We start from the raw sequence: 52,621 nt of genomic DNA, 5'->3' as shown, positions 1-52,621 counted from the left end.
CCCGACGCCATCCTGGCGTCGGGCCCTACCCGTCGTGTTGCGGCGTCCGCCAGCGCGGAGACGTCACCGTGCCCCTTGGGCCGGGTGAGACGTACCCAATCGCCTGCCCCCAAGCGTCGCCGGGGCCCACGCCTACGCCCTCGCGAACGACTACGGCATGCGGTGCCGCACATCCATACGGCGGAAACAATTCGGGCATGCATTTTCGGACCGCGTCGACATACCGATCATTGATGCGCCCCGGGTGCCGGTCAATGAATTTCGGGCACACCGATCGCGCGTTCGGGCAGGGTCGTCCAGGAGTCGCGAAATGGTTTCCGAGGCAGCGAAGATCAGGCGGATCGAGTTCAATTCTCCCTGCCGGTGACAGGACGTTCTCCATGCCCGATGAACTGCTCGACGAGGATGGTGCCGGGCACCACCTGTCGTTCTCCGTGCACTTCCACGGCGACCTCGACGCCGCTGCCCTGAACCCGACGCCGTCGCCGTCGTCCATGCGGACCGGCGGCTCACCTACGCCCAGCTGGACGCCGCGAGCAGGTTGTCCGTCGGTCGTCTCCGCGCGGCAGGGGCGGAATCGGCCACTACCGTCATTCCCTGCTGAGTTCCCAGAACCGGAACACCGTGGACGCGTCCAGGCAGTGGTCGACGCCGTGGACGCCGTCGCGGACGACCGCGTACTGCTTGGCCTGCCACACCGGCAGGACGGGGACCTGCCGGGCCACGATGTCCTGGATCTCGCCGAACGCCTCGCCGGCGTCCGTGCGGGAGCTTTCGGCGGCGGTGAGGGGGATCAGCCTGTCGGTGACGGCGCGGTTCGCGTAGTGGTTGCCCAGCACGTTGCCTTCGCCGAAGAACGGTGCCGTGAAGTTGTCGGCGTCGGGGTAGTCCGGCACCCACCCCTTGACGTAGACGCCGTATTTGCCGTCGGCGATGTCCTGCTCGTACTGGTCGAAGGGCACGGATTTCACCTTGGCGTCGAACAGCCCGCTGCCGTTGAGCTGTTCGGCGATCGCCTCCAGTTCCTGGTCGGTGGCCGGACCGTAGCGGACCGGGGTGGACCGGAGGGTAAGCCGCACCTTGTCGGTGATCCCGTCGGCGCGCAGCTCGGCGGCGGCCTTGGCCCTGGACGGGCGGCCGCCGTAGGTGTCGAAGAAGGCGGTGGTGTGGCCGTCGATGCCGGCCGGGACGATCGAGTACAGCGGGACCGCCGTGTCGCGGTAGATCTCCGTGACGAGGGCGTCGCGGTCGAGCAGGTAGGCGATGGCCCTGCGTACGGCCAGGTTGCCGGCCACCGGGTCGCGCATGTTGAAGACGAGATGCTGGACCTCGGCGCTGCTGCCCTCGACGATCTCGACGTCCTTGCGGTCGGCCCGCAGGTCGATGTCGGAGATGTCCTGGGCGCTCAGGCCGCGGTAGGCGACGTCCACCTCGTCGTCGAGCAGGGCCCGCTGCAGGGCGACCCGGTTGCCGCGGAAGAACCTCAGCGTGACGCCGGAGTTCTTCACCCTGGCGTTGCCCTTGTACCGCTCGTTGACCGAGAAGACCGCCTCGCCGTTGCTGAAGCGGTCCAGCTTGTAGGGACCGGAACCGACCGCCCCGCCGTCCTTGCGCAGGTTCCTCCTGTCGTACTCCTGGTGGTCCACGATGGAGCCGGCGGCGGACGCTATCTTGCTGGGGAAGGTCGCGTCGGGGACCTTCAGTTGGAAGATGACGGTCCTGTCGTCCGGCGTCTCGATCCGGTCGAGCGTACTGAACATGACCGCCGGACCGGCCGTGTCGCCGATCTGCAGGGTGCGGTTGAAGGAGAACCTGACGTCCTCCGCGGTGAGCGGGTCGCCGTTGCTGAACTCCAGACCCTCCTTGAGGACACACTTGTAGACCCGGGCGTGCTCGTCCGTGAAGGAACAGGCTTCGGCGGCGTCCGGCTCCGGGTCCGTGCGCCCGCTGGGGAAACCGAGCAGCGACTGGAAGACGTTGTTGAACAACATCCAGGAGCCCGGGTCGTAGCCGGAGGCGGGGTCCGTGGACAGTACGTCGTCGGACATTCCGACCACCACACGAGGGCTCTCGCCGAGGCCGGCACACCCTGTCAGCAGAGCGAAGGCCAGCGCCGCGGGGACGAGCCGGGCCGACCAGTGATGGAGCATGTTCACCGCATGTGCCTCGTTTTTGATTCTCGCTGGTCCATGGACTCTCGTGTTTTCGTGCTCTTTCGTGCTCTTCGTGCTTTTCACGCAGGGGTCGGTCCGGCGCCGCATGGAAAAGTCCCCGAACCGAAAAGGGATTCCGGGCGATCAGGGACTGTGGCGGATTACCGGGGACACCGAAGACAAGGGGGCTCGATCACCACGAAGGCATGTCGAAAGCGCCCGAGAAAGCCGATCGAGAGCACTCTACGTCCGGGAGGTCATGGGAATTCGTGTCCGTGGACGCGCTGTCCGAAGGGACAGCAGAACTGCACTTACCACCACTTGCGGGTACGGGGGCAACCGATCGCGGGTACGGAGGTCACACCCACCGCACCGGGAGCTGCCATGGCCCGTGCACGAGCATGCCGTGACGCCAGGTCACGTCCGCCGCCCCGCGCGGGGCGGCGGACGTCGAATCGGTCGGGGTCGGGGAAGCGCACCGGGTCGCGGTCGGCACCGGCGACGACGACCAGAACCAGCTCGCCGCCCCCGGGGATCACCGTGCCGCCGATGTCGACGGGCTCGGTGATGAACCACCCGCGACCGCGTTGCCACTGAACCTCGCCTTTGCGTCATGCCATGACTCCGACGAGCTGCTCTTCGGAGACCGGAAGCATGCGCTTGGCGTACTGTGCAGACGCCTTCGGCTCGGACAGCAGGGACCGGGTGGTGCGGCCGGTGACCTTCTGCCGGTCCGTCCGGTATGTGCCCAGCTGCAGTTTCGCGCTCCACTCCAGGCGGCTGTAAACCTCGAAGTCCACCTCCTGGGGCCGACGCCGGGAAGCGGAGTCCTGCCGGTTCGCCCGCCCCGGGAAGGGCGGACGGCACGGGAGGAGGGGGAATCCGTCCCGCCCTCGCGGGAGGCGGGCGGGACGGACGATCAGGCGGGGCGGCCCCGGGGTGACGGAGTCACATGGCGGCCCCGGGGTGACGGAGTCACATGGCGGTTCCGGTCGACCACAGCACCGCCCCGCCCGAACGGATCATGACGTTCCCGTCGGCCCCGAGGACCAGTTGGGCGCCGTTGTGGCCGTCCGTCCTGGAGGACCAGGCGGTCGCACCGTTCTGGGTGTACACCGCGAAGTTGCCGTCGGCCTGGAAGACCGCCTTGGCACCCTGGCCGACGGTTCCCGACCACCACAGCGGGGTGCCCTTCTTGTCGTACAGCACCAGATTGCCGTCGCCCTGAAAGACCAGCGTGATCCGGTTGGTGGTCCAGCTCTGCCCGGGTTCGAGCACGCCGGTGCCGTTCACCACGGTCGTCGTCCAGTGCTGCTGCGGCTGCTGACCGCGCGGAGTGCTGCTGGGCACCGGCGTCCTGCTCGGGGCTGGGGTGTGGCTCTGCGACATCGGTTCCACGGCCCGCACCTCACCCGTGGGCGAGGCCACCGCCACCTCGCCGATGCGATGGTGATCGGCACCGTCGCTCTTGGTCGTGCCGGACGTTCCCGGCCGCGGAGACACGGTGCTGCCGCTGTCCGGGTACTGGCCTTCGGACGCGTAGTCCTCGCCGGTGTCCCCCGCCCCCGCGTTGGACCTCTGCTGCGGCGCATCCTGACCGAACACGGTCGGCGTCAACAGGAACAGAGCACTGATCACGCCCGCTCCGGCCAGTACCGGCTTGGCGAGGCTCAGACGGAGTCGGGGACGCCCCTCCTCCGCGCTCTCGGACAGGGTGGAGGCCGCCCGGGCGCCCCGCCCCCGCTGGCGGCGCCTGCCGAGGTCCGCGGAGGCGTCGGGCTCGGAGCCGGCACCCGGCACCCCGGTCGTCGGCGCGGCCGGGCCGGCGGGGGCGGAGACGGTGGCACCCGTGTACGACGGGACAGGTGCGGCAGGAGAGCCGACCGTCGCGGCGACCGGTCCGGTGGGGCCGTGGTTCAGGACGTCCCCGGTGGCGGCGGGCGGGCCGCCGTGGCCTGTCTCACCCAACGGGGCCAGTTGCCAGGGCAGTTCGGTCTCCCACACCGCCTGACCGACGGACGCCCCAGTGGTGCGGTCGGGGCTGCCGGTGCCCGGCTCACGGTTGTTCATCTCCATGCCTTTCCCGGTCGATGGATGGAGTGTTCGATCAACGGCGACCGATGGGGTGTCTCTCCGCCCCCACGCCCGTGCTGCCGCCCGGCATCGGAGGACAGGCTGCGGAGGACGGCTGTACGCCTCGAGGGATGGCGACCACAGCGGGACGCCTCGCTTACCAGACCCTAAGGAAGGCACGGAGTCGGCTACGACAGCGGAGCCGGATCGTGCACGAACACACAACCGACCTACCCTTTCCGCCACCCTGCGGTCAGAGGATGCCCATGCGGATGGCGTAGGCGACGGCGTGGGTCCGGTTGCGCAGCTCCAGCCGCTTGACCACGGCCTGTATGACGCTTTTGATCAGACGCTCGGAGTAACTGAGCTTGCTGGCGATCTCCACCGTGTCCAGCCCCTCGGCCAGGAGCCTGAGCACGTCGATCTCGCGCTGCGCCAGCTCGACCGGCAGCAGCCCGGTGGCCGATTCGCTGTGCTGCATGATGCGCATCCGGTCCAGAAGTAAGCTCATCAGTACCGGAGGCACGACCGATCGCCCTTGGTACGCCTCGTCGGCCGCCGCGACGATCTGACTGAAGCTGGTGAACGGCCGTACCAGGAAGCTCGCCAGACCGTGATTGACCGCGAGCGCCAGTTGCTGCTCCGAGATGTGATCCGCGACCAGCACGATCCGTATGCGTCCACCGGTGCTCTGACTGGCCCGGCTCATCGCGGACAGCGTCTTGCCACCGACCGAGGCGGTGAGCATCACCAGGATGTCGGCGTCGGCCAGTTCTTCGTCCGGCAACAGCTCGATGCGCGCGTCCCTGGCCAGGAAGGCGACCGCGCCGTCACGCGTGAGCGGATCGTCGGTCTGTACGACGACCCGCGGCACCGGACGTGCTTCATCTCTGTTGTCAGGCATGGGGCTCCTAGTCGAGAACACGGCATCGCAACCGATGGCGTAGAGCCCGGCCTGCACCAGCGGGAGCTGTGCCGTTCGACGGTGCGATCAAGGTCCGGGACGGACCCGTGAACTGTGGGGGCGTCCTCAGTTGCTCGAGGCCGATCTTGACAGGCCTCGCGACGACTCCCACGGCTTCGCCGCCCATCAGTGCACTGTGAAACAAGAGCCCTGCCCACGTGTGCAATGTTGCCGTCCGTCGATGCAGCGCATCTCCGCACTCCCCCAAGGGTGTTGGCGCTCGGTCCGACGGCGGACCAGGAGGTCTCCTCCCTGGTGGCACGCGGTGGCGGGTTGGTGCGGATGATGGCGTTCCAGAGCAGCTGCGGCACCGTCGTTGTGGAGCTGGTGGCCCGGGTGCGGGTCAGCCACCCCGGTATCCGGGTGACGGTGACGCAGGCGGAACCGGTCGAGGCACGCCGGATGATCAGGACCGGCGAGGCCGATGCGGGCCTGTTGTGCAACGGGGAGAACGAGGACGACGTGAGCGCCGTCCAGGCCCTGGTGGCGTCCGGCCTCGGCATCAGCCTGGTCAACTGGAGGGCGCTGGTCTCCCCTGTCGCCCCGGCCTGGTGCACCGCCCGCTGCGGCACTGGCCAGGCGCCGCATGTAAGCGCTGCTGTGGCCGGACACGGCGGCCGTCCCCGCGGGGGCGACGGTGCTGAACGAGACCCGCGCGATCGCCACCGGCCTGCGCGGCTCCATCGGCGGCACGGCGGCCTGACGGGCGGCCTCGCCGTCTCAGGTCGACTCGCCTCGCCGTCTCAGGTCGACTCGCCTCCCCCGGCGCGCCCGCGGTCGGGGCGGTACCCGCGCCGGGAGCCGGTGCGGTGCGTTCGGCGCGGGGGCATCGGGGTGGGCGCTGGCGAAAGCGCCTCCGGCGGCCCGGCCGCATCCGAACGGGGCGCCTCCGACGAACCGCCCGCATCCGGCCGCGGAGCGGCGCCGGACGAATCGACGGCTGCCGGTCGCCGTGTTGCCCGGGACGGGCCACCCGCATCCGGCCGTGGTGCGGCCCCGGGCGACCCCGCGGTCTCCGGCCGCCTTGGCCGGAAGGTCAACCACCGCCCGGCGGTGCCGTCGGCGCCCACCGGCACATTGAGGCTCGTTGCCGTGACGTTGTCCGGCGCATACACGACACGGCCGGTCTCGTCCGCGAGAAGCTGCGCCGTGTTCCGGTCCGGCCGTCCCCCGCCGTTCCCGGTGCGGCAGGAAACCAGCACGATCGGGACGTCCGACGGCAGCCACGTCAGGCTGGGGCGGCGGCGCAGGAACCGCCCGAGATTCGTTCCGTCCACCCGCGCGTCGCGGGCCCGGGCGTTCAGGTGCAGATGTACGTGGTTCTCGCTGCCATGGCCCATGAAGAAGTACGGGGTCGTCCCCGGAACGTCTCTCGTCCACGGCAGCGGCCTGCCGGGTTCCGGCAGGGGGACGATCCCGCCAGGCACTTCTTCCGCCGACCGGAAATCGCGCTTGGCGCCCAACCCGGCGGCACCGGCCTGGAAGCTCGTGGCCCACTCCTGCGGCCTGAACGAAGCGCGTCCCAACGGCCTCTGCCGGCCGTCCTGGATGGTGTGGTGGGTGATGTCCGAGTCGAGGATCCGCTGACCGTCGACGGTGGTCAGCCACCCGGGTTTCGCCGGCAGCACGGTGCGACGCTCCTCGGCCGAGGCGGCGCCGAGATCGTCGGGCAGGCTGCGCAGCCACCGGCCCGGGTACTCGCCGTCCGCGCCGGGCAGCACAGCGATCCTGGTGCTTCGTCCGTCGGGCGACAGCGGGAAGTCCAGCACCCCGGTGTGAGACCACACGGTGCGGCCGGTGCGGGCCGCGATCAGGCGAGGCAGCTCCAGCCCGCCCGCACCGCCTTGGGACATCCCCAGGACGACAGGTGCCCCCGCGGGCAGCTGTCGCACCCCCGGGAGTGACGCCAGGTGGTCCGCGAACTCGTCCGGGCGCATCCGTCCGGTTCCGTCGGCGGTACGCACCCGGAGGGACCGGTGCATACCGCCGACCAGGACGAAGTACGGCACCGGCGCGAAGAACGAGGACGTGTACCACGGAGGCTGTTGCGGCTGGAAGGTCCGGTTGCCCTCGGCGTCGGCCGGTCCGGCGGCGTACGTCCTCCAGACCTCGAGCGACGACGACGCCTCCAGGCGCCTGACACCGTCGGGCCGGAAGTCGCGGCCCAGAGCGCCCCTGGTGTGTGTGCGCGACACGATCGGCACGGCGTCCGGCACAGGAACACTTTGTTCGGGCGCCACCTCCGCCGGACGGTCGGCCACGGTCGGCCCAGCGGCGTCCGCACTGGCGAGCCGCTCGTGCGACGCGCCCGGTCTGTCCGGTGTGTCGCCGGAGAGTACGGCGCTCTCATCGGCGAGCGGGCGGCCGTGAACCTGCCCGTACTCCCGCCCTTCCGGAAGCACGGTCACCACGGTCTGTCTGCGCCGGCTCTCGCGGGTCTCGCCGGGGGCGAGCGGTTCCTGGGGCACCGGGTCGAGGTGGACCAGGCCCTGCGAACCGTCCCGCAGGGTGTCGAACTCGGTGACGGCGCCGCTGAGCCGGTCCTGAGCGCCCGCCTGCTCGGATTCTGCCGTCACGGCCGGGGCGGGTTCGTCCTGCGCCACGGGTTCGTCCTGCGCCACGGATTCGCCCCGGGCCGCGGATTCGTCCCGGCCCACGGATTCGCCCCGGGCCGCGGATTCGTCCCGGCCCACGGATTCGCCCCGGGCCACGGATTCGCCCCGGGCCGCGAGTTCGTCCCGGGCCACGGATTCGCCCCGGGCCGCGAGTTCGTCCCGGGCCACGGATTCGCCCCGGGCCGCGAGTTCGTCCCGGGCCGCCGGGGCGGCCTCGTTCAGCCGGGCCAGGTCGCTCGCCGCGGCCAGGGCGTCGTTCTCGGCCCGGTCGGCGGCCACCGGGTTGCCGGGCGGGGCCGTGTCGGCTGCGGGGCCGTACAGCCGGGCCAGCAGCCGCGCCAGCGCCGGGTCGTTGGCCCACACCCATCCGGCGCCGTTGTTGCGCGGCCGACCGGTGTACGGATCGTGGCCGCGGTTGGCGCCCAGGTAGGCGGTGCTCGTCTGGGCGAAGTACTCCTCGGGGCCGGTGGACGCGTAGTTGTCGGCGGGACGGCCGTCGGTACCCAGGCGCGGGCCGTCGGCCCACTCGGTGTCGGGGCCGAGGTCCCGCCGGAACTGGTAGGCGGCGTGCACCAGCTGGCGTTCCGCGTCGTCGAGTCCGAAGAAGTGGACCAGGTGGGCGAGTTCGTGCAGGACGCTGGAGTAGCCGTCCGGGTGGGACGCCAGTCCGTCGATCCCGGTGTCCTCGCCAAGCAGGTTCTCCTCCGCCACCACCACCACGCGGGCGCCGAAGTCGGTCAGGCCTCGTGCCTCGCCCGCCGGGCGGGTCTGCCCGGCGTCGCCGTGGGTCCGCAGGTCCCGCAGGCTCTCGTAGCCGGGCAGGTCGGTCGGCCGGACGCCGCGCGGCACCAGCAGCACCCGCGCCCCGGATTCCCGTACCCGCTCGGCGGTGACCGGGTCGTGCAGCACCCGGGTGAGCTGCCGCAGCAGCTCGTTGCGGGCGGCGACCGGACGTGCGGCGCCCTCGCCGGGCGACGTGACCAGGGCGTCCGCGATGGCCGCGGCGGGCCCGGCCGGCCGCTGGGCGTAGAAGTCCGGGGCGGCGGACGGCCGTCCCTCCGGCCGGTCCTGCGCGACGCCGTCCGGCACCGGCGCGCCGTAGGAGCCCAGCGGGCGGCGCGAGGAGCCGGCCGCCGTGGCGACCGGTCGCAGCTCTGTGGCCAGCCGGTCGGCGGCCAGGGTCATCCGGTCGACCGCCGCCCGGTCCGGAGCGGCCGGGTCGGTCTTCCGGGCGAGGGAGCCCAGCCGGTCGCGCAGGCGGGTCAGGACGTCCAGCGCGGCGGACGCGGCGACCGGCTCGGCCGCCCGGGACAGACCGAGCAGCATGGCGGTGGCCTCGGGCCCGGCCAGCAGATCAGTCTCCGACAGGTGCGCCCACAGCGGTTCGAGGGACCGGGCGTCGCGCCACAGTCCGAGCACTTCCGCTCCGCGCGCGTCCAGGTTGACCGGGTCGAGCAGCGCCGTCGCGTACCGCAATTCCTCGCGGAGCCGGGCGCCCTGCGGGCCGCCGTCCGTCCGGCGGACGCGGACGTCGTCGGCGTATGCCGTCCGCAACAGCTCATGGAGTTCCTGGATGTGGGCGGCCACCTCGTCGTCGCGCACCAGCGGCCCGGCCGGTGCCGGCTCGGCCTTCTGCCGGGACTCGTCGTCCGGGCGGTCGCCGACCGCCGGGTCGCCGACCACGTGGGTGTCCTCATCGGCGTGGCCGGCGGTGTCGGGCGCGTCGGCCGTCGCTCCGAGCAGCGACTGCTCGGCGGGGCTCAGCAGACGGGTCAGGTCCGCACCGAGCGCGAGCTGCGGGAACCGGATCGCCTCCGGACCCAGGTCCAGCAGCTCCCGCGGCGGCCGGATCAGGGTGCCCTCCGCGTCGAGGTCGATCGACGCGGCGATGCCCGTGATCCGCGGCGGATCCAGCAGCAGCCGGCCGCTGCCGTGGTCGAACCACCGGACGTGGCCCCGGACGTTGGCCGCGGACAGCGGACCGCCGAGGGCGCTGTCCGGGCCTTCGGGCACCACGAGCGACCGGGCGCCCGAGCCGGCGGCCAGCAGCACCCGCTCCAGGTCCGCCACCAGCTCGGTGCCCGGCCCGCGCCAGAGCCGGAAGGCCAGACCGGTCCGCTCCCGGTCCGCCTCGGTCAGGGCACCGGGTTCGTCCCTGCCGTCGGGGCCGTCGATGCCGTCGGTGCCGCCCGGCTCGTCCTCCGTCGGCATCCGGTCGACGGCGACGGCGTCAGCCGCGGCGTCGACGGTGGTGCCGTCCGGGCGCCGGGCGAGCGCGGCCTCGATGCGCGCCAGGAGGTCGGCCAGCCGTTCGGGCGGGACGTCCCCGGTGTCGCGGGCCAGCACCCACAGGGCGTCCAGGGCCTGGTCGGCGTCGGCGGCCGCGTCGGGGTGGCCCTGCTGCCCGGTCCGGACCGACGCCTCCACGGCTCGGTCCAGCAGGCCGTGCAGGCGCGGGTCGAGGGTCCGCAGTCGCTCGCCGCGGCGCCCGGTCTCGGCCTGGACGGCGTCGCCGAAGCTCTGCCGGCGCTGCCAGGACGTCCGGTAGATCTCACCCAGTTCCGTCTGGTCGAGTCCCAGCCGGTCCGCGTCCGCGCGTACCGCCGCGGTGAGCAGACCGGCGGTCTCCGCCTGGGCGCCGGTCAGACCGAGCGTCCCGGGGGCGTCCGGGTCGAGCGGGTCGAACGCATGGACCCGGCCGGAGGGGCCGGCCCAGCGGCTGTGGGCCCGTTCGTCCACGCCGCTGATGTCGGCCCGGACCGGCACGTCCAGCTCGTGGGCGAGGTCCCGGACCAGGTAGTCCACCGACAGGGCCATGAACGGGACGATCTGAGGAAGCCGGACCGGTGCCGGGATGAATCCCTCGACAGCCATGAGCAGGTCGCGGACCCGGTTGACCTCCCGCACGACCGCGTGCACCAGGTCCTCCGGATCCTCCCCGAGCGGGAGCTCGGACAGGCGCCCGACCAGCATGCCTTGGTACCGGGAGATGCTCTCGGGCTCCGCGACGTCCGGGTCCACGGCCCGCGCCTCGGCCAGGTCCGCCAGCATGGTGACCACCGCCCAGCGCAGCACGGCCCGGTGAGCCCGCTCGGCCAGCGCCCGGCGGTCCAGGTGCAGCACCACCGCGTCGAGCGGGCCGGCGGCCCCGGACCTGATCCGGCGGGCCACCGACTGGTGCAGGCGGGCCGCGTCGGCCCCGCGCTCGTCCGCCGCCCGCTCGATCAGGGTGGTCAGGTCGAGCGGGCGCGCCGTGTTCAGGGCCGCCCAGTCCGCGTCGTCGTCGCGTGGAGCGGATGGCTGCTCCGTCCGGGCCCGCAGTTCGTCGACCTCCGCCTGGAACAGCTCCGCGTAGACGTCGCCGGTGAAGACCTTGCTGTACAGGACGTCGCGGCGGGTCGCGTCCGGCCACAGCAGGTTCCGGGTGTACCGCTCCGCCTCCAGCCGGTAGCGGCCGCGCAGCCGCACCAGGTAGACCGGACCCTGCTGCTTGATGTGCTGTTCGCGCCGGTAGTTCTCGGTGCCCGCCCCGGCCAGGCCGCTGCCGGTGCTCCGCGAGAACCCGGTGGAGCCCCCGCCGGTGTACGGCTGGTAGGCCTGGCCGTCCGGCGACTGCGCCGGGTCGTGGCTGTGCAGGACACCCGACCCGGAGACGCCCGCGGAGGCGGAGGGACGCCAGCGGTCGTTGCTCGCAGCGGCCGTCGTGCCGCTCTGGTGCTTGGTGTAACGGCCGGTTCCAGTGCCGCTGACCGGGCCGAGAACCTCCAGGTCGAACAGGTCGCCGCTCATGTGGAGCTTGGCCCGCCGGGACGAGTGGCCCGGCACGAACAGCGCGTCGGTCATCAGGTAACGCCGGCCCGCGGACGCCTCGTGAAGGTGGTTGGCCAGGTGGCCGCGGCTCATCAGCTGCCGGATACCGAGGCTGGTGCGGGTCCGCGCGCCGTCCGCCTGGGGGCCGAACAGCCGGGTCATCAGTTCCAGGGCGGCCGACAGTCCGTCGTCCAGCAGGACGCCGGAGACGTAGGCGTCACCGGGCAGTTCGGGCAGCGGTCGCAGGCCGCGCGCGACCGACGGGCCGTGCTGCGGACGGAACTCCGCCAGACCGCGCGGGACCTGCAGGTCGATCAGGCCGGAGACGCTGGCGACGGCGGCGGTGGACCGGGCGGCGTCCAGGCCGCGGTACAACCCGGCCAGCGCGTTGTTCAGCAGCCGGCCCGCCGTGTCGAGGCGGCTGGCCCGGACGGTGAAGGTGAGTCCGTACCGAGCCAGAAGGGTGTCGTCATAGGCGTAGACGGTCTGCTCGGTCGTGCCCGTCTCGGCCTGGGTGACGCCGCGGTGGCGGCCCTCGCCGAATCCGACGCCGCCGCTGCCGGAGGCGTTCGCCTCGCCGCTGCCGAACTTGGCGGCGGTGAACGTCTGGGAGGCGTCGCGGGAGGTGGTGGTGGCGGTGCTCACATAGCCGTGACCGTATTTCTCCAGGCCGGTCCCGGGGCGGAAGTCGTACACGTCGGGGCCGCCGTCGAGCGTAGCCGTCAGTTTGATCTCGACGATGTCGGACAGCAGCCAGCCGATCTGGTTGACCAGGTAGAAGGTGTGGCCGTTGGGGGAGAGCAGGTCCTCCACCATGGCCACCTCGCGGCCTTCGGACAGCAGCCCCTGCAGCATGTTCTCGGCGCCCTGCAGGCGTCCGATCCTGCGCCCGTCACCGGTCCACAGCGCGGGCCGGGAGGACAGCAGCCCCGGCGCGACCCGGTCCACCTGCTCGCGCACGAGGTCGTACGTCGACCGGCCGTCGGGGTAGCTGATCGCGTGCACCGCACTGTGGCCCAGGGTCCGGCCGCCCGGGTCCCGGCGGGTCAGGTACTCGGGGAGCTCGATCTCGGTGAAGCCGCTGCCGGAGTCCTTCAGCTCCTGCCCGAAGCGGTCGTTGAACGCGGTCCGGGTCCGCTCGTCCAACACCGTCAGAGCGCCGTTGTCGTGCAGCCGCGCCAACAGCCCGGCCAGCTCGCGGCGGTTCGCGGTGAGCCCGTCCAGGGTGTCCGCCACCGCCTGGGCGCCGGCCCGAGTCAGCGGCCGGGGGCCCGGCTCGGGCACGTCCCGCGTCCAGCGCGACAGCACACCGGCGACAGTGTTGCCGCTGAGCCTGACCTCTCCGGCGCGCCAGCGGTTCATGACGTCGACGAGCTGTTCGTCGGAAACCGGCAGGACGTCCCTGGCGTACTGCTCCAGCGCCTCGGGCTCGGACAGCAGGTACAGGGCCGTGCGCCCGGTGACCTCCCGCCGGTCCGACCGGTGCGCGTCCGGTACGAGTTTCGCGACCTTGTCCACGTGGCTGGTGACCACGTAGTCCAGCGAGGTGCGGTAGGCGTAGCCGCGGTTGAAATCGAGCTTGATCTGCTCCTCGGCTCCGGTGCGCCCCCCGCTGGACGCGGTGTTCCACTGCCAGCTCCGGGAGGCGTCCGCCCCGCCCTGGACGAAGCCCGCGCCGTCCGGCGTCGACCCGCCCGCGGTGACGTCGGCCTGCGCCCACCGCAGACCGGCGGAGCTGGTGTCAGTGCTGTTGGTCTGGCTCATCCACAACCGGATGACGCCCAGCACGAACATGTCCTTCGTGGCCCCCGCGAACTCGGACGGCCCCATCGTGGCCCGCACGTCGACCGCGCCGAGGGTGTCCCGGAAGAAGCCGGCGCCGAAGAATTGGTCGGTGGTGTAACGGCCGTTCAGGATCTCTTTCAGGTGCGCCCGCACCTGGATGGTGCTGGTGAAGGAGGACAGCTCCTGGTCGGCCTCGCCCTGCGGGCCGACCAGTTCGGCGAGCGCCGAGGCCGCGGCCTCGCGCAGGCCGGTGGCGTCGACGTGGTAGACCACCGCCTGTTCGAGCACCGAGCGCGGAGTCCTGTGCGGCGACGTCGTACCGGGGGGTGCCGGGTTGACGAGCGGCGGCAGGTACGCCACGGCCCGCTGCTCGAGCAGCGAGATGGGTTCCGGGTCGCGTGTCCCAGGCCGTATACGGCCCTGCAGACCACTGTGCCGGAGTTTCAGGGTGACGATGTAGTCGCTGAAGAGGGCGTGCTTGTACACGACCCCCGGGTACTCGAGCAGTTCGGGGCGGTTGTTGAGGAACGAGACGGCATCGGTGCCGCCGACCGAGCGTTGCAGGTCGAACCCGGCCAGGGAGCCCCTGAGCTGCTGGAACAGGGTCTTGAACCGGAAGCCGAGGGCGATCTTCCGGCTGCCGCTGCTGAACTGGCCGGCGGTGTCCATGCCCATCGCGAGATTGACGGTGGCCATCTCGTCGGTCGAGCCCTCGAACCTCGGCGGCAGGCCCGGGGAGGTGACCGCCCTGATCGTCACCTGCACGGCGTCCACGTCGAGGTCGACGCCGAGACCGCCCCGGCGCCTGAACATCGTGAAGGCCAGACCGGACTGGTGCAGCTGGTCGTAGTGCGACTCCAGTCCGCGCCGGGAGACGTACTTGTTCAGCAGCTCGTGGTTCTCCAGCTGACTGTTCAGCTTGTTGGCGTGCGACCACCAGCGGCTCGCGGCGAGCGGCGCCACCTCGTCCTCGGGCAGGAACCCGAGCCGGCGCAGTTCCCGGGCCAGCCCGTCGTACAGCCCGCGCACCGTGTCCTCGTCGACGTCGACGAGGCCCATGCCGATGCCACGGCCCATCGCGACGTGCGGCGGGACGTCCAGGTGCTCGGGGTCCCCCGGGCGGCGCCCGGTGCGGCGGATCAGGCCGGGCGCGTACCGCACGGTCCGCCCGAGCGGCCCCTCGTGGACGGCCGCCGCGGGCTCCGGCACCTCCGTGACGCCGTCGGCCGCGTCGCCGGACCCGGTGCCCGAGCCGGACCTGACGGCTCCGCCTCGTCCGGCCGACGCGGCGAGTTCGGCCGGGTCGGTGACCTCGGTGACCTCCGGCCCGTCGAGGGACACCGGCTCCGCGGAGCGCGTCCCGCCCTCCTCCGGTTTCTCGATCCCCACGTCCGGCAGGCCGGCGGCGGACCGGACACCGTCCGTGGCGCGCGCCGAGGGGGCGGTCTCGGTGACGGACGGGCCTCGCAGCGCCTCCTCGTCGACCGGGAAGCCGTACCGGAAGGCCTCCGGCTCCGGCATCCGGACCAGGGCCTGGCCGGGAACGATCGGCGTCATGACCGGCCCGACGCCGCGCACCGCCACCAGCGCGCTGTGGTTGAACTCCAGCCGGTACCCGGCGGTATGGGCCGTGTAGCGCGGCACCACGACCCACAGCCCGGTACGGCCGGCGCTGACGCCGTCGGAGGTGGACCAGGTCATGGACAGTGAGGCGCTGACGCCCAGTCCCAGCGCGGAGTCCTTGAACGGCACCGGCAGCAGGTCGAGTTCGGCCGACAGCGCGGCGAGCGTCGTGGAGTGGCTGACCGTGTGCGCACCGCCGGTTCCGTCGATGGCGGTCCTGACGTTCTCGATCGGGGCCTTGTCGCTGGTGGCGCCGATCCGGGTGCCGCGCGAGGACCGCACCGTGTGCACCTCGATCGTCGCGACCGGACTGCCGTACCGGTCGTGCAGGGCGAACGCGTAGCCACGCTTGTCGCCGATGGCCTCGTCCAGGTGGGAGTCGAGGTTCCACAGCTTCTGCAGCAGTTCGTCATGGGTCGGGCCGCCGACGGGGAGTTTCAGTCCCTGTCGGTGCGCGGCGGCGACGATCCCGTCGAACAGCGCGGGCAGGCCGGTGAGGCCGGACGCGTAGTGCACCGCGGGCAGCCGGGTCTCCAGTCCGCCGGTACCGACCGCGGTGATCTGCCGCGGCGCCTGTTGCAGGTAGTGCTCTGGCACGTAGAGCAGCAGCCGCCGGTCGCCCTCGGTCTCCACCGTGACGGGTTGGATGCCGTGCCAGCCGTGCCGCGCGTCGGTACGGATCCGCACCGACCAGTGGGGCCGGTAGGCGACCATCGTGGAGTCGGCCTTGGCGGCCTCGACGTGGCCGCCCTCGGCGTCACCGACCCAGCTGGTGGACCGGCCGGACGCGTTGGCCACCCCGGAGATCCCCATGCCGACCCGGGCGACCTGGAGCACGCCGGGGCTCACGCCGATGCCGTACGACATCGAGATCGCGCCGCGGGTGGCGCCGGTCGGGCCGGCGTGGGTCCGCACGAACGCGCCGGTCAGATAGGAGGCGTTGATCGCCTCGTTGGCGTGGAACCGCTCGGGGGCGCCGTCCTGTTCGGGAACCAGGCCCAGTGGCCCGGCCGACGAGGACGCGCCCGACCCGGAGCCGGACCGGGGCTCCGCGCCGGACTCCGCGCCGCCGGCCCCGGACTCCGCGCCGGTCCCGGGTTCCTCCTGGATGGTCTCCAGCGACGAGGGGCGGTCGTACGCCGCAGCCGGGAACCGCACCGACCTCGGGTCCTGCGGGTCGAGCGTGATCAGTGCCTCGACGCCGCCCAGCGGCACGAGCAGCCCGCCGCCCGCGAACTCGCCCTCGCCCGGCACCAGATAGCGGTAATTGCTCAGCAGACGCTGCGGCAGCCGGTCCCATACGGCTTCGGGCACGCTCTGCCCGACCTGCTCGGCCATCGCCCGCAGCGTCCGGATCACCTCGGGCAGGTACGGCAGTCCGGCCCGGGGGATGCCGATCGTGCGCGCCGCCGGATGAACCTCGATCGGCTCACCCAGCGGCGATCCCGGCCCGGCCGCCGCGCGTCGAGGCCGAGTGGTGAGTCCCTGTTCCGTGACCGCCGTCCGGACGTCCGGCCGCTCGTCGCCCACGGGTTCCGTGGCCGGGCGGACGTCCAGCGGGTGATCGTAGAGGACAGGGCCGGAATCCGTGACGTCCTCGATGATCCGCAGGTGCCGCGACTCGACGGCCATTCCGTCCGTGGACATCAGGCCACCAGGGCGAACGCCGCTCTGGCCGGGGCGCGACCGGAGGACGAACTCGCCGTCCACGTACTCGTCCGGCAGCCCAAGGTAGTGCAGCATCTCGTGCAACAGGGACAGATCGTCGTGCTCGAGGTCCCAGGCCCTCTGGAACGGCCGCGGGGGCTCGATCTCGTGGCTGTCACCGATCGCGATGTTCTCCGGGTGGCCGGAGCCGTCCACGAACTCCACGCCGACGTGCAGTTGGTCGCCGGAGCGCGGCAACCGGTGGCCGATGTTGACGTACGTGTCGAGCAGCCCCCGCAGCCGGTTCTGGAACCTTGCGAGATCCGTCGGCGACACGCCGGCGGAAGGTGACACCGGCAGCTTGAGTGTGTAGTCCCGGACCCACAGCCCGCCCTCCGCCTGCACGCGGCGCACGTCGGCCCGGATGTACGTCATCTCCGCTTGCGGGACCAGACCACCCATCAGCCTGTTCATCAGCGGGTCGAACCGCTCGGTGTGCAGCTGTGCCACCGGTGCCTCGGCCCGACGGCCGAACCAGCTCTCGCGGGGGATCACAGACGTCGTCGCGGGCCGCAGGTGCACGCGCTCCAGCCGGTTGGGGGGCATGCCTGCACCAAGGCTGCCGGTCTGCTCGGGTGCGCCGGTGCGGTCCGGGTCGGCACTCACGGAGTCCGGTGGCCGCCGCTCCACGCCCTCCGGCACGAACTCCACCACGTCGGCCGGGCCGGGTGTCCACGGGGTGGTGCGCCACTCCCGGAACACCGGCTCGCCGTCCGGGTGCTCGGCGTCGAAGAGCCGGAAGCCGGCGCCCTGTTCCCCGGTGGCGTCGGGCGGGGCGGCCTCGCCCAGCGTGCCGGCGGCGGGGTCCAGGACCATGCCGTGCGCGCTCGCGACGACCGGTGTCTCCAGGGCCTCGGCCAGCGCCGGTGCCAGCCGGTCGGCCCCCGGCATGGCCAGCAGCGGAGCCCGCCCCGGCGCGGCCGCGGCCAGCAGGCCGGCGAGCCCGGCCACCGTGACCCGACGTCCGCCGGCCGTCAGACCACCGGCCGTCAGACCACCGGCGTCCGGCTCGCCGAAGACCAGGACGATGTTTTCCGGCACCAGGTCCGGCAGCCGCTCCAGTGCCGCCCGGTCCAGCCCCGGGGCCGCGTCCACGCCGGGCAGCCACACCGCGAGCGGCCGGTCCCCGTACCGGGCGGTCCGCGACCGCTCCAGGAGTTCCTCGACGGGCAGGTACTCCTTGGCGGCCCCCTGCTCGCCGATGACCGCCGTGTACCCGGCGACCGGCTGGTCGGCCGGGGCCGAGGACGTGAACGGGTTCGGTCGGAGGTGCACGCCCGTGTCCGCCGGGACCGCCGGCCGCTCCCCCGGGGCCGATGGGACCTGCGCGGTCACCGGGTGGGGCGGCGGGCCGGCCTGACGGGGGCGGGCAGCCAGGTACTGGCCGCCACGCTGGTAGAGCGTCACCTCGTACGACGGCTCGTCGGCGTGGGAGAAACGCCGGTACGAACCGTCCTCCGCGACGACGGTGAGGTCGATGGCGAGCGTCCGGGCGGTGAGGGAGGCGGCCAGATCGGCCGTTCCGGCGTCCCATCGGCGGGCGGTTCGCAGGTTGAGCCGGACGAGGCTCTGACGCTGCTCGGAGGTGAGCGCGTCACGGACCGGGACGGGCAGCCTGCCGCCGCCCGCGGTGACAGCGTCATACGTCTCGCCGCTGCCCCGGATGCCGGAACCGAGACTGGTACGCAGTTCCGAGACGTGGAACACCGCCCGCGGATCGAGCGTGGCGTCCGCAGGCAGCAGCGGGCTCCCGGCGACCCGCTCGGCCAGCTGCTCCGGACTTCCCGGGACAACCGGACCGGAGGACGCACCGGCCGCACTCCCCCGGGCGGCCAGGACGGCGGCGTAGAAGCCGTTGCCGTCACCGTCGGGCCGGTGCAGGTCGTACAGGTACGTCGTCCCGTCCGGGTCGGTGGCGCTCAGGGTGCGGTGGTCCGCCGCCGCGTCGAAGCGGCGCAGGCCCCTCTGGTCAGCGGCGGCCTGCCACGGCGGTACGGCGTGTGCGGGGCGTTCGTCGGAGTCGGACGCGACGTCGTCCGACGGCCCGGGCCCGGTCTTCTCGGCCCCCGGGACGTCCTTGCCCGTCCCCTTGCCCTTGCCGTTCGCCTCCTTGGCCGGGGTCGCTCCGGCGACACCTAGCCGCGGCGGCGGGGTGAAGGTCACCTCGTCCGGCTCCGGTGTGGTGCCGAGCCGCGAGCGGCCCCGCTCGGTGACGGCCAGCTGGTGCCAGCGGGTGAGCCGGTCGGTGGCCTCGCGGACCCGGGCGTACTCGTCGGCCAGGGCCTCCGCCCTGGTGCGCAGCGCCCCCAGCTCGGTGCCGAGCCCGTCCAGCCGGGCCTGGGCGGCGTCCCGGGCGGCCCGGGCGGCGGCCACCACGTCCGCGGCCGCCCGGAGTGCTCCGGTCAGCCGGCCCACCGCGGCCTCGCGCTCCTGGCGGCGCTGGTCCGCCCCGCCCTCGTGCGCGGTCCCGGCGTCCGCCGCTGCCTCCTGGCCGAGGAGGTCGACGTCGGCCCGGGCCGCCGCCACGTCCGGCAGGGTGGACGGGTCACGAGCCGTCAGGTCGGACAGCGCCTGCTCGGCCGCCGCCAGGTCGGCCTGCCGCCTGGCCTCGCCGTCACGGCGCAGATCCCAGTACGCCTTGTCGGCGGCGACCCACTCCTTGTCCGCCTTGGTGACCGCGTCCCAGGCCTTGGCCACCTTCGGCGGGAAGCCGGCGTCGCCGATCAGCTCCAGCTGCCGAGCGACGTCCTCGCGTACCCAGGCCAGGACGGTGGTGTCGGTCTCCAGCGCCTGCGGCCCCCGGCTGGGGTTGCCGAAGACACTGCGGGCCGCCCGGCCCACCTTGCTGTCCCTGGCATGGTGGTGGACGGTCGCGACGCTGAGCCAGGTGGTGGGAATGGCGAACAGGAAGGACCGGGTGACGTGCGGCTTGACGTTGACCGAGGCGAGGCGGTCGCCGGAGGCCGTCAGGGCGTCGGAGTCGGCGGAGTGGTCGCCGGTACCGCTGCCCAGCTGGTTGGTGCCGGTTTGCTGGGAGGACAGCACCGGGCCGCCGCCGAGCGTCGCCTCGTGCGCGCCGCCGCGGGACACCGACATGCCGCCGCCCCGGAGGTCCCGCTTGGGTGCCTCGTGCTTCATACCGTCCGCGACGGCCAGCAGTTGGGCCCGGTCGAAGCGGGGCTTGGAGTACAGCGTGAGATCGCCGTCCGCGCCGCCGAGGAAGCCGGTGTCGGTCAGGCCCGGTATCCGGTAGCCGCCGGCGGTCAGGGTGCGGTCGTAGAAGGCGGTGAGCGCGCTGTTGCTCGTGCCGTCCTCCAGGTTCTGCGCGGCGGCGGTGCCGGGGCGGGTCAGGGCGGTGTCCATGGCCCGCGCGAGCCGGTCGTCGTCGAGGCGGCCGGTCCGCGGGAAGGACGCGTCGTACGCGGCCGCGACGGCGAGACTGCCCGCGGCCCGGATGTTGCCCAGGCCGACGATCCGGCGGATCTTGAAGCCGTCCTCGGGCAGCTCGAACGGCTTTTTGGTGCCGTCCGGGTGCGGCACGTCACGCCATCCGTCCGGCCCCATGGAACGCGGCACCGGGACCGGGCGAGGTTCCCCGGGCACGTCCAGCTCGGGCGGGGCCAGCGGGTCACCCTGGGGTCCCGGGTCCTGCTGGTCCACCGGATCCGGGCGCATGAGACTCAGGGGGAAGTGTTCGATCAGCTCGCCGACGTCGCCCTCGGCGACGATCGTGTCCCGCGCGCCGTCGCCGAAGTGCACGGTGATGCGGAGCCGGTGCCCGGTGGCGTGCACGCCGTGCGCCTGGGTGGTGGTGACGGTGGCGATCCTGACGCTGCCGTCCAGGCGGTCCTGGTTGGTCGTCTGCTGGGTGGTGCCGACCTCCGTGTAGGCGGGACCGGCGGAGCGTACGGCGGGGTCGCCGGTGTGCACGCCTTCGCTGACGACGGTCCCGACGCTGACGCCGGACACCCGGCTGCGGGCCTCCCGGACCGTTTCGTTGGCATGCCGGTGCTCCTCCAGTTCCACGCTGTGTCCGAGCCCGCCGAACCCCGTACCGGCGCTGCCGTGCGGCTCCCTGACCGGGATCAGCTCGGCCCGCACCCGGACCCACCGGCTGCCGATCCACAGCTGGACGCTCTCCGAACCCCAGCGGCCGATCCGCGCGGGCAGCGAGGAACCGGCCCCCACCATCTCCTTGCCGAGGGCCCGTACCACCCGGCCCGAGACCAGCCGGTGGATCGCGTCCCGGTCGGCGTCGGCCAGGCCGAGGGCGCTCAGCTTCCGGTCGAACTCACCGAGTACCGGCGCGGTGTTGAGCGAGTTGACGGGGAAGCTGCCGAAGGGGTTGTCGAGCAGCCAGGGCTGCGGCGACCACGACCGCCGGGTGTACAGCGGCACATCGCCCCACCGGTCGGTGAGCAGGCCCAGCTGGTAGGCGGTCTTCTCCGGTACGTGCCCGACCCAGCCGCCCTCGACCAGAACCCGCCGCCCGGCAGCCCCTGCCAGTCGACGCGGCACCCACAGGCGGCCCGTCGCGTTCCAGCCGACGGCGGTGGAAGCGGCGGCGATCTCGTGGTCGACGTCGCCGCTCACCAGGACGTGGCGGCCCATGTCCTTACGGTTGATCTCGGCAAGGGCCGCCCGGGAGACGGTGACCGTCTCCGAGCGGTCGGTCCGGTACGGGCTGACGACCAGGCCGTAGTTGCCGCTGACCCCGGGCCCCTGCTCGTGTGACTGCAGGTAGACCAGTTGGCCGCCGAAGAACAGGGTGCTGGTCCTGGTGTTCTGTCCGGACACCTGGGTGAGGCCACCGATCGTCGTCTCGGTGTCGACCGGCACCGCCCCGGTCAGCGCGGCGAGCGTCCCGGGCCGCACGCTGGTCCGGTGGGCGAGCATCGCCGACCGGTTCGAATACGGTCCCTTGGCCCACAGCCCGGACGCCCGCCAGCCGGTCGGCGTGGAACTCTGGTCGAAGTTCGCCGTCAACTGCGGTCCCTGGAAGACACGTAGGGCCGAGTCGTGCGCCGGGGCGCCCTGCTGGGTCAGATGCCAGGAGCTGCCGGACGCCTCGTCCAGCACCTGCTCGGCGGCGAGCGCGATGCCGGGGTGGGAGACGACGGCGAGTGTCAGCAAGGGGTGCTTCTGGGTCTCGTCCGGATCCTGGCGGGCAGCCCGGTCGAAGACGGCACGTGTGGCCAGTGCCAGATCCCGGGCCTCGCCGGGGGTGGTGGCTACCGGGATGCCGTGCAGTCGGTGGGGGGTGCGGACGGACGCGGTGGCGGGGCTGTGCTCGGCGGGGATGCTGAGCAACACCCGGCCCACCACCGGGCCGCCTCCCGCCGCGGCGCCGGTTCCGGTGACGGCGTGGCCGATCAGTTCGCTCTCGCGCTCCGAGAACACGAACAGTTGGGTGCCCATCAGGTTCAGGGAGAGGACACCGCGCAGCAGGCTGCGGGGCCGCAGATACCCGTCCTGCCGCACGGTCAGGCTGAGCCCGTAGCTGTAGACGTGCGACCCCTTGGTGCCGATCGACATCGCCTCGTGGGTGGCGGCCGGGCCGAAGCCGCTCTCGGACTCCACCCGCCGTCCGTACCGGCCGCCCGCCGATGCGGTGCCCGCACGCATCGGCGCGCCAATGTTGTCCGTGGCCCCGTCCCGCAGTGAGAGCAGGCCCTCGACGCCGCCGTGCAGGCCACGGGTCTCGCGCTCCTGGCCGGCGAGGTTCTCGCTGCCCGGCGCGCTGAACCGCAACCGCAGATCCTGCTGGGTCCCTTCGTACCGCCGCCCGGTCAACTCCGCGTCCACCCACACGTGACGCCAGCCGCGGGTGATGCGGCGAGAGTCCACCAGGCCGATCCGCAGGCCGGTGGTCAGCATCGCCTCCAGCCCCGCCACGCTGTGGTACGACAGCGTGCTCAGTACCTCCAGGGTGTTGGCGAGCACCACCTGGAAATGGCCGGCGTCCCGCCACCGCGGGTCGTCCGGGTTGAGCTCGTCGAGCGGGGCCACCAGGTCCGGATGCGCCTGGCGCACCGCGTCCAGTACCCGGTCCCCGAGGTGCTCCAGCAGCGTGCGGTCCCTGCCGTCGATGCTCCTGACGTAGTCGCCGTCCGCGAAGGTGAACTCCTCGACCCGGCTCATACCGAGAGTCGGCGGGTGATCCTCGGTCAGATACGGCGGGGCGGTGGGCTCGGGACCGCGCGGAGCGGCCACGTCCAGCCCGGCCAGGCGACGCGCCTCGGTACGCGTCATCCGCCCCACGCTCCACGTCCGGAACGTCTTGCTGCGTGACGAAGGGCTCAGGGGCGCTTTCCCGCTGGGGGGCGAGGTGACGGTGATGGTGTGGTCGAAGAGGTAGAGACCGGTGAGGTCGCCCTTGGCCTGGGCCCCGGACTTGAAGGCGCCGGAGCCGCCGGTCGTGACCGAGCGGCTGCGCGTGGAACCGTAGCGGAAGTTGAGCCCCAGCAGCAGCCGTAGGTCGAACGCCCCGTCCTCCAGCCCGAAGAGCTGGAACGAGGGACCGATCGCGGCACCGATCTCGTAGCCCGAACCCACTCCGGACACCCGCTCGTTCCGGACGGTCGACTGCGTGATGTCGCGGAGTTCGGCCGCCTTCGTCCCGTCGATGAGCACGGCTTCGCCGGACTCCACCCGTACGGAGAACACGCCGAGCGGCTTCGTCCCCGCGTCGTCGCCGTAGAGCGGCGGGGTGGTGACCCGGCCCGCCGTCAGCAGCCGGGCCATGCGGTGGAAGCCGTCGGTGGAGAAGAAGTCGGCCAGCTGAGTGCCGGCCACACTGTCCGGCGTGACGCCGAGCTGCTGGAGCGCCCAGTCCCGGATGTGCGCGACCGGACCGAATCCCTCGGTGTTCACGAACCGGTGGTGCGACCCCGGGCCGAGCCGGAGCCGCTCCGGCAGACCGTCGCGGGTGCCGGGCCGCTGCTCGCGGGTGACGCTGTCCGGGAGCCGTACGTACAGCCCGTCCCGTACGGCGAAGCCGAAGGCAACGGGCTGCCGTGAGACGTCCCCCTCGGGGATGGCCCGGCCCGACCGGTCGACGGGGCGGCTCGCCTGGTCGGTGACCGTGAACTCGTACCAGACGTCGTCGAGATGGGCGTGCGAGCCGTCCGTGGTGCGGGTCTCGGTCTGGCTCGTCATCTGGTTCGGCGCCACGTAGCGGACCCGCTTGTTCCACGAGGGTCGCGCGAAGACCCTGCCCCACGGGGAGAACGCGGCCTTGGCCGGGCCCAGCGGCACGGTGAGACCCAGCGCGAGGCTGGTGCTGTTGACGGCGGTCCGGCCGGTGAGCACGGTGGTCCGCTGCATGCTGTCGATCTTCACCGGGTTGGCGTACCCGAAGGCGTACCGCGTCCACTGCCCGTACGGGCGGGCGGTGACCTTCAGCACCCGGGGCTTGCCGTCCCCGGTGGTGTAGAAGAACTCCTGCCCGTCGCCGAAGAAGCTCTGCGGGGCCTGTACGAGCCGGCTCCCGACATCGGCCAGCAGACGGGGTTCCCGCGAGGGGCCGCGCCGGTCCACTGCGGGCCGGACCGCGGCGTGCTGCCCGAGACGGTTGCCGATCTCGGCCACCACCTGGTCGACGCCGCGCAGGGTCCGGTCACTCTGCCCGAACGTGTAGGAGCGACGCAGCACGTCCTCGGGCAGATTCGTCAACAGCGAGCCGACACCGCCCATGTAGACGGGCAGCCCCGACTTGTCGGTGAACCGTACGGGCCCGCTGGTCACCGCCGCGGGCGGCAGGTCGCGGTCGAGCCGGGCCGGCCGCCGCTGGTCCAGGTCGTGCGCGACCCAGGCCGGACGGCCCTCGGGCACGGCCTCCAGAGCGGTGCCTCCGGGGCGGTGGGGCGGGGCCTGGGCCGGGACCGGCTTCGGAGTTTCGGCGGGAGGCCGGGAGAGGGGCCGGGTCCGCGGCTGCTGGGCGCCGCCCAGAGCCTCCTCCTCGGCCCGGGACTCCTGCTGCTCCTGCTCGGGGCCGGTCGCCCGGCCCTTGCCCTTCTCCACGGCGGCCCGCTGCCGCGCGCCCTCCAACCGGCGCACTGCGTCGGTCCCCGGACTCGCCGCGAGCTGGTTCTCCCGCTCGGGCTGGGCCGGGGACTCGAGCTGGGCCTGGGCCTGGGCCTGGGCCTGGGCCTGGGCCTGGGCCTGGGTCTCGGTCTCGGTCTCGGTCTCGGTCTCGGTCTCGGGCAGAACGTTGTAGTGACGCTCCGGGTCCGAGTTCCAGTAGCTCTCGTGGGAACTGTCCTCGCCGGCGTCTCCCCGGGGAGCGAAGTCCGGGTCGCCCAGGTCCTCCTCTTCGTCGAAGGCCGCCTCCCCGACGGGGACCCTGGGCATGTGCATGGTGAGCGTCGCGCGCCGCAGCAGGTCGGCCGGATCCTGCCCGGTGGCCAGGTCGGCCGCCGGCAGGTCCCGGCCACGGGAGAGCGCGAGCACCACGACGGCGTCCGCGCGGATCTGCTCCTCCTGCCCCCGCTGGCGGTCCGCGAGATGACGGGCCAGGGAGTCCCGGAACAACTCGACGACGTTCTCGGCCCGCTGCCGGCCGGTGTCGAGACCCTGGACGTCCGGACCGTGGCCCCCCGCGTAGCCGGTGACGGTGACCACCGGCTTCAGCAGCGGGGTCCCGAGGCCCGACAGCACCGCCTGCGCGGTCCTGTCGGCCACGCCGTCGACGATCGGGACCTGGTCGGCCGGCACGTCGCTGGAGTCGCCGGTGAACCGCACACTGGTGACCGAGTTCGGCCGTGGCCGGAACGTGCGGAACTCACCAGGCCGGTCGTCGGCAGCGTCCACCGAGACGCGCGCGATCGCCTCCCCGGAAGGGCGCAGGACCGCCGCCGAACCGGTCGGCGCGTAGACCGTGACGCCGAGGTGGTCCGCCAACTGCTGGGCGAGGCCGTCGTCGAAGACACCGGCCTCGCAGGCGATCATCACCACGCCGGCGCTGGGGTTGTGGGATCTCAGCTCCCGCAGGCTCGGGCGGCGCCGGAGCATGGCGGCAGCCTCAGCGCCGTACATGAGCTGCCGGCTGCCCCCCGTGTCCTCGGTCACGAGCTGGCCGCCATGGCTGTGCACAGACAGGAAGTAGTGCTGGTCTCCCGCCCAGGGCGTCGGCCGCTCAGCCCTCGTCCACGGGTCCAGCTGCAGATACCGGGAGTCGGTCGACGGATCGTAGGCGGCCCAGTGGCCGGCGCGGTGCTCCCAGTCGGGCTCGTTGTGGTAGGCACGACCGACGACCGAGCCGGAGTCGGAGACGATCCGGTACGAGCGGCGGTCGTCCGCCGGTTCACGGAAGCGGTCCGTCGGACTTCCGCCGAGCAGCCGAGGCCGCGCCCGCAGCTCCTCCTCGGTGGGCGGAGCATGGGTGGCCTTTTGTTCCAGGCCCTCCGTCGCCTCCTCGGCCGCCACCGCCCGCTGCCGCGCGGCCACCACCCGGCGCACGACATCGGACCGGGGGCCCGCGGCGCGGTGCTGCTGCTGCGCGGCCAGCGACTGTTCGGCGCGGTGCAGCTCCCGCCGCGCGTCGGTGAGCTCCTGCCAGGCCTGAGGCTCGTCCTCGGGCCGGGGCTCCTGCTCCTGCTCCTGCTCGGAGCCGGTCGCCCGGCCCTTGCCTTTCTCCACGGCGGCCCGCTGACTCGCGGCGGAGGAGACCGAGCCGACCGAGGAGCCGGAGGATGCGAGGTCCTCGTCACCGACCGGTGCCTGACCGAGCACCGCGTCCAGTTGCTCCGCGGGTACGTAGAAGACGGCCGCCTGGCCGGTGACGGTCACCTCGACGGCCCGCGGCGTACCCCCCGAGGCCCGTTGCGTGCCGCCGTCCGGCCAGTAGGCGATGCGCCAGGCGATCGAGCCGGCCTCGACCCGGGAGAAGCGCCGGTTGCCCTGCTGGACCGCGTCGTCGCCGGTCTGCCCGACCGGACCGCCCTGCCGTACGACGTCCAGGCCCCTGGGGGCGGTGGCCCCGCTCAGCGAGCCACCGATCCGGAGGTCCGGACCGACGGGGCGGGTGATCAGAACGGAGCGCTGGAAGTCCTTGACGATCGTGTCGGGCAGTGTGCTGGTGCCATCGGGGTACGGCGCGGACTCCCGCAGACCGCGGATGTCCGCGCGGATCTCCAGTCGGCCGACGAGGTCGCGGCCCGTGCCCGGCAGCGTCACCGGTTCGCTGATGGTGCCCTGGGCCGCCAGGTGCAGGAACCACCGGCTCATGTAGGGCGGGCTGAAGATGGCCGCGATCTTGGAGCGCAGCACGAACAGGCCGCCCTGCCAGGAGTTCGACGCGATCGAGGCGCCGGTGCTCCACTTCCCCTCGGTGAACAGGGACTCGGTCGCCCCCCGCAGCCCCCTCAGGTCACCGACGGTGCCCAGGTACGCCTCGCGCAGCATGGCCGGGGTCAGTTGCGGTCCCTGCCGTGCGAACTCCGGCGGCGCGGGGTCGACGTGGGTCGGCGGACGGGGCACCGGCGCCGCGTCGGGCTGGGCAAGCTCCTGCGCGTGGCCGAGGCGGAGCGCGCCGGGGAACAGCCGCGAGGGGAGCAGGTGCTCGTCGTGCCGCCCGACCATGGGCAGCAGCATGCCGACCCCCGGCGCGGACGCGGTCAGCCCCCGGTGCACGTCCAGCGTGGCAGTGATCTCTACATCGAAGACCGTGGTGAAGGGGCGGGTGACTTGCGCGATGCCGGCGCTCTGCTGGAAACCGGTCCTCGCCTGCCGGGTACGCGAGGAGGCGCGGGAGAAGGCCGGCCCGAAGTCGACCTCACTGGAGTGTCCGCCGTCGGACCCGGACAGATCGTGGGCCTCGGCGAAGGCGGCGTTCTGAGCGTGGCTGCGCTCGCTCGACTCGACGCGGGACTGCCCGTAGGTGCGCCGGCTCTTGACTTCGAGCATGTGCTCGCCGGCCTCCCGGCCACCCGGCCGGGGGTTGAGGAGCCTGGCGGTGAGGGTGACGACGGCCATGTCGGTGCTCAGCTCGTTGCGGTTGGGCACCAGGATCGGAAGGCCGGCCAGCATGGTCTCCAGCAGCGCGCTGGTGCCCTGGTTGGCGGCCACCTTCCACAGTTCCGCCTCCACCGCGTCGGCGTGCTCCCGGGGGAGCGCCTCTCGGACGGCGGGCAGCAGGTCCCTTACGTACGGGCGCAGGTCGGGGACGGTGAGCAGCACCGAGTAGTCGAAGCCATCACCGCGCAGCACGTTGGCCGGGGCCAGCGCTTGGTCGACCCGGGCCCGGTCCGCCTGGTCGGCGGCGGGCGCCATGGCCGTCCCGGTCGGGGACGCGACGAGGCCACGTTGCCGGGCGGACTCCAGCGGCATCAGCGCCAGTCCCGGTGCCGGCACCGAGGCGCCGGTGATCTCCCGCTCCGCGAACCGCCGGGAGCTGAGGCCACCGAGCAAGCCCGTCCGCGACTCCGCCCACCGGCGCACCGTGACGACGAACTCGGTCGGGGCCTCGGCCCACACTCCGCCCATCGTGACGTGCACCCGGTGGCTCTCCCCCTCGGCCACCCGTTCCCCGGTGACCGGGGCACTGCGCCCATAGGCGTAGTTCCGCCCGGCCTGCTGGGTGCTGTCCGTCGCCGCCGACCCGTCGCCGGGGGTCTCCGCGTCGTCGGGCACCGGGCCGGTGCTGTGGCCCACTCCGGCGCCGACCGCTGCGCTCAGCGCCCCGCGATCGTCGGTCTCGCCGTGCCGGATCAGCGCGGTGCCCAGCGTGTGCTCGTACTGGTAGGAGTGGTCGCTCGCCCCGAGCGCGGTCAGCCTGGTGACCGTGGCCCGGACCGCCACTTCCACCACCTGCGGCATGCCGAAGGTGGTGTTCGCGATCCGCCGGGTCCACAGCGGATACGCGTCCGACGTGAAGTCCCGTATCCGGGGCCCCAGTCCGGCCACGGCCATGCGCAGAGATGTCTGGTCCTGCGGGTCCAGGGAGGGCACGCCGGCCTCTCGCAGGCGTGCCTCGATCTCGGGCAGCAGGTGGTCGGTGCGCACCATGTGCAGCGTGTTCCGCGGAAGGCGTTCGGCCTCTCCGGGGGTCCAGGACAGCTGCGGCGCGGGCTCGGCGGTCCTCGGCACCCGCCGCGGCGCGCCGCTCTCGTCGAGCGCGGACGCGAAGTCCAGGGTGTGCCGGAGGCCGCCGGCGCCGTCGTCCTCAAGCATCAGGTCTTCCGAGGTGAGCAGACGGATCGACATCCGCTCGGCCTCGGCCGGCGGAAGCTCCCGGTCCGCGCCGTTCAGCCGGGGCCCTGAGCCGGAACCGCCGACCGGCTCGACGCCGATGTGGAGGGTCACCTTGCCGCTGAACTCGCTGATCCACAGCGATCCGCCGCCGGTGGCGCCGCCCGCGAGGAAGCCGCCGGCCTCGTTGACGGACCGGCTCCGGCTCACCTGCGGGGTGAGCCGGCCGCCTATGCTCTGCGCGGGGAAATCCGTGTCCGGCACCATCTGGTCGAACGAGATCCCGATGCCCGCGGCGGCTGTCCCCCGCCGGTTCACGGTGGACAGCAGGTCGAAGGACGACCCGTGGTGCACGTCCAGCTGCCCTTGGCGCGACCGTTCGTACGCAAAGGCGTCCGGGTCGAGGCTCGCGCGGACGGTCACCCTGATCCGCTCCACGCCGGTCAGGCCCACCCGGGTCAGCACGACGGCGTGGCCGCCGTTCGCCATCACGTGCAGGTGCTGGGCGAGGCTTGCCGGGTTGAGCGCGTTGGCCAGCGCCAGCCGGTTGCTGACGTGCTGCGGCTGGGGCGTCCCGTCCCGCCACCGAAGAGCGTCGCCGACCGCCGGGGCGGTGCCGGGCCGCCACCCGTCGTGCTGTGCGAGGTAGTCGGGGAAGGTGGCCCGGACCAGGACCAGGGCCCGTTGCAGGACCCGCTCGGCGTCCCGCGGGTCCAGCTCGTCCACCCGGCTGGTGGGCGGCAGCCAGTCGCCGAACAACCGCGGGAGCCTCAGCCGGCGTCCGGCCGCGGTGCGCGCCAGGGCGTCCACGTCGGCTGCGGTCCGGCCCGAGGTGTCTGCCGGGAGTTCCTGTGGCCGGTGGCCCAGACGGTCCGCGTCGGCGGTGCGCATGCGCACCCGCGCGCTGAGCCAGGTCTCCGGGCCGGTACGGCCGCCGAGGCCGCGGGTCTCCACCTGGACGTCGAACTCCACGACGGTGGTGGGCTCGTCGGTGTACTTCAGCTTGCGCAGTTCCACACTGCCGGCCTGCTGGCCCGGCCGGGTGTACTGGACGGACCGCCGGTAGGTGAGCGAGGGCACCGGAAACGGCCAGCCGAGGGCGCCCGCGGCGAGCGCGAGAGCACCGGTGACCCCGGTGCTGCCGGCGTCCGACTGGGTGGACGGCGCGCCCACTTCGCCGATGTGAACATCCTCGGCGTCCACCCGGGACAGCTCCTCGAGGTCGTGGACGACCCGGGGGTTGTGGAACGACGCGTGCACCCGCACCGCGTCGGGTCGCCCGGCCGAGTCGAACACCCGCTCCGAGTAGTACCCGCCTGCGGCCGCCTGGTGCAGCCCGGCCATCAGGGTTCGCACCCCGGCGAAGGCGTCCAGTGTCTCGTAGGACGGCGACGCGGGGTCGGCCAGCGACGGGTCCACCGCGGCGAGGACCGCCGCCCGGTAGTCCTCGGCGCCGGTGACCGAGTCGAGCCAGGAGGTTCCCGGGAGGGTCACCGGCTCGCCGACGACAGCCGGCCGCGCCGCCGGGCCCGCCGGGTTCCACCCGGGTAGGCTGTCCGCCGCCGGGCCGTGGCTGTCACCGGCTGCCCCGAGCGCGGCTCGCAGCCCGGCGGTGCCGGCCCCGGTCTCGCCGGACAGGTCCGCCCACAGCCGCGAGGTCGCGTGTCGCAGTCCGGCCGGTCGCGGCAGGTGGCGTACGTCCCGCCGGTGGTAGCTGCCCGTCAGCGCCCGCTCCACGACCCGCCGCGCATGGAGCGCGGGCCTGCCCGGCGTCCGGACCTCCAGGTGCAGGCCCACGTCGAACCCGATGCGCACGGCCCTGGGCGCGGGCGAGGTCGCCTCGATGATGCGGGTGGTGCCGAGCGTCGAGGACGCCCTGGAGCCGGAGCTCTTGGCGAACCCGGCGAGCAGCGAGCTCACCGCGGCGCCGACGTGGGCCAGCGGCGGCACGTGGGCGAGCGCGTGGGCGTACGGCAGTGCGGCGACGCCGGAGAAGCCATGGTCGACCGACCGGTTGGCCGACGTCGTCTCCTGCCAGTCCAGGGCCCGGCGAGTGCGGCCTTGCCGAACGCCCCGCCGCACGGCGGGGTCGCCGTACGCGGCCGGGTCGGCGACCGGCTCACCGCGCGGATCGGTGAGCTGCGTCCAGTCGCCGAAACGGAGTCGCACGGTGACCGCGACCGGGCCGCCCGCCGGGCGGAGCACCACGGTGAGCCGGTCGGCGACCGCCTCCAGCAGCTCGCTGCCGAGGTCGGCGCCGGCGAGGTAGTCGTCCAGGCCGCGCCCGGTTTCCGCCCGCAGTTCCTCGGGAAGCAGCTCGAGCACACCGTCACGGATCGCGGCCGGCAGCCGGACGTCGGCGAACCCGAAGGTCTCCTCCCCCACGCCCTGCCGGTAGTCCTGGGCGACGGCGTACTTCGGAGGGGCGAACACCCGGTCCGCGTCCGCCCGGTCCGCGTCCGCCCGGTCCCGGGCCTCCTCCGGCGTCCGCGCCCCCGCGAGCACGTCGGCCAGGCTGTAGGGCGGGCGCGGGCGCGGCCCCAGCACCTCCCGGTCCAGCCGCGCCGAGTCGCTCCCGGCGTCCGACGGTTCGGGTGTCCCGGTGGCGAAGCCGACCCAGCCGTCCGGCAGTTGGGGGGCAACGTTGATATCCGGGTCGGTGCCGATGACCGTCGACCCACCGAACACCGGCGCGATGACCGGCGCGTCGACCTCCCCGGATGTCCCGACGACCTGCTGTTCGTGGGCGTCCCAGATCCCTGTCCGGTTTTCCGAACGGTCGTAGACCCGTACGACGGCCTGCGCGCCGACGCTGAACACCTCCTCCGGCGGAAGCGACGAGAAGCGCCACAGGGTTTCGCCGGGGTCGCTTTCCACGGCCGGTGCACGGTCGTCAGGATGGACCATGGCGTAGTCCACCGCCGGGGCCACGTCCGCGGGGAGGGGCACATCCGACACCGGTGGCGGGGGCAGGTGCGCGGGGCTCGTCCGCCGGTGCAGATGAGGGGCGAGGACATCGGCGATCTGCTGGAGATGGTCCGGTGTGAGCACGAGCCGGGGCGCGGAGACACCTCCCGTGACGGTACCCATCAGGCTCGACCGGCCCTCGGGCACGGTCTGACCGGCGCGGTCTCTTGGGGTGAGCATGACACGCGGGTCGGACCCGTCGTCACGGACGCCCAGGCCGTGGACGAACTCGTGCACGAAGGCGGCGGGATGCGCTCCGGTGAACCACACTCCCTGGTCCATCGCCGACCCGGCCTCCGGCAGCCCGCGCCGCACGGTGACGACACTGTGCGCGGACCGCGGATCGTCGACGAACTCCACCGAGACCTGAAGCCGGGGACCGGCCGCTACCGGGCCGGTGACCTGATCGGGCTGCGGCTCGGGAAGCCGGTATGCCGCAAGGTTGACGATCTGGTCCAGCGCCCCGGCCAGAGACCTGCGCAGACCGTCCAGTTCCTCGGGTGTCACCCCCTCGGGCACCAGATGGACCCGCCGCGTCAGCCGCAGGACGTCGGCATCCGTGAAGTCCGTGCGATACCAGGTCCAGTCGTACCCGACTTCTGTGCGTTCACCGGAGTGGGCAGGCCGGCGCACGGTCGGCCGGTCGCCGTCTGCGCCCAGCGTGAATACGAACGCCTCGGCTTCTCGCGCCTCCTGGCCCGAACGGCCTCCGAACGGCAGCCACCGCTCGGTACGCACCTCGCCACGCCCCAGGACGGAGCCGGGCCGGAACTGGCCGACCGGCAGTACGACGGCTTGCTCGGCCGTGACGTCAGCCGATGCGCGCGTCGCGGCGGCGGAGTCCGTCCAGCCGTCCGGCAGTCGCGGGGCGACGTCGGTGGCTCGCTTTTCGGGGTCCAGGCCCAGTACCCGCAGCTTCTGCCGAGCCGCCTGTACGGCCTGCTGGGCCTTCGACAGCGCGCGAGGCTGGTTCTTGTCACGCTTCAACCGTGCCGCGCTCTGGTCGCGCAGGGCCGTGTGATACGCCGACAGCACGTCGGCCAGCTGCGCCACGTCCCGGTCGACCGCCACCGGCGACACGTGCGCGCCCGCCGGCCCGGCCGGTCGCGCCGTAGTCGTCCCGCCCCTGTCCTTGTCCTTGTCCTTGTCCCTGCCCTTGGTCTTGGTCTTGGTCTTGGTCTTGCCCTTGGTGGCCTCGGATTCCCGGGCCGCGTCCACCGCCGCCCGCTCCGCCGCCGCCCGCACAAGGGCCGTCGAGGCGACCAGGGCCGGATGGTTACGTACCGCGTCGATCTCCAACGGACCCGACACATAACGCCCACCGTGCCCGTCCCACTGGTACCTGTTGCCGCTCCGCGCCGTACTCAGCGCGTACACCAGCGCGTCCACCCGGCCGTCGGCACCGAGCACGTACACGAACGACACCCCGCCGCTGCCACCGTCCACGTGCACGTGCAGCGCCTGGTGGGCCCTCGCCTCGCCCTCCCGGGGCGAGACCAGCCCCGACGCCACGTCCCGCAGCACCTTCAACCGCTCCGGCGACAGTCGGTCCGCACGCACATGGCTCGCATACACAAGCCGCCCACTGAGCACCCAGGTGTCGCGAAGATGCGGCCGGAACGCCGCCAGCCGCTCCGCGACCTCGGCGGCCTCCCGCTCCCGCCCCGCATCCCGCTCCGCACGCGCCCGCGTCCACACCACACGCGCCGCGGCAGCGACCCGGCCGTGGAAGCTCCCCTCCAGGACCACGCCCCTACGATCCAGATAGCCATGGAAATCGCCCTCAAAGCTCTCCAGGCCGGCCTCACCGCAGGCCACGAACTCGCCGAACACGAACTCGCGCCAGAGAGCGGGATCACGCGTCAGGTCCTCCACCACCGTCGGCGCGCCCAGCAGCAGCGGCAGCAGCTCCGCGTGCCTGCCCACCTCTGGCGCGAGCAGCGCACCCGCCGGTCCCAGCAACAACTCCGCCACCTCGGGCGCCGAGACCAGCGCTTCCGCCCACCCCGACGCCGCCGCACGCTCCGACACCCGTTCACCCACATCCCCGGCTTCACCGGAGAGCGCAGCGAGGCCGGCGTCCTCCGGCAGCGGGCCCGGCGTCACCGCCACCACGTCCCGCACCGGACCGGCGCCCCGGGTCACAGCCTCCAGCAACCGCTCGCCGGAATCATCCCCCGCCAGTTCCCGGAAACGGTCCGTGTCCTGTGCCAGCAACCGCAGATCGGCGGCGAAGTCGGCCGCCCGAAGCGCCTGCCCGTACCAGGCCGGCGTCGCGAAGAACCGCTCGGCGAACCACACATGCTCGTCCAGGAAACGCGTCAGACCGGTGTTGAACAGCAGACGCCGCAGATCCAGGACATCCACGTCCTCCAAAGATCCGGTTCCGTCCGCGAAATGCCCGAGCAACGCCTCACGGCCGCCCAACCTCCGCACCACCTGCGGCGTCAGGGCATCCGCCAGCACCCTCTCAGCCCGCGCCGCCCGCCACAACGGGGCATGAGGCACGTGATCGACCAGAGCATGACTACGCAGCAACGCCCGCACCAACGACGGCGCCCCCAGCAGATCCCGCCCGATCCCCGCATCAGCGACCATCACCTCGGCAAGACCGCGTACCGCCCCCAACGCCATCCGCAACGAGCTCGATCCGCCGGCCAGACCCGCCACCAACCCGGGCTGCTCACGCAGCAGACGGTGCACCACCGGGCGGCGCGCCAGCAGCCGCGCCAGCCCGTCATCCACCGCGAGAGCCGCCACCACACCCGGGCTCCGCAACGCGGTCTCCACCAGGTCGGCGGACCCCACTACCACCCCTACCTGCTCGGGATGGGCACGGAACGCGTCCATCAACGGCTCGGCGCTCAGCAGCCGCACATAGGCCGAGGCGTCGGCGAACAGCCCGGGGTGCTCGGCGAGCGCGTCGGCCAGCCCCGGCACGTCCCGCAGCACATCGACCCCCTCCGGCCGCTTCGCCAGCGCCCGCAGCAGCGGCAGGCCGCTCACCGCCGCCGCTATCGTCGCTTCGCCCTCCACCTCCCACACCAGATCCGTCAGCTCGGCGCGCAGCTCCCTCTCGGTGCGCAGCAGTTCCCCGATCGGACCGCCGTCAGCGAGGACGCGCGCGGCGTGCCGGCTCTGCATGAAGAGCAGGTGGTGGCCGTCCGCGCTCAGGTCCGCGGCGATCCAGGGCCGGTCCAGCATCAACCGGGCCAGTTCGGGGTTGTCGACGTAGAACCCGGTGAGTTGCGGATCGTTGACCAGCGCGGTGAGTGCGATCGAGGCCTTGAGGAACAACCGGTAGAGGTAGTCGTTGGTGCGCAGTGCCCTGGCCAGCCGAGCTTCGGCGTGAAGAAGCGGCAGGACGTTGTGGGAGGGGTCGGCCAAGAGCCCTGTCAGCGCGGGCCTGTCCCTCAACGTCTCCAGCAGTTCTTCGATCTTGAAGAAGGCGGCGGCGAAGGCTTCCCGCTTCCGGGCGATCTCGAAGAGGCGAGGGTCCTCCCGCACCGCCCGGTTGATGAAGAGGGCACGGTCGAGGTCGTTCGACGCGCTCTCCCGCGACCATTCCACGAGTCGTTCCTCGGCCTCCTTCTGCGACACACCGAAGAGGCCCGCCAGCCAGAGATCGTCACCCCCGAACTCGATTCCTTCAGGGGAGACTTCGGGAACACCGAGGCCCCTGACCACTGCCAGCAACTCGGTGGCCCAGGCCCGGCTCTTTTTCTTCTTGTTCTTCTCCGCCGCTTCCTTGGCTTCCGCCACCCGGGAGATCGCCTCGGCGAATCCCTCGTCGCCCAGCGCCCGGGCGAAGCCGGAGCGCGCGACGGCCTCGGCGAACGCTTCCGGCGCGGACAGCAGCAGGTTCAGTGCCCTGGCGTTGCCGGGGTGCTCCAGCGCCGCCAGCAACGGCCCGTCGGCGAACAGCCGACCCCAGTGTTTGGTGGACACCGGCATGGCGGGCCGCGCGGCCAGCTCACGCACCACTCCCGGATGACTCCGCAGGTTCTCCAGCTCGGAGGGTCCGCGGAGGGCGGGCAGCGCACCCGGGTTCCTGATGAGGAGCCACATCAGGGCCGCGTCGTTCTCCAGCAGACGATCCGCCACCTGCCTGGGCTCCTTGAACCGCTCGAACAGAGCGATGACTCCATCGACAGAGTGGAGGGAGACAAGACGCTCGTCGGTGCCCATGCGAGGAAGCAGCGGCAACACCGAGTGCGCGACGAAGCTGAAGTTCTCGGCCCTCGCCACAACCCGCGCCACGGACGGATTCGTGCTGAGCGGCCCCCTCAGCTCCGGGTGCGCTTCGAGGGACCGTGCGACACGCCGCAGGGCCTGGGATGAGCCTCTTGCCGACACGAGCTCGTCCCGCAGCCGCGGTTGGCGCAGTGCGGCCCTGAGCAGGCCGGGGGCCCGCAGCAGGGTGTCCTCGTCGCTCAGCAGCCGGCGCAGCGCGGCGTTCGCCGGCTGGAGGAACCGGCGGTATTCGTGCGGCTCCGACAGCAGGGGAAAACGCTCCAGGACCGTGAGCAGGCCCTCCTGCGCCGCCAAGGTCGTCGCGAGGGCGGGATCGGTCAGGACGGCGGCGCCCAGGGCCGGGTTGGCGGCCAGGACCCTGTCCAGCTGCGAACCGCTCGTCGCGATCGGCGGCGCGGGCGGGGCGGGGGGCCCTGCCGCACGCAACGCGCTTACGAGGAGGTCGTCAGGGACGTCGTCGAAGCTGCTCGGACGGTACGAGAGCACGTCGGCCACAGCGGGGTTCCCCGCCGCCGCGGCAAGCAGTTCCTTCGACCGCGCGATCCGGGCGCCGAAGCCGGGGATGTCGGGCAGCAGGTCGATGAGTTTCGGGCTGCCCGCCAGGATGTCGAGCACCGAAGTGTCGTTCATCGCCAGGTCCAGCAGACCGGGCACCGAGACGACCGCGTACACCTGATCCGCGTGGGTCCGAAGGGCCCTGCGCAGCGCTTGGTTGCCGAGCAGTCCGCGGTGGTCGATCGCGGAATGCGGCGAATCTCCGGAGGCGGCGTGGGAAAGCGCGGCGAGCAGCGCCCACTCGTGCGTGAGGAACTCGAGCAGTCGCAGCGGACGGTCGCTCCTGCGCAGCGCGTCGCCGAATTCCGGCACCGCTTCGACGACCTCGGCGGTCGCGAAATCCGTGGCGGACAGGACGGCACGGATCAGGTCGGTCTGCGAGCGAAGCCGGAAGGGCAGCGCGGGATAGTCCAAGAGGTGGTCGGACCACGGCTCCTGGCTCTCGACCGCCTCGACCAGTTCCCGCCTGCCCGCCGAGGACTTCGCCACCAGGGCGCCCAGGTACTCGGGATGCTCGACGTACTGCCTGAAGCTCTGCGGCTCTTGCGCGCGCATGCCCTGAAGGCGGCTCAGCAGGACCGGCGAGGTGGCGAGGATCTCGGGCATGTCCTCGTGCGAGAAGAGCACCGAGGACAGGTCGCGGTTCCGTTCCGCCAGCTCCACCAGGTGAGCGGCGTCCTGCTGCAGCAGCCTGGTCACGGCCGCGCGGTTCTCCCCGTCGCTCCATCGTGTGTCGCCGACCAGCAGCTGGGCCAGTGGCCGGACCGGCCACCCCTCGTACCATCCGGACGCCCGGGCCAGGCTGACGAGTTGTTCCCTGAGCCATGTCTTCATCACAGGCGGGACGGGCGCGCCCCGCACCACGCCCTCCAGCTGCGCCCGGGCCGCCGCGGTGAGCGGCGCCGGCTGCGGTGGCGCGGTGGTTACGGCTCCACTGCCGGCCGTGGAGGACTCACCCGTCGAAGCGGCGCCCGCGCCCTCGGGCTGAGCGTGTGCCTGGGCCTGGGCCTGGGCCTGCGCCTGGCCGGAGTCCTGCGCCAGGCCGGAGTCCTGCGCCAGGCCGGAGTGGGCCTGCCCCTTGCCCTTGCGCCGGACGCCACCTGGCAGCCCCGGGGTCGCCGAGCGCAGGTCCGGGTCCTCGGCGGCCAGCCGGTCCGCGAGCTGCCCGGCCGCGTCGGGGCCGTTCCTGTGCAGTTCCTCGGCGGTCCGGACCAAGGCAAGGTGCCGCGCCTCCCGCCGAGCCTGCTGCTCCGGCTCCCGCCCCAACTCCAGGGGCGGCCGAAGATATGCGGCCGCCTCGACGAGCAACGCGCCCATTTCGTCCTGGGAGAGCCCCAGTCCCTCCCGCAGCGCCCGCGCCCGCTCCTGTGCCGGGGACGACTCGCCCAGGCGCTCCTCGGCAGCGTTGTCCGGCTCTTCGGGGGTCTCGTGGCGCGCCGCGTCCGCTGACGTTTCCAGGGCCGCTGTCCCGTCGGTCCGCTCCACGTCCTGCTCGGGGCGCGCACCGTTCACGCCGACCGCCCACCTCCCGGCGAGGGCGGGCGGGATCTCCATGGCGCGCAGCACCGCCGTGCCCACCACCCAGCGGGAACCGGCGGGGCCACTGACGTGCAGCACGGTGAGTGCGCGGATCTGGTGTCCGCGCGCTCCGCCGGCCGCGTCGGCGGGGCCTGGCACCCCGAACTTGAGGTAGTCGCGCCCGTAGGCGTTGGTGCCCGCGCTCTGGCCCTGCGCCGCGCGGTTCTGAGCGAGCGGAAGCGTCACGCGCAGACGGTTGAACTGATCAGAGGTCAGCGGCGTGGTCACCCGTGAACTGAGCACCGGGGTGACCGTCATGCCCGCGTTCACGGCGGACGCGTCGAGATCCACCCGGACGTCGTCCATGGCGTTGCTGCCGCCGGCGAGGATGTCCAGCGGATACAACCTCAGCCGCACGGACGTGGCCTCGCTGATCCCCGCCGTGCCCATGAAGCGGCCCACCGCGGCGGCATCCAGCAGCCTGCCGCCGCCCGAACCCACCAGCCTGGCGAGACGGATCAGCAAGCCCTCGTACGACATCGAGGTGTGCATCCGGTCCACGCCGGCGAGCGCGGGTTCGACCTCCCGCAGGGCTTGCGCCAGTTGCCCGGCGGCGTCGAACGCGTACATGGCGAACGGCAGCGACGGCACCCAGTCGCCGGCCGCCATGACCTCGCGCACCGACGGGGGTATGCCATCCAGGTCCACCACGACCGAGCCCTCGGGTCCGGCGGTCCGCGAAGCGGGGTCGGTGGTGTGGACGGCGGGTGCCAGCGGGAGCGGCACGTCAACCGGCTCGGCCTGCAGGTCCGAACGGTCGAAACGCATGGTCACGCGCGCGTCGGCGGACGCGTGGAACTCACGAGCGGCTCGGCCGCCGCCCCACAGCCCGCCCGTCGGACGGGTGACAGCCGCGCTGCCGAGCGAGGTCAGGCTCACGGTGACGGTGTACTCGTACGGGACCTCGAACTCCGCGAGCTCACCGGAGCGCTGCCACGCCCGCGTCTCGCGGGCGGCGGTCTCCGAGGTGCCCCGTACCCGATCCGTCGCCAGCCCCGCGGTCGCCTGCACCCGCTGGTTGCGGAACTGCACCACGGGCATGGCGTTCAGTTCGTGTCCGCGGGTGTGCGAGACGCTCTGCGCGATGACACCGGGCAGGGGCAGGTCCCCGTCGCGTCCGGTGCCATGGCCGAAGGAGTTGCTCAGCTGCGCGCTGTCCGCTGTGGCACGGCCACGGATCCGGTTCAGGTCCTCGCCCGGCCTCGGGCGGGCCGTAAGCACCACCTTCACCAGCTGCGGGCCGAGCCAGCCGCGGTACACGAAGAGGATGAGCGCCCGGCCGTCGCGTCCCTTCCCGACCAGCGCTCGCAGGCCCGCCGATGAGCTGAGGTCGGCGATCGAGGTGGCGACACCGGGCAGGTACGTGGCATGCCCGGGCACGGTGACCCCGGGAGCCGCCTGCTCGACGACGCGCAGAATGTCGTCCCGGAACGCTCCGCGCCGGGCGGAGGACAGCAGCACTTCGGTGACGGCCCCGTGCCCTATCTGGCCGCTGCGCCGGTACCACTCCGGCAGGGCGAAGGTCGCCGCTTCGGCCGGGGCGGGAGCCGCGAAGTCGGTGGGGGCTGCGGAGCCCGAGCCGACGGCGGTGGCGGAGCCGGAGGGGGACGACGGCTGCCTCTGGCCGACGATGGCTGCCAGCTGCGGATGCTTCGCCAGTTCCTCGCGGGGCAGCAGGACCTCCACGCCACCGGGCACCCGGATCCTGAACGTCCGTTTCACGGGGCCGGCGGCCACGGTGCCGAGCACCACATTGCGCCGGCCCTCGCTGACCGTCAGCCAGTAGGTCACCGTCGCGGAAAACCGGAGCATCTGGGCATTGCTGTCCACGGTGACCCGGGCGTTGAGGGCGTTGTCGGCCGTGGTCGTCCCCCTCGTGGTGCTCGACGCGTGCGCGTAGCGACCGCTCGGGAAGAAGCCGACCCGCGGCCCGTAGGCGCCGCTCACGGTCATGCCCTGCTGCTGCCCGGCGGTCACCGACCGGGTCACCGAGGAGTTGTCGGCCGTGTACAGCCACGTCTCCAGATCCATCGGTTCCGGCGGATCAAGCAGTTGGACATCGGTCAGCAAGCCCCTGATGTCGACGGAGACGTCCGTCCCCGAGACCAGCCCGAAGCTGCCCACCCCCTCCACGACGAAGCCGTCACCGAAGATCGCCAGGGCGTTGGACGTCAACTGGTGCCAGGACAGGGCCGAGCGCAGGACTTGCTGCGCCATGCTCGCCTCGTGGGTCAGCGAACCGCCCACCGCCGAACTCGCGGTCCACCGCCAAGCACCGCCGGCCGCCTGCACCACCCTGCCCAGCGGCCCCGCTGCGCCGTGCGAGGGCCACAGCGACTCGGCCTCCTGCGCCCGCCGCGCCCGGTCCGGCTCGGCGGACCGCGCCGCCGACAGGTCGAGCGGTACCTCGGCGGGCGCTGCGGCCCGTGGCGCGCCCAGCAGCCGGCTCACCGCCTGCACCAGCGCGTCACCGCCTTCGACCCGGTCCACGAAAGCGGTCTCAGGCAACCGCACCGCCCGCTCGCCGTCCACCCCGAACAGCCGCGCCACATCAGCCGCGGGCACCTCCGTCACGTCGACAGCACCGGCGCGCCCATCACCGTTCACACCCGCCCGCGGCGGCTCAGGCTCGGTCACCGTGCGGTACCTCGGCAGTGCCAGGGTGACATCGCCGTCGGTGACAACCGGCTGCGGATCCGGTCCGTGGCTCCACCGAACCTCGAGCCGCAGACGCACCGGGACCTTGAAGACCTCGAGTCCGTCACCGGCCGGGCTCACCGCGTACTTCTCCTGCCCCACCAACGAGCCGGTGGCGGTGGTCGTGGAAACCTGACCGCTGTAGCCGTACTCCGCTGCCAGCCCCTGCAACGGCAGGTCACCGTGACGCTCAAGGGGATTGCTCAGCTGCGCCGATCCACCCACCGACCAAGCCAAAGGAGTCACCGTGCGCTGCTCCAGGCCAGGACGGGTGAACCCGGACCAGTTGTTCGTCCGCACCCCGGCCAGCGTGCGGTGCGCGGCGACCGGCTCCTCCCCCCGCCGCTCCGCCGACACACGAACGGCCACCCGCTGGGTGTCCACCGCCGTGGGCAGTTCGAACCACACCATGTAACCGCCATCGACCAGCTCGTCCACCGCCGCCCGCAGACCGTCGGCGGAACGTGCCTGGTCCAGCGCCCGCGCATTGACCAGCCACCGGGCACGAGTGGCCTCACTCACCCAGCCGCCACTGCCGGCCACCGGCGGCAGGAACCCACGCTCCCGCAACCACTGCTCCACCATCTTGAACAGCCGTTCCCCGCCGTCGACCCGCAGCGCCGTCGCCGTGACGCCCAGCGACCTCAGTTCATGCACCTCGCGCGGCAGATAGCGCGGGCCGGAGGCGGGTGCGGTGCCCTCCAGCGTGGCCCGGGACGGCACCCGGAACACCACCGGATACGTCGCCCGGCGGTGCCCCTCACCCCCACCTTCACCCCGGCCCTCGGACCGGCCGGCCGGCGGGTTCACATCCACCGGGCCGTCCTTGGGGCGAACCAGCTGGATGTGGAAAGCGACCTCCGCCCGCACCGGGAACAGCGGACCGTCCGCCTCCAGCGTCTGCGACCTGGTGACCTCACCTCCCGAGCCCAGCGCGTAAGCCGTCTGGTACCGCGCTCCCACCGACGGCGACACCATGCCGCCCACCGGGTCGGGCACACCCGCGTCCTGCGGCGCGGAGAAGGCGACCGAGAAGCTGAGGTCCATCCCCGCCGCGTTGGTGACCGTCGACTGACCGGCAGCCCGCACCGTTCGCACGACCATGTGGTCCACACTCGCCTCGGGAACCGCCGGCCCGGTGATCTCACCTTGGTCCGCGAGGAGGGCGTGGACCCGGAGGAAGCCCAGCACCGAGCCGTCGTCGGCCAGCAGCACCGGCGAAGCGTGCCACCCGCCCAGCATCAGCGGCAGCGCGTCACGCAGATTGCGGGCGCCGAAGAACCGCCGCAGATCCGCCAGCGAAGCCCCCGACGCCCGGCCCAGGTAGGGCCCGAAAGTGTCCTCCACGTCACGAAGGATCCGGTCGGGATGCGGCACCGTCTCCACCGCGAACAGCGGTATGTCGTGCACCGCCGTCCGCAGCGGCGCCGGCTCCTGGCCGGCACCCGCCCGCACCATCGTGCCGCCCCCGGCCGGACCGTCCTGCGTAACGTCCTGCGACACCTCATGCGTCGCGGCCGCCATCGCGTCCGGCTTCGCCAGGTGCTGCGGGAACCAGACGGCCAGCCGGCCCTCGCTAGCCTGCTCGACCGACCAGCTGTCGTGGGGCTGCGCGGAGTCCGTCCGCACCTGCCAGAGCATCTCGTAGTCGAACGGCAGGACACCACCCAGCGTGGTCACCATCGACAGGGTCTGCACACCGCCCGCCACCGTGACTGACGTCGTGTGCTGGTTGCGCACCAGATTCAGCTGCGGCTGCAGGCCCAACTGCCGTACCGGGCCGGTCTGCGACACCTGCCACACGTGGCCGTAGTTCACCTGGAAGGACCGCAGGTCGGCCGAGCCGGCCGAGTTTCCCACCTCCGAGTAGCCCGCGCCCCAGGTCTGCACCCTGTTCGGCACGCCCTCGGCGAGCCCCTCCAGCAGCGCCGGCGAGGGCCGGGCGTCGCGAAGCCGCAGACGCGCCCAGACCGTTCGCGAAACGCCCTGGTGGACCACCTCCAGGCGCAGACCGCTCTCGCTGCGGACACTCTCCCACTCGTTGACCAGATACGGTCCGGTCAGCCTGTCCCCGATCTGCCGCCGAAGCCCCCCGTCCTCACCGGTTCCCCCTTCCAGCAGCCCGGCCACGTGATCCCGCAACCAGCGGACTGCCCCGTCGGGCAACGGCGCGACGCGGACCAGGCCCCGCGACCCGTCGAACTCCGACCCGAACTCCCGGACATGGCTGCTGACCTCGTCGGGCACCTCGGCCGCCGGAACAAGGACACGCTGCTCCTCCGGCTCGGTCTCGGAGTCCGGCTCGGGCTGCCGCCGCTCCTCCTCCAGCGGGTGCCTCTGCTCGTCGGGCCGTGTCTGCGGCTGCTCCGGCTCCGACTCGGGCCCGGGCCGAGCCTGCTGTACCTCCGCTTGAGCCTGCTGTACCTCCGGCTGGGGTTGCGTCTGCTCGGACCGCGGCTCCGACCGCTCCTGCTGCCGGCGCTCATCTGGCTCCTGCTCCTGCTCCTGCTCCTGCTCCGGCTCCTGCTCCTGCTCCTGCTCCTGCTCCTGCTCCTGCTCCTGCTGACCTTGCTGCTCCAGTTGACCTTGCTGCTCCAGCTCCGGCCGCGATGCGTCCGCCACGAGGCCGAATCCGGCGCGGCGGAAGCCCTGGCTCAAGACGGCGTCCAGGCTCGGCGAAGCCTCCGGGCCGCGCTCTTCCAGGAACGTCCGGTCCAGCAGTTCCGCCCGCGCGTCACCGACAGGGACGACCGGAGACACATCTGCCGTAATGGCGGCGGAGGGGCCACGTTGGGTGCTCGGGCCGGCCCCCGGCGTCGTGTCCGGAACATCGCGAGGCGCACTGCCGGGCAGCGACGCGCGCGCCGGGCCCGACCCTCCGGTACCGGCCAGATCCCGGGCCACCCGGCGGGCTGCCTCCTCACCTCGCGTGTGCAGGACATAGGCGACCTCGAACAGGTTCCCGCGGTACGTCTCCCGGAGCGACTCCTCGTGAGGGTCTCGACCGATCACCGTGGGCGACGGGAGATACCCGCTCGCACTTTCCAGCAGCCGGTGCAACCGGGTGCCGGGAAGCCGCAATCCTTCAAGCAGCTCGTGACCACGTGCGGAGGACGGCAGGGCCGACTCGCCTGCGACGGCGTCCGCAGGATCCCGATCCCCGTTCTCTCCCGGGATCCGGAGTCGGGCCGGCTGCACGTAGTTGCCCAACCCCTCCCTCGGCGCCTCCGAGAGGATCTGCACCAGGCGAACGGACCACTGCGGAAGCCGTACCGAGTCGACCGGTCGGAGCGGGCTTCCGCCGAGCATGTCGAGCGTGACGGACCGAGCCAGAGCCCGCAGCTCGGGGCGGCTGGCCAGGAATCCCACGACCGCGTCCCACAGCACATCGGGGCGGGGCTGTCTGTTGACGACAGGTGCTACCAGAGCGAGGTTCAGGTTGCCCGGCTGCCGGTGCATCCCCTGGACCAGGGTGACCACCAGGCCCCGGGCGACCCGGGCGGCCTCCGCCGCGTCGTAAGGCGGCACGACGGCAGGGCCGTCCTGCGGAGCGCCGGCGTTCCTCGGCGGCAGCCAGGTCTGGGCGGATTCCAACGCGAAGACCTCGCGCGAGAGGGTGACGAGTCCGTCCAGCCCGTCCGACTGCCCGATTCGGCGGGCCAACGGCCGCCACACGTTGGAGCTGGGACCGGTTCGATGCAGCACCTCGTCCCGCATTGTCATGGACGTGTGGCTCAGGACGTCGGGGGCGAGCGGGCGTTGCGCGGACCGGTCGTCCTCGACTGCGTCCTCGTTCTGGAGCCGCATCGCGCGTTCCAGGTTCTCGGCCGGGGTGCGGCTGTAGTTGCCGCGGATCACGTCCTGGTAGGGGCCGATCCAGGCGTGCCGTGCTGGTGCGATCAGGACCGCGTTCGACACTCGGCTCCCGCTCCGGGCGGCGCCGAACCCGTGCTCGGAGTCGACGACCCGTCGGACCTCGCCGGCCAGGTCCCCGGAGACGACGTTGTCGCCATCCGTGTACACACCGCCGAACCGTGCCAGGATCTCGATGCGCAGCACATCGCTCGCCGCGGCGTACGCCGACGCCAGTTGCCTGGACTCCTCCGCCTTGTAGATGCCCTCGAGCGCCATGGGCGATGTCGCGGAGAAGATCTCGTCGACGTTGACCAGCCTGATCCGTTTGTTCCGGGCCCAGTGGAGCATGCCGCGGACCTCGGCCGACCGGCCGTCGCGGGCCGTCGCGCCGGAAGCGGTCCGCGCGGCGTCGAACTCGACCCGTGGGACGTCGGTCCACAGGATGACGTCGAAGTCGGGTTGGCCGGCCGCGGCCGCAGCGATGTTCCGCCGGAAGTCGGCCGTGGGCCCCTCGTCCCGCAACGGCCCGCCGAGCCAGATCGTGTGGACGAGTTTCGCGATCCTCGTCGGCTTCCGCAGCCAGCGCATCGAGGCGCGGCTCATGGACCGCGTGACCGACTCGACCACTGTGGCGGGGTTCTTCGGCAGGTTGGGCGACAGCAGTTCGTCCGCGTGGGGGGCCGGACGAGTCATGTCCACCGCGGCGAAGAACGCCGCACGCTGGGCGGACTCCAGCTCGGCGAAGTCGTATCCGCGCAGGAAACCGGGCGGCGGAGGCGCTTGACGCTGGCCGAAGATGTCCGGCCCGAGAATCCTGGATATCGCGGCGGCGGTCCGGTCGCCGCCCATCCCGGAGCCGCGCCCGAAGTCGAATTCCCGTCCGAGGTCGCGCTGGAGTGCCTCGGCTGACGGGCTCAGCCGAGCCACGGAGGTCAGCAGCCGCGTGCGGTGAAGCGCGCCGCCGGGCAGGGTCGGGTTGGCGGACCTGATCCCGGGGGTCGCGATGGCCAGCTCGTCAGCCAGCCGCATGGCTTCCGTGCGGCTGCCGGTCCGGTGGAACACGTCGGCTATGCGGTACAGGGCCAGTTCCTGGGCCAAGCGCAGGCGCTGCTCCGCCACCCGCTTCCCGATCACCGGCGCCGGTCGCAGTATCTCTCTCGCCTGTTGCAGGCGCGCTCGGAGTGTGTCAGGGCCCAGTTCCCGCATCAGCCGGGTCTCCAGCCCAACCACCTGTTCCCGCGCCACGACGTGCGCAGGAGCCGGCACCGGGTTCGGCGTCACCCTGGACGGTCCGGCGATCGGCGAGGTGTCCGGCGCCGGATGCCGCGGCGCCGGGCGTGTCGGAGCGCCACCCGGCACCGTCCGGGACGCGGGACCGGCACCCAGCTGACGGGCCAGCCGCCCGGCCGTCACGGCGGCGGCGCCGGGGTCTGTGTGCAGCACGTGCGCGACCTCGACCAGCGCGGCACGGCGCAGTTCGCGCTGCCGGTCCGGACCGGGCCCCACCCCGATGGGCGCCGGCGGCAGCCGGAGCAGACCGCCCGCTTCCGCGAACAGTTCCGTCCGCTCGTCGTGGCGCAGCGGCCGGAGCTCGTCCAGCATGCGGCGGACCCGCGAGTCCCCGGCGGGCAACTGCGACCGCCACGTCTCGGCTTCCTGTTCCTCCCGCGCATCCTCGTCCGCGGGGAACGGCTGCTTGCCGGTGCCATGGTCGGCCGGATCACCGGCGTCACTGGCTTCACCGGTGCGCGCGGCCGCCAGGCCGGTGGTGAAGGCGTCGGTGTACGTCGCCTCGTGGGCAGACCATGACGTGGACAGGGCCTGCGGGGCCCACAGCAGCTCATAGGCGGTGAGGAAGTCGGCGCGGAAGTCCTCGGCGAGCTGCGCCAGTTGGTCCAGGTCGAGGTCATGACCGTCGCGCAGTGTCTCGAACGCGTCCGCCGCACCGTGCAGCGCCGCGCTCACCCCGGATTCGAAGGCGAAGTGCGCGGGCAGCGCGCGGGCCTGCTCGGCGAGGTGGGCGTCCCACCGGCGCAGCGCGCCGGCCAGCTCCTCCCGCACGATCGGGCGAGTGGTGAACAGCGCGTCGAAGGCCGACAGCAGCCGCTCGTCCAGGCCGGCGCGAGCGCGGGCGGCGTCGGCTTCGGACAGCGTCTCCTCGCTGTTGGCGGCACGCCACGCGGTGAGCTGCTCGTCGAAGACCCGTGCGGAGGCGGTCAGTACGGTGTCCCGGGCGTGCCGCACGGTCAGCCAGGTGTGCAGCCGCTCCCGGTCGGTCAGCTCCCGGGAAGCGGTGTTCCAGCGCTCTTGCGCCTGCCGACCCGCTCCGGCCCCCACCGGGGCGTCGGGCCCGAAGACCTGCTCGAACCGCTCGTTGACGGCGGTCGCCACCGAGATGTCCAGAGTGCGCCACAGCATCGGGCGGACCTGGTCGAAGGCCACCGGGAAGCGGTCCAGGAACGCCTGGCCCACCTGCGGCCCGGCGCCGGCCCACGAGTCCACGGCGTCCGCGACGTCCTGCTGCGAGCGCAGGATCGCCGCTTCGCGGGCCGCCTGCTGGGCCAGTCGGGCAGGCAGGTGCGCCACGAGGTCGTCGAAACGGGCTGCCAAGGTCTCCAGCGGCAGCCCGGCCGTGGCGTCGGAGGCTCTGAAGACCTCGTCGAGTTCCTTGACCAGCGCCTGCTGGGCGTCGCGCCGTACCCGGTCCAGGCCTGCCTCGGACACCGCGGACACCACGGCGTCCTCAGTGTCCGGCACACCGGACGCGGTCGGCAAGGCGCGGCCGGACGCGTCGAGCCGGGCCTGGAACCCCGCCGCGGCCCGGTCGAACTCCTCGTCCAGCCGGGCGATCCGGTCGGCGCGCACCGCCTGCCGGTCGAACTCCTCGGCCAACCCACCGACCAGGGCGGACAGCATCCCCGCCGCCCGCCGCAGCGCACTGTTGATCCCGGCGCGGACATCCGTGCCCGTGGCGAAGGTGGCGCGCAGCGCCGAGTCCCAACGGTCGACGAACCCGGCGGCCGTCTGCTCGCGCACCGTGTCGGCCACCGTGTCGGCCAGGTCGCCGGACAGCTCGAACGGCACCTGCGTACCGTCACCGCCCAGTCGGCTGCTCCAGGACTGGAAGGCCCGCTCGAAGGCCTGGGCGCCGCGCGCGAGACCCACCTCACGGGCCGCCTCCACCGCGAAGGCGTCCCGCAGCCCGTCCAGCACCTCCCGCCGACCGGGCGCCACCACGTCGGTGATCCGGCCGTGGACCTCGCGAACCCGATCCCGTACGGCGGCGAGCCGGTCGTCGGACAGCCCGCGCGCCTCGTCGCGCGACCACTCCTGGAACGCGGCGTCGAAAGCGTCCTCGTCCGCGGACGACATCTCGTCGTGCCGGTTCCGCGCGGCCTGGGTAGGGGCCTGTTCGAGCAGGTCGGCGTAGCGGCGGTGCAGTTCCTCCTGCGCGGTCCGCCATGCCGGGGCCCGCCAGTCACCCCGGTCGGTGTGCGCGGGCGCGGCGACGGCCTCCCCGTCGGCGCCGGTGCCCTGTCGGTCCTGGACATACGCGTCCCGTACCTCGGCGATATGGCGCCGGACCCAGTCAGCCGTCGCCGCGTGGGAGAGCGTGACCGTGTCCTCGGCGCGGCCGTCGAGCAGCCGCGCGAAGTCCTGGTACCCCTGGTGCCGGGCCTCCGCCACCTCACGCAGCGCGGTGATCTGCGCGTCGAACCGCGCCTCGACCCGGGCGCGGGCCTGCGGGCCGTGCAGGTCGAGTTGCTGGGCCAGCGGTTCCGCGGTCTCCCTGCGCCGCTGCTCGTACCAGGCGGCCAGCTCGCTGTCCCAGGCCGGGTCGGCCGCGTAGCGGGCGGTGTGCTCGGCGAACCGACGGTTCTCCGCGACCGCCGTCTCCGCCCGCCGCTGCTGGTACCGCGCGGCCTGACGCACACCGTCGGCCAGCTGTCGCAGCCGCTCGGCGGCGTCCGGCGCGGCCATCGCCTCGGCGCGCTCGGCGGCGTACTGCTGCCGCAGGGTGACGAGCTGCCGCGTGTACCAGCGGCGCACCGGGTCGCTCCACTGCGCCCGGCCCTCGGTGAGGTCGGCGCGCCCGTCGGGGCCGGTGGCCCGCAGCGCGGCGTCGAACGCCGCACGGGCCTCCCGGTCGGCGGCCCAGGCGGTGTGCGCCTCGGCGTACCGCTGCCGGAACTCCTCGACCACGGCCGCCGACGCCGCCGTCGTCTGCCCCGCCACCGCCCGCTGGAAGTCCTCGGCGAGCCGGGCCGCCCGCTCCGAGCCGCCGAAGGCGGTGCGGTCGTGCACCGCGGCGACCACCGGGGCGACCTGCTGGTCGAAGGTCTCCCGCGCCCGGTCCCGTACCGCCAGGGTGTCCCGGGCGGCCGCCAGTCGCGCGGTCAGGTCCTGGACCGCCCGGGTGCGGGCGGGGGTGAAGGCGGCCGGCGCGTCGGCGGTGCGGTCCGCCGACCAGGTGTCGGCGAACGCCTCCCGGACCGAGGCGACCTGCCGTACCGCCTCCGGGGAGCCCAGTTCCGGGAATTCGGCCAGCCGCGCCTCGAACTCCCGGTACGCCCGGTCCCGGGCCTCCACGGTCCGGCGCAGCCCGCCCAGCGCCTCGACCGGCCGCGCGGCGGACCCGGCGCCGGTGTCAGCGGCCCGTGCCGGTGCGGTGGTGGCCGCGGGCTCCGCCGGGGCGGTCTGCTCCTCCCGGGCCACCAGCAGCTGGGCCTGGACCTGCTCGGGTCCCTGAACGGTCCTGACCACCGGCTCACGGAGGGTGCCGTCGCCGGGGGCGCGCTCCTCCAACGGCGTACGGGTGATCTCCAGCCGCCGCAGGTCCAGCGTCCACGCCGGGTCGCGCTGCCAGGCCAGGAACGCCTCGTCCTGCGCCCTGGTCCGCTCGCTCAGCGCCTGCCAGCGCTGCCGTGCCTCGTCGGCCAGGGCGGCGCGGGCCCCGCTCTCCCCCTCGGCGGAGGGCGTACGGGTGGCGGCGTCCCACTCGCGGGAGAACCACGATCTCAGGTCCGACAGGTTCTCCTGGTACTCGGCGAGCACCCGGGCCGAACGGACCTCGCCGGGCGGGACCTCCGTCCGGCGGGCCAGCTCGTCCAGCACCGCGCCCTTGCCCAGCAGGTCCTGGAAGTTGGCCGCCACCTGCTGCCGCCACGCGACGCCTTCCGCGCGGGCACGCTCCCGCACCGCCGCGTCGATCGGCACCTGCACCTCGTCACGGAGCGCGTCCCACTCCTCCCGCACCGTGCTGCCGAAGGCGTCGCCGTGCTCCTGCAGGTCCAGTCGGCGCGGTTCGTGACCGGACGGGCCGTAGATTCTGTGGAACCGCCCGGCCCAGTCGTCCCGGAAGTCGCCGGCCAGCCGGTCGAAGGTCTCCTCGTCGACCGCGAAACGCCGCTCGGCCTGCTCGGTCAACTCGCTTCTACGTGCGGTCAGTTCGTGGAACCGGACACCGCCGTCGCGTAGCGCGCGGTCCATGCCGTACTCGAACTCCAGCCGGTCCGGCAGCGACCGCTCGGCCGACGGCAGGTACTCGCGGAAGAACCGGTCCTCGCCGGCCGCGACCCGCTCCTGCGGCCATGCGCCGTCCTCGCCACGCCCCGCCAGCTCGCGGAAGACCCGGGTCACATCCTCCCGCAGTCCCTCATGGGCGCGCTGAGCGCCGGGACCGTTGACGCCCAGCCGTTCGAACCGCAGATCGGCCTCCACCAGCGCGCGGTCCAGGCCCGCCTGGTACTCGAAGCGCACCGGCAGCTCGGTGACCAGTCTGTCCTGCGTCTCGCGCAGCCGGGCCGCGTACGCGTCCCACTCCTCGCGGGTCAGCTCCCGCGGCTGCCGGCCGGCCAGGAACCTCTCGCCCTCCGCCATCAGGTCAGCGTGGTGGTCGCCGGCCAGCACCTCGCTGTCGAGGACGGCGGCCTCCACCGGATCCCGTTGCGTGGACCGCTCCCACTCGTCACGGCGGGCCGCGATCTCCCGTACGGTCTGCGCCCGCAACTCCTCCTCGGCGGCCCGCGCCCGCAGTCGCGCCTCCCAGCGCCCGGCCAACTCGTTCAGCCGGGGCTCCAGGGTGTGCCGCTGCTCCAGCCAATGGTCGTAACCCACCCGGCGGGTGAGCTGCCCGTCGGCGCCGGGGAGCGTGCGGGTGCTGTCCTCGAACTCGGTACGGAAGTCCGAGCGCGTCTGATCCACCCACGGGGCCCGCGGATCGACCCCTGCCTCGACGCCCAGCCGCGCGAAGGTGTCCACGGCCACGGCTTCCAGTTCCAGCCGGGTCCGCAGACCTCGCGCGAGCTCCCGCATGCCGCCGTCGAAGTCCCGGTGCAGTTGCGACCATTCGAACCCCTCGACGCGCTCTCCGTCGTGCCACATCCGTTCGGCGACGCGGTGGACTTCGCCGGCGGCCTCCGCGCCGAAGCGCTCGCGGACGCGTTCCAGATCGGCCTGCGACAGCGCCGACTGCCCCCTGTCCGACATGCTGTCGAACGTCTCGTTCGCCGCGCGCCGCGCGTTGTGCGCGGCCGCCGACACCTCGAACTCGTCCGACAGCCCGGCGGCCAACCTGTCGAACCGGTCGGTGAACTCGTACCGGGTGATCTCATCCCGCTGGTGCTCGTCGAAGGCGGCCCGCCACCGTTCGTCGAACCGGGCCTTGACGTCCTGTCGCCAGTTCTCGCGCGTCTGCTCCGCCCGTGCCCGCTCGGCCGCCGCCCGCTGCGGGTCGTCGGCCGGCGGCAGGCCGCCGGCTTCGCCGTCGAGGTCGGGCCTGCCGTGCACGGTGTTCGGGTTGTCCAGGTGCGCGGCGAAGGCCGCCTCCAGCCGGCGGTGGGCCTCCTGCTCCACCTCGAACCAGCCTCGGTGGACGCTCACCACCTCGTCCTGTTCGGTACGCCACCGCTCCGCGAGCGCCGGGTCGTCACCGCGGAACACGTACGGCTCGTGCCGCCCGGTCCCGGCAGGCGCCGGGGCGAGCGTCCCGTCGTGCCCGCCGGGTCCCGGCGGCGGGTCCTGCGGCGGTACACCACCGTCGGCATCGGCGTCGCCGGCCCGTGCGTGCGGCCCGTCCGCGGCATGCGGGGCCGGCCGCTCCGGCGTGCCCGCGGACTCCCGCACCGGTGCCCGGTCTGCGGGCGCCCCGGTGTGGTCGGCCTGACTGGCGTTCGTCGGCCGGCCCGCGTCCTCCGGCCGTCCGGCGCGCGTCGGCTGACCGCCCTGGCCGGTCCCGGACGCCGTCCGGTCCTGCGGGGCGCTCACCTCCGTCCGCGTTACGCCCGGACCGCCTTCCGGCCCACCAGGACGCCCGCTGACTCCCCGCACGCTCCCGGCGCCCGCCGCCGCATCGGCACGCACCGGGACCACCCCGGCGCCCCCGGCGCCGGCCACCCCAGGCCGCGCCACCGATCCACTGCCCGCGTCCGCACCCGCGGGCACGTGCGCCGCTCCCGCACCCACCGACGGCTCCCGCACCACGGCAGCGCCATCACCGCCACCCACCCCGGCAGCGCCGTCACCACCACGCACCGCGGCAGCGCCATCACCACCACCAGCACCCAGCCGGACACCGGCATCCGCCACACCAGGCCGCGCCACCGATCCACTGCCCGCGTCCGCACCCGCAGGCGCATGCGCCGCTCCCACACCCACCGACGGCTCCCGCACCACGGCAGCGCCATCACCGCCACCCACCCCGGCAGCGCCATCACCACCACCAGCACCCAGCCGGACACCGGCATCCGCCACACCAGGCCGCGCCACCGATCCACTGCCCGCGTCCGCACCCGCAG

At 73.0% G+C, this 52,621-nt stretch carries 6 protein-coding genes and 1 pseudogene; 2 read left to right on the top strand and 5 right to left on the bottom strand.

The window, feature by feature from the left end:
• Nucleotides 1-590: 590 nt before the first annotated feature.
• The 4 genes from ACFWBB_RS09530 to ACFWBB_RS09515 form a co-directional block, all read right to left on the bottom strand.
• Nucleotides 591-2,150: an ABC transporter substrate-binding protein gene (locus tag ACFWBB_RS09530; RefSeq protein ID WP_385268869.1), complete on the bottom strand. Its 1,560-nt coding sequence runs from the start codon at nt 2,148-2,150 to the stop codon at nt 591-593.
• A gap of 614 nt (nt 2,151-2,764) precedes the next feature.
• Nucleotides 2,765-2,953 (bottom strand): hypothetical protein, encoded by a 189-nt coding sequence (locus ACFWBB_RS09525; protein ID WP_385268855.1) that lies wholly within the window; start codon nt 2,951-2,953, stop codon nt 2,765-2,767.
• Between the two features lie 175 nt (nt 2,954-3,128).
• The gene (locus tag ACFWBB_RS09520) at nt 3,129-4,229 is read right to left on the bottom strand and encodes a hypothetical protein (protein ID WP_385268853.1); all 1,101 of its coding nucleotides are present in this window, start codon (nt 4,227-4,229) and stop codon (nt 3,129-3,131) included.
• A 250-nt stretch (nt 4,230-4,479) separates the two neighbouring features.
• On the bottom strand, nt 4,480-5,187 hold the full coding sequence (locus ACFWBB_RS09515; protein WP_385268851.1) for a response regulator transcription factor: 708 nt from the start codon (nt 5,185-5,187) through the stop codon (nt 4,480-4,482).
• Nucleotides 5,188-5,355: 168 nt separating this feature from the next.
• On the opposite strand from ACFWBB_RS09515, the pseudogene ACFWBB_RS09510 reads away from it, so the two are divergent.
• A pseudogene (locus tag ACFWBB_RS09510) lies at nt 5,356-5,643 on the top strand (LysR substrate-binding domain-containing protein); the annotation flags it as partial.
• Between the two features lie 290 nt (nt 5,644-5,933).
• On the opposite strand, the gene ACFWBB_RS09505 reads toward ACFWBB_RS09510, so the two are convergent.
• Nucleotides 5,934-52,091 (bottom strand): glycosyltransferase, encoded by a 46,158-nt coding sequence (locus ACFWBB_RS09505; RefSeq protein WP_385268849.1) that lies wholly within the window; start codon nt 52,089-52,091, stop codon nt 5,934-5,936.
• A gap of 177 nt (nt 52,092-52,268) precedes the next feature.
• Here ACFWBB_RS09505 and ACFWBB_RS09500 point away from each other — a divergent pair.
• Nucleotides 52,269-52,621 (top strand): hypothetical protein (locus ACFWBB_RS09500; RefSeq protein WP_385268847.1); only part of this gene is annotated, 353 nt, incomplete at its 3' end.

The sequence above is a fragment of the Streptomyces sp. NPDC060000 genome (assembly GCF_042737375.1).
Classification (GTDB): Bacteria; Actinomycetota; Actinomycetes; order Streptomycetales; family Streptomycetaceae; genus Streptomyces.
Note: the sequence above shows the minus strand (reverse complement) of the source record. Positions and strands in the feature narration are given on the sequence as shown.

Coding starts and splice junctions, on each gene's coding strand:
- ACFWBB_RS09520 (WP_385268853.1), bottom strand. CDS start 4,229: ATGGAGATGAACAACCGTGAGCCGGGCACCGGCAGCCCCGACCGCACC.
- ACFWBB_RS09530 (WP_385268869.1), bottom strand. CDS start 2,150: ATGCTCCATCACTGGTCGGCCCGGCTCGTCCCCGCGGCGCTGGCCTTC.